This is a genomic window from Lawsonibacter sp. JLR.KK007 (assembly GCF_036941135.1).
In the GTDB taxonomy this organism is placed as follows: Bacteria; Bacillota; Clostridia; order Oscillospirales; family Oscillospiraceae; genus Lawsonibacter.
On sequence record NZ_JAYWSY010000002.1, the window covers coordinates 331,156 to 388,221 of the forward strand.

The 57,066-nt window shown below is 60.5% G+C and carries 51 protein-coding genes and 1 tRNA gene (1 of these 52 only partly in view); 22 read left to right on the forward strand and 30 right to left on the reverse strand.

Going from position 1 to position 57,066, the window contains the following annotated elements; all coding sequences use genetic code 11:
* On the forward strand, window positions 1-95 hold the 3' end of the coding sequence (locus VV088_RS11435) for a hypothetical protein (protein ID WP_334600835.1). 106 nt of this gene lie to the left of the window's left edge; the window shows 95 of its 201 coding nt (coding positions 107-201); its start codon lies off the left edge, out of view; its stop codon occupies window positions 93-95.
* A gap of 54 nt (window positions 96-149) precedes the next feature.
* Here the strand turns inward: VV088_RS11435 and VV088_RS11440 are convergent, their stop codons facing one another.
* Together VV088_RS11440 and VV088_RS11445 are read right to left on the reverse strand one after the other, a co-directional pair.
* The gene (locus tag VV088_RS11440; protein ID WP_334600836.1) at window positions 150-905 is read right to left on the reverse strand and encodes a DeoR/GlpR family DNA-binding transcription regulator; all 756 of its coding nucleotides are present in this window, start codon (window positions 903-905) and stop codon (window positions 150-152) included.
* Between the two features lie 12 nt (window positions 906-917).
* A complete protein-coding gene (locus VV088_RS11445) occupies window positions 918-1,688 on the reverse strand; it encodes a glycyl-radical enzyme activating protein (protein ID WP_334600837.1) in 771 nt (256 codons plus the stop codon).
* Between the two features lie 219 nt (window positions 1,689-1,907).
* On the opposite strand from VV088_RS11445, the gene VV088_RS11450 reads away from it, so the two are divergent.
* From VV088_RS11450 to VV088_RS11460, 3 genes are read left to right on the forward strand one after another with little or no spacing between them, the layout of a single operon-like run.
* Window positions 1,908-4,277, forward strand: a complete 2,370-nt coding sequence (locus tag VV088_RS11450; protein WP_334602064.1) for a glycyl radical protein — start codon at window positions 1,908-1,910, stop codon at window positions 4,275-4,277.
* A 17-nt stretch (window positions 4,278-4,294) separates the two neighbouring features.
* Entirely contained in the window at window positions 4,295-4,972 is a 678-nt protein-coding gene (locus VV088_RS11455; RefSeq protein ID WP_334600838.1) for a transaldolase family protein, read from the forward strand.
* On the forward strand, window positions 4,969-5,859 hold the full coding sequence (locus tag VV088_RS11460; RefSeq protein ID WP_334600839.1) for an ROK family protein: 891 nt from the start codon (window positions 4,969-4,971) through the stop codon (window positions 5,857-5,859). Before VV088_RS11455 ends, VV088_RS11460 begins: the two co-directional genes overlap by 4 nt.
* A gap of 94 nt (window positions 5,860-5,953) precedes the next feature.
* On the opposite strand, the gene VV088_RS11465 is transcribed toward VV088_RS11460, so the two are convergent.
* The 3 genes from VV088_RS11465 to VV088_RS11475 form a co-directional block, all read right to left on the reverse strand.
* Complete coding sequence (locus tag VV088_RS11465) at window positions 5,954-7,540, reverse strand: methyl-accepting chemotaxis protein (RefSeq protein WP_334600840.1); 1,587 nt, start codon at window positions 7,538-7,540, stop codon at window positions 5,954-5,956.
* Window positions 7,541-7,553: 13 nt separating this feature from the next.
* Window positions 7,554-8,786 (reverse strand): extracellular solute-binding protein, encoded by a 1,233-nt coding sequence (locus tag VV088_RS11470; RefSeq protein WP_334600841.1) that lies wholly within the window; start codon window positions 8,784-8,786, stop codon window positions 7,554-7,556.
* A 351-nt stretch (window positions 8,787-9,137) separates the two neighbouring features.
* Entirely contained in the window at window positions 9,138-12,155 is a 3,018-nt protein-coding gene (locus tag VV088_RS11475) for a hybrid sensor histidine kinase/response regulator (protein ID WP_334600842.1), read from the reverse strand.
* 309 nt (window positions 12,156-12,464) lie between these two features.
* On the opposite strand from VV088_RS11475, the gene VV088_RS11480 reads away from it, so the two are divergent.
* Window positions 12,465-12,992 carry a MarR family winged helix-turn-helix transcriptional regulator gene (locus VV088_RS11480; RefSeq protein ID WP_334600843.1) on the forward strand — a complete coding sequence of 176 codons (528 nt, stop codon included), beginning with the start codon at window positions 12,465-12,467 and terminating at the stop codon, window positions 12,990-12,992.
* A 66-nt stretch (window positions 12,993-13,058) separates the two neighbouring features.
* Here the strand turns inward: VV088_RS11480 and VV088_RS11485 are convergent, their stop codons facing one another.
* The 9 genes from VV088_RS11485 to VV088_RS11525 form a co-directional block, all read right to left on the reverse strand.
* Window positions 13,059-14,342 carry an O-acetylhomoserine aminocarboxypropyltransferase/cysteine synthase family protein gene (locus tag VV088_RS11485; RefSeq protein ID WP_334600844.1) on the reverse strand — a complete coding sequence of 428 codons (1,284 nt, stop codon included), beginning with the start codon at window positions 14,340-14,342 and terminating at the stop codon, window positions 13,059-13,061.
* A gap of 361 nt (window positions 14,343-14,703) precedes the next feature.
* Entirely contained in the window at window positions 14,704-15,912 is a 1,209-nt protein-coding gene (locus VV088_RS11490; RefSeq protein ID WP_334600846.1) for an MFS transporter, read from the reverse strand.
* A 96-nt stretch (window positions 15,913-16,008) separates the two neighbouring features.
* A complete protein-coding gene (locus VV088_RS11495) occupies window positions 16,009-16,953 on the reverse strand; it encodes a carbohydrate kinase family protein (protein WP_334600847.1) in 945 nt (314 codons plus the stop codon).
* An 18-nt stretch (window positions 16,954-16,971) separates the two neighbouring features.
* The gene (locus VV088_RS11500; RefSeq protein WP_334600848.1) at window positions 16,972-17,799 is read right to left on the reverse strand and encodes a class II fructose-bisphosphate aldolase; all 828 of its coding nucleotides are present in this window, start codon (window positions 17,797-17,799) and stop codon (window positions 16,972-16,974) included.
* 3 nt (window positions 17,800-17,802) lie between these two features.
* Complete coding sequence (locus VV088_RS11505) at window positions 17,803-18,507, reverse strand: ABC transporter ATP-binding protein (protein ID WP_334600849.1); 705 nt, start codon at window positions 18,505-18,507, stop codon at window positions 17,803-17,805.
* Complete coding sequence (locus VV088_RS11510) at window positions 18,500-19,228, reverse strand: ABC transporter ATP-binding protein (RefSeq protein ID WP_334600850.1); 729 nt, start codon at window positions 19,226-19,228, stop codon at window positions 18,500-18,502. The genes VV088_RS11505 and VV088_RS11510 overlap by 8 nt, the downstream gene beginning before the upstream one ends.
* Window positions 19,225-20,223 (reverse strand): branched-chain amino acid ABC transporter permease, encoded by a 999-nt coding sequence (locus VV088_RS11515; RefSeq protein WP_334600851.1) that lies wholly within the window; start codon window positions 20,221-20,223, stop codon window positions 19,225-19,227. The genes VV088_RS11510 and VV088_RS11515 overlap by 4 nt, the downstream gene beginning before the upstream one ends.
* Window positions 20,224-20,233: 10 nt before the next feature.
* Window positions 20,234-21,091, reverse strand: a complete 858-nt coding sequence (locus VV088_RS11520) for a branched-chain amino acid ABC transporter permease (RefSeq protein WP_334600852.1) — start codon at window positions 21,089-21,091, stop codon at window positions 20,234-20,236.
* A gap of 164 nt (window positions 21,092-21,255) precedes the next feature.
* Window positions 21,256-22,581 carry an ABC transporter substrate-binding protein gene (locus VV088_RS11525; protein WP_334600853.1) on the reverse strand — a complete coding sequence of 442 codons (1,326 nt, stop codon included), beginning with the start codon at window positions 22,579-22,581 and terminating at the stop codon, window positions 21,256-21,258.
* A 372-nt stretch (window positions 22,582-22,953) separates the two neighbouring features.
* On the opposite strand from VV088_RS11525, the gene VV088_RS11530 reads away from it, so the two are divergent.
* The 6 genes from VV088_RS11530 to VV088_RS11555 all read left to right on the forward strand — a co-directional run bounded on the left by VV088_RS11530 (window position 22,954) and on the right by VV088_RS11555 (window position 28,866).
* The gene (locus tag VV088_RS11530) at window positions 22,954-23,826 is read left to right on the forward strand and encodes a sugar phosphate isomerase/epimerase family protein (protein ID WP_334600854.1); all 873 of its coding nucleotides are present in this window, start codon (window positions 22,954-22,956) and stop codon (window positions 23,824-23,826) included.
* Window positions 23,827-23,842: 16 nt separating this feature from the next.
* Window positions 23,843-25,339, forward strand: coding sequence for a rhamnulokinase (locus VV088_RS11535; protein ID WP_334600855.1), 1,497 nt, complete (start codon window positions 23,843-23,845; stop codon window positions 25,337-25,339).
* Window positions 25,340-25,346: 7 nt separating this feature from the next.
* A complete protein-coding gene (locus tag VV088_RS11540) occupies window positions 25,347-25,985 on the forward strand; it encodes a class II aldolase/adducin family protein (protein WP_334600856.1) in 639 nt (212 codons plus the stop codon).
* A 52-nt stretch (window positions 25,986-26,037) separates the two neighbouring features.
* Entirely contained in the window at window positions 26,038-26,892 is an 855-nt protein-coding gene (locus VV088_RS11545; RefSeq protein ID WP_334600857.1) for a class II fructose-bisphosphate aldolase, read from the forward strand.
* 16 nt (window positions 26,893-26,908) lie between these two features.
* The gene (gene ydjG / locus VV088_RS11550; RefSeq protein WP_334600858.1) at window positions 26,909-27,904 is read left to right on the forward strand and encodes an NADH-dependent methylglyoxal reductase; all 996 of its coding nucleotides are present in this window, start codon (window positions 26,909-26,911) and stop codon (window positions 27,902-27,904) included.
* Between the two features lie 152 nt (window positions 27,905-28,056).
* Window positions 28,057-28,866 (forward strand): DeoR/GlpR family DNA-binding transcription regulator, encoded by an 810-nt coding sequence (locus VV088_RS11555; RefSeq protein ID WP_334600859.1) that lies wholly within the window; start codon window positions 28,057-28,059, stop codon window positions 28,864-28,866.
* 151 nt (window positions 28,867-29,017) lie between these two features.
* Here the strand turns inward: VV088_RS11555 and VV088_RS11560 are convergent.
* Together VV088_RS11560 and VV088_RS11565 are read right to left on the reverse strand one after the other, a co-directional pair.
* Window positions 29,018-29,091 (reverse strand) — tRNA-Gln (locus VV088_RS11560).
* A gap of 105 nt (window positions 29,092-29,196) precedes the next feature.
* Window positions 29,197-30,246 (reverse strand): aldose epimerase family protein, encoded by a 1,050-nt coding sequence (locus VV088_RS11565; RefSeq protein ID WP_334600860.1) that lies wholly within the window; start codon window positions 30,244-30,246, stop codon window positions 29,197-29,199.
* Between the two features lie 400 nt (window positions 30,247-30,646).
* Between VV088_RS11565 and glmS the strand changes: the two genes are divergently transcribed.
* The gene (gene glmS, locus VV088_RS11570; RefSeq protein WP_334600861.1) at window positions 30,647-32,482 is read left to right on the forward strand and encodes a glutamine--fructose-6-phosphate transaminase (isomerizing); all 1,836 of its coding nucleotides are present in this window, start codon (window positions 30,647-30,649) and stop codon (window positions 32,480-32,482) included.
* A gap of 64 nt (window positions 32,483-32,546) precedes the next feature.
* Here the strand turns inward: glmS and VV088_RS11575 are convergent, their stop codons facing one another.
* Window positions 32,547-32,930 (reverse strand): DUF4363 family protein, encoded by a 384-nt coding sequence (locus VV088_RS11575; RefSeq protein WP_334600862.1) that lies wholly within the window; start codon window positions 32,928-32,930, stop codon window positions 32,547-32,549.
* Window positions 32,927-33,604: a DUF421 domain-containing protein gene (locus tag VV088_RS11580; protein WP_334600863.1), complete on the reverse strand. Its 678-nt coding sequence runs from the start codon at window positions 33,602-33,604 to the stop codon at window positions 32,927-32,929. Before VV088_RS11580 ends, VV088_RS11575 begins: the two co-directional genes overlap by 4 nt.
* A gap of 240 nt (window positions 33,605-33,844) precedes the next feature.
* On the opposite strand from VV088_RS11580, the gene VV088_RS11585 reads away from it, so the two are divergent.
* The 4 genes from VV088_RS11585 to VV088_RS11600 all read left to right on the forward strand — a co-directional run bounded on the left by VV088_RS11585 (window position 33,845) and on the right by VV088_RS11600 (window position 38,736).
* Window positions 33,845-34,939, forward strand: coding sequence for a carbamoyl phosphate synthase small subunit (locus tag VV088_RS11585; protein ID WP_334602065.1), 1,095 nt, complete (start codon window positions 33,845-33,847; stop codon window positions 34,937-34,939).
* A complete protein-coding gene (carB, locus tag VV088_RS11590) occupies window positions 34,939-38,148 on the forward strand; it encodes a carbamoyl-phosphate synthase large subunit (protein ID WP_334600864.1) in 3,210 nt (1,069 codons plus the stop codon). Before VV088_RS11585 ends, carB begins: the two co-directional genes overlap by 1 nt.
* 97 nt (window positions 38,149-38,245) lie before the next feature.
* Window positions 38,246-38,419 carry a hypothetical protein gene (locus tag VV088_RS11595; RefSeq protein ID WP_334600865.1) on the forward strand — a complete coding sequence of 58 codons (174 nt, stop codon included), beginning with the start codon at window positions 38,246-38,248 and terminating at the stop codon, window positions 38,417-38,419.
* A 113-nt stretch (window positions 38,420-38,532) separates the two neighbouring features.
* Complete coding sequence (locus tag VV088_RS11600; RefSeq protein ID WP_334600866.1) at window positions 38,533-38,736, forward strand: hypothetical protein; 204 nt, start codon at window positions 38,533-38,535, stop codon at window positions 38,734-38,736.
* A gap of 35 nt (window positions 38,737-38,771) precedes the next feature.
* Here VV088_RS11600 and VV088_RS11605 read toward each other — a convergent pair whose 3' ends face one another.
* A complete protein-coding gene (locus VV088_RS11605; protein WP_334600867.1) occupies window positions 38,772-41,921 on the reverse strand; it encodes a hybrid sensor histidine kinase/response regulator in 3,150 nt (1,049 codons plus the stop codon).
* A 182-nt stretch (window positions 41,922-42,103) separates the two neighbouring features.
* Complete coding sequence (locus VV088_RS11610; RefSeq protein WP_334600868.1) at window positions 42,104-44,395, reverse strand: hypothetical protein; 2,292 nt, start codon at window positions 44,393-44,395, stop codon at window positions 42,104-42,106.
* A 238-nt stretch (window positions 44,396-44,633) separates the two neighbouring features.
* On the opposite strand from VV088_RS11610, the gene VV088_RS11615 reads away from it, so the two are divergent.
* Entirely contained in the window at window positions 44,634-46,331 is a 1,698-nt protein-coding gene (locus tag VV088_RS11615) for a sensor histidine kinase (protein WP_334600869.1), read from the forward strand.
* Entirely contained in the window at window positions 46,316-47,116 is an 801-nt protein-coding gene (locus VV088_RS11620; RefSeq protein WP_334600870.1) for a response regulator transcription factor, read from the forward strand. Before VV088_RS11615 ends, VV088_RS11620 begins: the two co-directional genes overlap by 16 nt.
* Window positions 47,117-47,195: 79 nt before the next feature.
* Here VV088_RS11620 and VV088_RS11625 read toward each other — a convergent pair whose 3' ends face one another.
* The 7 genes from VV088_RS11625 to VV088_RS11655 form a co-directional block, all read right to left on the reverse strand.
* The gene (locus VV088_RS11625; protein WP_334600871.1) at window positions 47,196-48,326 is read right to left on the reverse strand and encodes an extracellular solute-binding protein; all 1,131 of its coding nucleotides are present in this window, start codon (window positions 48,324-48,326) and stop codon (window positions 47,196-47,198) included.
* Between the two features lie 58 nt (window positions 48,327-48,384).
* A complete protein-coding gene (locus tag VV088_RS11630; RefSeq protein WP_334600872.1) occupies window positions 48,385-50,034 on the reverse strand; it encodes an ABC transporter permease in 1,650 nt (549 codons plus the stop codon).
* Window positions 50,031-51,164: an ABC transporter ATP-binding protein gene (locus VV088_RS11635; RefSeq protein ID WP_334600873.1), complete on the reverse strand. Its 1,134-nt coding sequence runs from the start codon at window positions 51,162-51,164 to the stop codon at window positions 50,031-50,033. The genes VV088_RS11630 and VV088_RS11635 overlap by 4 nt, the downstream gene beginning before the upstream one ends.
* Before the next feature lie 459 nt (window positions 51,165-51,623).
* Window positions 51,624-52,199, reverse strand: coding sequence for a Uma2 family endonuclease (locus tag VV088_RS11640; protein ID WP_334600874.1), 576 nt, complete (start codon window positions 52,197-52,199; stop codon window positions 51,624-51,626).
* 13 nt (window positions 52,200-52,212) lie between these two features.
* Window positions 52,213-52,443, reverse strand: coding sequence for a type II toxin-antitoxin system MqsA family antitoxin (locus VV088_RS11645; protein WP_334600875.1), 231 nt, complete (start codon window positions 52,441-52,443; stop codon window positions 52,213-52,215).
* Window positions 52,440-52,754 carry a DUF4258 domain-containing protein gene (locus VV088_RS11650; protein ID WP_334600876.1) on the reverse strand — a complete coding sequence of 105 codons (315 nt, stop codon included), beginning with the start codon at window positions 52,752-52,754 and terminating at the stop codon, window positions 52,440-52,442. Before VV088_RS11650 ends, VV088_RS11645 begins: the two co-directional genes overlap by 4 nt.
* A gap of 3 nt (window positions 52,755-52,757) precedes the next feature.
* On the reverse strand, window positions 52,758-52,970 hold the full coding sequence (locus tag VV088_RS11655; protein ID WP_334600877.1) for an ABC transporter ATP-binding protein: 213 nt from the start codon (window positions 52,968-52,970) through the stop codon (window positions 52,758-52,760).
* Window positions 52,971-53,295: 325 nt separating this feature from the next.
* Here VV088_RS11655 and VV088_RS11660 point away from each other — a divergent pair, with 325 nt between their 5' ends.
* The 4 genes from VV088_RS11660 (at window position 53,296) to VV088_RS11675 (ending at window position 54,587) form a co-directional block, all read left to right on the forward strand.
* The gene (locus VV088_RS11660) at window positions 53,296-53,565 is read left to right on the forward strand and encodes a hypothetical protein (protein ID WP_334600878.1); all 270 of its coding nucleotides are present in this window, start codon (window positions 53,296-53,298) and stop codon (window positions 53,563-53,565) included.
* A gap of 122 nt (window positions 53,566-53,687) precedes the next feature.
* Window positions 53,688-53,984: a hypothetical protein gene (locus VV088_RS11665; protein ID WP_334600879.1), complete on the forward strand. Its 297-nt coding sequence runs from the start codon at window positions 53,688-53,690 to the stop codon at window positions 53,982-53,984.
* A gap of 16 nt (window positions 53,985-54,000) precedes the next feature.
* Complete coding sequence (locus tag VV088_RS11670; protein WP_334600880.1) at window positions 54,001-54,291, forward strand: hypothetical protein; 291 nt, start codon at window positions 54,001-54,003, stop codon at window positions 54,289-54,291.
* A 104-nt stretch (window positions 54,292-54,395) separates the two neighbouring features.
* The gene (locus tag VV088_RS11675) at window positions 54,396-54,587 is read left to right on the forward strand and encodes a hypothetical protein (RefSeq protein ID WP_334600881.1); all 192 of its coding nucleotides are present in this window, start codon (window positions 54,396-54,398) and stop codon (window positions 54,585-54,587) included.
* Window positions 54,588-55,629: 1,042 nt separating this feature from the next.
* Here VV088_RS11675 and VV088_RS11680 read toward each other — a convergent pair.
* From VV088_RS11680 to VV088_RS11685, 3 genes are all read right to left on the reverse strand, one after another.
* Complete coding sequence (locus VV088_RS11680) at window positions 55,630-56,277, reverse strand: rolling circle replication-associated protein (protein ID WP_334600882.1); 648 nt, start codon at window positions 56,275-56,277, stop codon at window positions 55,630-55,632.
* A gap of 210 nt (window positions 56,278-56,487) precedes the next feature.
* Window positions 56,488-56,733 (reverse strand): cysteine-rich KTR domain-containing protein, encoded by a 246-nt coding sequence (locus VV088_RS22790; protein ID WP_442913150.1) that lies wholly within the window; start codon window positions 56,731-56,733, stop codon window positions 56,488-56,490.
* A complete protein-coding gene (locus tag VV088_RS11685; RefSeq protein ID WP_334600883.1) occupies window positions 56,631-57,023 on the reverse strand; it encodes a hypothetical protein in 393 nt (130 codons plus the stop codon). Before VV088_RS11685 ends, VV088_RS22790 begins: the two co-directional genes overlap by 103 nt.
* Window positions 57,024-57,066 lie beyond the last annotated feature (43 nt).

Below are 57,066 nucleotides of genomic sequence, written 5' to 3' on the forward strand. Positions count from 1 at the left end.
TGCTGCGCATGGAGGTGAAGGAGCTGGCCCGCCAGGTGGAGCAGCTGGAGCAGCTGGAGCAGGGGGAGGAACACCGCTCCTCAGACAGCATATAAAAAGGCCCGTCCCAAACCGTAAAAACGGTCTGGGACGGGCTGTTTCGTCTGCGGTCAATCGGTCAAACACACCTCAATGCCCTGCTCCTTCAAGGCTGTCAGCACCTCTTCGGAGACTGTCCGGCTGGTCACCACAATCTGGCCCTCCCTTTGGGGCAGATTCAGCGGCACGACTCCCCGGCGGGTGAATTTTTCGCTCTCGGTCAGCACCACCACCCGCTCCGCCTGGCCGGCCATATCCCGCACCGCCTGGGCCCGCATGTGGTCCTGATTGGTAAAGCCGGTGCGGGCGGACCAGCCGTCCACGCCGATGAAGAAGCGGCTGACAAAGAATCCCTCCGCGCACAGCCGCACCATGGGCCCCACCATGACCTGGGCCTCCGGCTGGTAGATCCCCCCCAGCAGGATCGTCTGGACCGCCCCCTTGCCCCGGATATAGGAGGCAATGAAGGCGCTGTTGGTGAGAATGGTCAGGTCCTTCCGCCGCTGGACCAGCACGTCGGCCAGCAGGGCGCAGCAGCTGCCGCTCTCGATCATGATGGTGTCCCCGTTGTCCACCAGCTCCGCCGCCCGCTCCGCGATCTTGCGCTTGGCCTCGTAGTGATAGGCGATCCGGCTCTGGACGTCGTCGGAGCTGCGCAGAAGGGCGCAGCCGTGCTCCCGGATGACCAGCCCCCGGCGCTCCAGATCGTCCAGGTCCTTGCGCATGGTGACCTGGGACACCCCCACCCGTCCAGCCAGGGCGGAGACCTCCAGCCGGTGCTCCGCAGTGAGCAGCTCCAAAATCATCGTTTCCCGGTCCTGTTTCATCGTTTCCTCTCCTTAAAAGAAGGCGTCGATCCCCGCATCCAAAAACACCTGCCGGAATGACGCCAGCTCCTCCTCGTGGAGGGCGGGGACGTCCCGGTATGCGTATTCCCGGCTCAAAAGCGTATACTTGTTCTCCCCAAACTGGTGGAAGGGCAGCAGCTGGACCCGGTCCGCTCCCGCCTCCCCCAGGAGGCGGACAAAACCGGCGGCATCCTCCAGGCTGTCGTTATAGCCGGGGATCACCGGCAGGCGGGGCAGGACCTCCTTTCCTCCGGCGATGGCCCGAGCCAGATTGTCCAGAATCAGGCGGTTGTCCACACCGGTCCCCGCCCTGTGCTGGTCCGGGTCCCAGTGCTTGATGTCGAACAGCAGCAGATTGGTCCGGTCCGCCACCCGGTCAAAGACCTCCGGCGGGGCATAGCCGGTGGTCTCAACGGCCGTATGGATGCGCCGCACCCCCAGCTTGGTGAGCAGTCCGGCGGCAAAGTCGGGCTGGGCCAGAACCTCGCCCCCGGACAGGGTCACGCCGCCGCCGCTCTCCTCGTAAAAGTCCCGGTCCTGGAGGCAGATCTTTGCCGCCTCCTCCACGGTCATCTCCTGCCGGTCCTTGGCCAGGGTGATCCCGTTTTCCAGCTGGCAGGGGGCCGGACTCTGGCTCTCCGGATTGGCGCACCATTTGCACCGCAGCGGACAGCCCTTCAGAAAGACCACCGTGCGGATACCAGGGCCGTCGTGAAGGCTGAATTTTTGGATGTTGAACACAATCCCAGTCCGGTTTTCCATAGGACACGCCACCTTTTTTCCATATGATAAAAAAGTATACCACAGAGAATTTTATATGTAAAGGAAAAACTTACGAACAAAAATTTTTCCCTTTTTCAAGCAAACCTATTGACGAAAAAGCGCCGCTGTAGTATCATCCAGTTATGGACGAAATAGAATAGGTTGCAAACGAAAGGAGAACCGATTGTGAACAACTATTTTGGAACGCTTACCCCCCGCATGCAGCAGTTCCGGGAGGAGCTGCTGGCCGCCCAGCCCCAGGTCTGCGTGGAACGGGCGCTGATCACCACAAAGGTCTACCAGGAACATCAGGACCAGCCCCTGGCCCTCAAGCGGGCGCTGATGCTGAAGGAGGTTCTGGAGCAGATGACCATCTTCATCGAGCCCCAGACTCTGATCGCCGGCAACCAGGCCAGCTCCAACCGCAGCGCCCCCATCTTCCCCGAGTACGCCATGAAGTGGGTCATCGACGAGCTGGACCAGTTCGAGCACCGGGACGGCGATGTATTCCACATCACCGAGGAGAACAAGCAGAAGCTGCGGGACATCGCCCCCTTCTGGGCGCACAACACCCTGCTGGACCGGGGTCTGGCCGCCTTTCCGCCCCACTCCAAGCTGTATTACGACCTGGGCATCATCAAGTCGGAGGGCAACATCACCAGCGGCGACGCCCACTGCGCGGTGGACTACGGCCGGATGCTGAAGGCGGGCCTGCGGGATTATGAGCGCCGGGCCCAGGAGAAGCTGGACGCTCTGGACCTGACCGACTACAAAAATATCCAAAAGAGCTACTTCTACCGGGCCATCCTTATTGTGGTCCAGGCCGTCAAGGACTTCGCCGCCCGCTTCGCCGCCCTGGCGGAGGAGCAGGCCGCCTCCGCCGGGGCGGAGCGCAGAGCGGAGCTGCTGGCCATGGCCGCCGCTCTGCGGAAGGCTCCCTATGAACCCGCCGGGTCCTTCCGGGAGGCGGTACAGGCCCTGTGGCTGGTCCATCTGGTGCTCCAGATCGAATCCAACGGCCACTCCCTGTCCTACGGACGGATGGACCAGTACCTGAACCCCTATTACGAGGCCGACCGGCAGGCCGGGCGCATCACCGAGGAGGCCGCCTGTGAGCTGATGTGCAACCTGTGGCTGAAGACCTACACCATCAACAAGATCCGCTCCTGGAGCCACACTCAGTTCTCCGCCGGGTCGCCGCTGTATCAGAACGTCACCGTGGGCGGCCAGACCGCGGACGGAACAGACGCCACCAACCCCATGAGCTGGTTGATCCTCAAGTCGGTGGCTCAGTGCCACCTGACCCAGCCCAACCTCACCGTCCGCTACCACAAAAACCTGCCCGACGACTTTATGAAGGAGTGCATTGAAGTGGTCCGCTGCGGCTTCGGCATGCCCGCCTTCAACGACGACGAGGTCATCATCCCCAGTTTCATTGCCAGGGGGGTCAAGCCGGAGGACGCCTACAACTACTCCGCCATCGGCTGCGTGGAGACCGCCGTCCCGGGCAAGTGGGGCTACCGCTGCACCGGCATGAGCTTCCTCAACTTCCCAAAGGCCTTGCTCATCGCCATGAACGACGGCGTGGACCCCGCTTCCGGCACCAAGCTGTGTGAGGGCATCGGCCACTTCCGGGAGTTTACCAGCTTCGACCAGGTGCTGGCCTGCTGGGACAAGGTCATTCGCGAGATGTGCCGCCAGTGCACCATCATCGACGCCACCTGCGACATGGTGCTGGAGCAGGACACCGCCGACATCCTCTGCTCCGCCCTCACCGACGACTGCATCGAGCGGGGGCTGAACATGAAGGAGGGCGGCGCGGTTTACGACTTCATCAGCGACCTTCAGGTGGGCATCGCCAACCTGGCCGACAGCCTGGCCGCCATGAAAAAGGTGGTCTTTGAGGACAAGGCGGTCACCCCCGCCCGGCTGTGGGAGGCCATGCAGGCCGACTTCCAGGGGGAGGAAAACGCCCGCATCCGCGCCCTGCTGGAACGCGCCCCCAAGTACGGCAACGACGACGACTACGTGGACCAGCTGGTGGTGGACGCCTACAACGTCTACATCGACGAGATGAAGAAGTACCACAACACCCGCTACGGCCGGGGACCCATCGGCGGGGTGTACTACGCCGGCACCTCCTCCATCTCCGCCAACGTCCCCCAGGGGGCGGGCACCCTGGCCACCCCCGACGGCCGGAAGGCAGGGGAACCTCTGGCCGAGGGCTGCTCCCCCAGCCACAACGCCGACAAAAACGGCCCCACCGCCGTCTTCAAGAGTGTGTCCAAGCTGCCCACCGAGGAGATCACCGGCGGCGTGCTGCTGAACCAGAAGGTCACCCCCCAAATGCTCTCCAAGGAGGAGAACAAGCAGAAGCTGATCGCCCTGCTGCGCACCTTCTTCAACCGGCTCCACGGCTACCACGTCCAGTTCAACGTAGTGTCCCGGGAGACCCTGCTGGACGCCCAGGTCCACCCGGAGAATCACCGGGACCTGATCGTCCGGGTGGCAGGCTACAGCGCCTTCTTCAACGTGCTGTCCCGAAAGACCCAGGACGACATCATTGCGCGGACGGAACAAGAACTGTAACGAGAGGAGCGTTTTCTGTGAAATTACTGATCGATGACGCCAACATCGCGGCTATCCGGGAGCTGTACGAGTTCTACCCCATCGACGGCGTGACCACCAACCCCTCCATCCTGGCCAAGACCGGCCGCCCGCCCTTTGCGGTGCTGCGGGAGATCCGGAGCTTCATTGGTCCGGAGGCCAGCCTCCACGTTCAGGCAACAGCCCCGGAGGCCGCCGGTATGGTGGAGGACGCCAAGCGGATCACCGGAGAGCTGGGGGAGCGCACCCTGGTCAAAATCCCCTGCATCCCCCAGGGCTTTAAGGCCATGAAGGCCCTGCGAGAGTTGGGCATCCGGACCACCGGGACCGCCGTCTACACCCCTATGCAGGCCTTTCTGGCCGCCCAGTGCGGGGCGGAGTACGTGGCCCCCTACGTCAACCGCATCGACAACATGGGCTTTGACGGCATTGCCGTGGCCAAGGAGATCCAGGATATTTTTTCCAACAACTGCATGTCCGCCAGCATTCTGGCCGCCAGCTTCAAAAACTCCCAGCAGGTGCTGGAGCTGTGCAAATATGGCGTAGGGGCCGCCACGGCAGGGCCGGACATAATCCGGGCGCTGGTGAAAAATCCCGCCATCGACGCCGCGGTGGACGCCTTTGCCGCCGACTTCCGGAAGCTCACCGGCGTCCAGGCCATGACGGACTGCGAATGAGGGTGCTGGTCCTCGATATCGGCGGTACGTTCACCAAGTACGCCTGCATGGACGAGGCCATGCGCTTTCTGGAGCGGGGAAAAATCCCCACCCCCCAGGACAGCCGGGAGTCCCTGATCGAGGCCCTTGGGCAGATCTACGACGGCCTGCTCCCCCTGGACGGCATCGCCCTCGCCATGCCCGGCATCATCGACCCGGAGCAGGGCTGCTGCCGCATGGGCGGCGCCCTGCGGTACAACGACGGCTTCTTCCTGCGCCAGGCCCTGTACCGCCGCTGTCCGGTGAGGATCTGCATGGAAAACGACGCCAAATGCGCCGCCCTGGCAGAGGCCGCCGCAGGGAGCCTTCAGGACGTGGACGACGGCTTTGTCCTGATTTTTGGCACGATGATTGGCGGCGGCTACATAAAGGACCGGAAGCTCCACCGGGGCAGGCACTGCTCCGCTGGAGAGGTCTCCTACATCGTAACCGACCGGGACAGCATGGCCGGGCCCGATACCATCTGGGGTACCCGCTGCGGCACGCCCTATCTGTGCAGGCTGTACGCGGAGCGGATCGGGGCGGACCCCAGAGAGGTGGACGGCGTTCAGGTGTTTGAGGCCGTCGCCCGCCGGGACCCGGACGCCCTGGACTGCCTGGAGCGGTTCACAAAGGAGATCGCCGTCCAGATTTTCAACCTGCAGACCGTGCTGGATGTGGAGCGCTTCGCCATCGGAGGCGGCATCAGCGCCCAGCCCGCCTTCCTCCAGGCCATCCGCGATCAGCTCCAGGCCCTGTACCGGCGCTGCCCCTACACAGTGCCCCAGGCGGAGGTGGTCGCCTGCGCCTTCCAAAACGACGCCAACCTCATCGGCGCGCTCCAGTGCTTTTTCCGTGCATACCCGTAATACTGCGCAAAAACTCCGAACATCCTGGGATGTTCGGAGTTTTTTGTTTGGGTACCTCCGGGGATCACGCTGGCGAAACGGGCAGGCGTTCCATCTAAAGGTTTGCAAACACCTCTACCTGAAGCTGCAGTCCGCCCGCAATCTTCTGATTGGTGTCCATCTCGCTGACAATGCCGCCCAGATCCTCCACCAGGATGCGGGTGCTGTCCGCAACGCCGGTGACATCCGCCACCGCGCCGTCCACCGCCCCGGAGATGCCGGAGATAGAGCCGGTGATCTCCTCCATTGCGGCCCGGAGCCGGTCCGCCTGGCTGTGGAAGTCCTCCATAGACCGCTGTATGTGGGCGGCGTCCTCCCGGTACTGCTGTCCGGACTGGACCGACTGGGCCAGCTGCTTCGAGATCGTCTCCCCCAGGTAATCGGCCAGCTCCTGGGCGCTGGAGGCCAGGTACTTGACCGCACCGGTGACGATCCCGCTGACCTCCTTGATGTGTCCGGCGGCCTCCCCGCAGGCGTCCGCCAGATGACGGACCTCCTGGGCTACTATGGCAAAGCCCTTTCCCGCCTCTCCGGCCCGGGCCGCCTCGATGGAGGCGTTGATGGCAATGAGGTCCGTGGAGGAGGAGATTGAGAGGATGTCCTGGGTCAGAATGCTGATCTGGTCCACGCTCCGGCTCTTCTCAATGGCCTCGTTCAGAACGGACATAATCTGCTCCGTACGGGCCTGTACCGCCTCCATCTCCTGCCGGGCCGACTGCTCCATCGTCTCAGAGCGGCCCCGCATCTCCACCGAGTACCGGTTGAGCGCGGCACTGGCGTCGGTCATCTGCCGGGCCTCCTCCTGGGTCCGGCCGGCGCTGGTGGTGATGGCCGATGTATTCCGAGAAATCTCCCCAAGGGCGCCGGAGAGCTGCTCCGTCAGCCCGGAGAGCCTTTGGGCACTGCCGGAGGAGGTCTCGGTCCGGCCGCGGATCTTGCCCACCACCCGGTTGAGCGACTCCGAGCTGTCCTGAAGGGTATCCATCGCGTTCCGGATGGGGGCGACCACATGCCTGCGGATGATCCGCAGCGCCGCCCATACCAGAAAAACTCCCACCGCCAGGGCTGCGGCACTGATGACCAGTGCGCTGACATACACGATGAAGAGACGGCTCTGCGCCTCCTCCGCCTGGGCGCTGACCGAGGCGGAAAGGGTGTCGATGCCGGACTCCACGGCGGCGCTCTGCGCTGCCACCTCCCCGTTGGCCATGGCGTACGCCTCCTGGGTCTTGCTGTCGGCGCTGGCGCAGACCAGATGGACCAGCGCATGCTTGAAGGCGTCATAGTCCTCCAGCAGGCCGCGGTACACCGCCTCGTCCTCCCCGGTCACAAAGGGCGCGTAGCTGGCCAGCTGCCCGTCCAGCTCCGCCTCCTCCGCCTTGATCTCCTGCACCAGCCGGATCATGGTGTTGTGATCCGCCGCCACGATATGGGACAGCGCCAGCCGGTGCAGGTCCATCATCGACCGGCGAATCTCCGCCAGCCTGGATTCGCTGGCCATGTACTCATCCACAATGACTCCGGCATTGGCGTGGACATTATTGATGCCGAACACCGCCAGCAGGTTGGACGCCAGCATGATCAGCCCCAGCAGAACCACCGGCAGGATCAGACGCTGCTGCAGCGTAAGCTTTCCTTTCATACCAATCCCTCCATCATCGAGCAGTCACATTCTCTACCATGCGGTCCAGCTGGGCCTGAAGGGAGGCGCCCGAGGGGTTCCCGTCCGCCATGCTGGCGGCAAATTCCTCCACCGGAGCCCAGAAGTTGCCCCCTACCCGCTGGACCTGAGAAAATTCCGCCTGGGCCAGCAGGGCCGCCATGGCCGTCGAGTTCTGGACTTCCGCCGAGGCTGCGGCGGCGCTGTTGGAGGGACCCTGTCCCCTCCGCTCAAAACGCAGGCGCTGGTTCTCCTCGCTGGTGATCCACTCCGCAAGCCTGACCGCCCATTCCGGGTACTCCGAATAGGCGTTGACGCCAATGAGCTTACAGCCGGAGAACGAGGCCATCTGCACCTGCTGTCCGCCGCAGGTAAAGGTGGGCAGCTTGACCGCTCCGGCGTTTTCCCCCCAGGCCTCCTGAATGGCCACCGTATTCCAGACGCCGCTGACACCGGCGATGAGCGAGCCGTCCTGAACGCCCTGCAAAAACGCCTCGTCGGTCCGGCTGGAGAAGCCGGGGCTGGCGGCGACGGACAGCATGGACTCCGCCACGTCCACCCCGGAAATGGGACCGTCCGTGCCATTCCAGGTGCAGTAATTGGTGAGGCCGTCCTCGTTCAAGCCCACCTCCAACCCGGTGTTGCCAAAGAAGGCGTACACATACCATGCGGACGACCAGTCCATGGAGACCTGCCGTCCCGCCTCCTCCGCCACGGCCAGGATGCGATCCAGCGTTTGCACGTCATCCTGGCTGAAATACGCCTTGTTGTAATAGAGAAAATACCCGTTGTCCGCAGTCAGCGGGTAGGCATACAGCGTTCCGTCCACACTGGCCGCCTCCACTGCCGCCGAGAGGTTGGCTTCCCGAATGGACGCGGCGTCCTCAATGGGGTCCAGCGCACCGGCGGCGGCCAGCGCGGCCACCTGGTCATCCGCGAAGGTAAAAACGTCCGCCCCGTTTTCCAGGTCGCCCAGCAGAACGTCCTTACAGTTGGACTCGCCCTGCGGCTGGCAGGTGATCCGGAAGCTGGCCTGGTCCGAGTAGTGGTCCTGGAAGGCGGCGGTGATCTCCTGAAGCAGCTCCATGTCCTCCTCCGCGGCCCAGACCGTCAGCTCCACCACCTGCTGTGTCACCGTCTCATCCGCAGGGGGAGCCTGCTTCCCGCAGGAGACCGGCAAGAGAAGCAGTCCGATGGATAAAAGCAGAAAAAAAGCCCCTTTTTTCATATCATCATACCTTTCCTGATCAATTGGCAGTCATATGCAGGGAACCTCAGCGAACGGCCGCGCATGGAATGCGCAGTCAGTGCCGGATTATTATACCACCGTTTCTCCCATTTCGCAACCGGCGATCCGGCCCTAATTTTGATCCGCCGACCGGCGCCTCCAAAGCGCAAAAAGCCGCTCCGCCCGCTGGATGCTCCCAGCGCGGCAGAGCCGGCTTTTCCGTTTTCGTTTGAATCCGCCCTTTTCGTTCCCGTCATGTAATGGATCAGCAAAATTCCTTTTTCACAAAAAGGGTCTTGCTGGGATGGACGCATGAGCAACAAGACCGCCTGGAATGATTTGTTCCATCTGTCAGCCCAGGTACTTCTTCAGCACCTCCAAAAACAGGTCGATGTTCAGCGGCTTGGCGATGTGCGCGTTCATGCCGTTCTTTAAGGCGGCCTCCCGGTCCCCCTCCATGGCGTTGGCGGTCATGGCAATGATGGGCAGGTTTTTGGCGTCCCCCCGGGGCATGGCGCGGATGGTGCGCGTGGCCTCATACCCGTCCATGACCGGCATCTGCACGTCCATCAGGATGGCGTCGTAGTAGTGCTCCTCCGCCTGGCGGACCATCTCCACTGCGTCGGTGCCGTCCGGCGCGGTCTCCACGGTGAAGCCGGTCTCCTCCAGGATGGACTGGGCAATCTCCCGGTTGAGCTCGTTATCCTCCACCAGCAGGATGCGCTTGCCGTTGAAGTCCGCCTGCGTCCAGGAGGCGCTCTCCTCCTCCTTCTCGATCAGATGGTTGGCGGCCAGCAGGACGGACTTCAGGTCGGACATGAACAGCGGCTTGGCGCAGAAGGCGGTGATACCCGCCTGCTTGGCCTCGTCCTCGATGTCCGTCCAGTCGTAGGCGGTGAGGATGATGATGGGCGCCTCCTGGCCCACTGCGGCGCGGATGCGGCGGCAGGTCTCAACGCCGCTCAGCTCGGGCATCTGCCAGTCCAGGATGTAGGTGTGGTAGGAGTCCCCCTCGTTGCGGGCGCTCTTGGCCCGGTAGACCGCCTCCTTGCCGGAGGTGGTCCACTCCGCCCGCATCCCGATCTGCTTGAGCATGCGGACCACGCTCTCGCAGCTGTCGCAGTCGTCGTCCACCACCAGGGCCCGCAGGCCCTCCAGCTCCTTGATCTGCGCCGCGTTCCTTTCCACGTCCTGGAGCTTCAGGCTCAGCTCCACCCGGAATTCGCTGCCCCTCCCCTTCTCGCTCCGGACCGTGATCTTGCCGCCCATCATATCCACGATGTTCTTGGTGATGGCCATGCCCAGCCCGGTGCCCTGGATGCCCGTCTTGGTGGTGCTGGCCTCCCGTTCAAAGGGCTCGAAGATGTGCTCCACAAACTCCTGAGACATACCGATGCCGTTGTCCTTCACAATAAACAGGTAGTCCCCGTATCCCCGGTGGAAGGTGGTCTCCTGCTGGATGCGGAAGCTCACCGTCCCCCCTGCGGGGGTGTATTTCACCGCGTTGGACAGCAGATTCACAAACACCTGGCTCAGCTTCAGCGAGTCGGCGATCACGTCCTCGTTGTTGACGTCAAAGGTGTCGATGAACAGCTCCAGCTGCTTGGCCTTCACCTGGGGCTGGATAATATTGACCAGATTGTGGGTCAGCTCGGAGATGTTGCAGTCCTGCTCCTTGATCTGGACCTTTCCGCTTTCGATGCGGCTCATGTCCAGAATATCGTTGATCAGGTTCAGCAGGTGGTTGCTGGAGGACAGCACCTTCCGCAGGCAGTCCTGCACCTGCATCTTGTTGTCGATGTGGCTCGCCGCAAGGGTGGTGAAGCCGATGATGGCGTTCATCGGGGTGCGGATGTCGTGTGACATGTTGGACAGGAAGGTGGTCTTCGCGCTGTTGGCCCGCTGGGCCTGCATCAGGGCCTCCTGAAGGGCTCTGGTCTGCTCCCGCTGCTTCTGCACCTGGGCGGTGATGTCCTTGGACACCACCATCACCATGATGTCCCTGGTGCGGTCGTCCTGGGTCATGATGAACGACTGGCGCACGCACATCTGCTGCTTGGCGGCCCCCCAGCCCCAGTAGTCGACGGTCACCTCCGCCTCGCCCTGCTCATAACGCTGCTTCAGATAGTCCAGGTTGACCATCGCGTCGTACTCCTCCAGGGATTCCTCCAGAATGAAGGCCCGCCACGTTTTGAAGCACACGGAAGCCTGGCAGGGCGCCTGAAGGCCAACCTTTTCCAGCAGGGAGACCGGATGCCCGTTGATGGTGCGCACAATGTCCTGCTCGATCAGATCTCGGGTCAGATTGAACTCAAAGGTGGAGAAGGCCGCGGAGGTGATGGCGATCCGGTACTGCCGCTCCTTGCGGTTGGCCAGCAGCTCCTTCTCCTTCAGGCCGGTGATGTGGGCCTGGCTCTCCCGCATCAGCAGGCGGCGCTCCTGCTGAGCCCGCATCAGCAGCACCAGGATATACACCGCGAACAGGCCCACCAGGATCATTTGAAGGATCATCCCGTCGTGGTTGGCGTCCCGGATCATCTCCTGGGTCACGCTCTTGGGATAGGTCTGGACCAGCACATATTCGCTGTTGGGCACATGGAGCACGCACAGATTGTCCGTCAGGCTGCCCGGAGCGCAGATAAAGCCCTTCTCCCCCGCGCCGTTCCGGATGACCTCCCAGGCTCCGGCGGCGGTCTGGCTGTCGATGACCCCGGTCTCCAGCAGCATATCCGGCAGGAGGCGGTCGTCGACGCTGTTGAAGTCGGAGGAGGCGATGACCTGCCCCGCCCGGGTACACAAAAAGACGGTGGCCGCCTCGCCAAAGTAGTTGGTCTCCAGCATCTCCTGGAGATAGTCCTCGGCAAAATACAGCCCCAGCAGCATCCCGAAGATCTCGTCCTGATGGCGCAGGGGGGCGTAGTAGACCATGGTCGCCTTTCCGGTAATCCGGGAGTCAAACACCATGTCGTTGCCGCTCTCCCCCCGCATGCCGTTGATGAAGTAGGTCCGGTCGGAGCTGTCGTTGGTCGCTCCGCTGGAAGCCAAATTGACCCCCTCCGCATTGGTGAAGCGCAGGGCGTCGAAGTCCGAGTTCATCTCCAGCTGGGCCAGCATCTCCGCAGAGACATTGGGCTCGGACAGCGTGATGCCCAGAAGATAGCTGTAGTTGCGGACCCGCCGCACGGCGTTGGTGAGCTCACTTTCAATCCGCAGGGTGGTCTGCCGGGCAGAATCCATCGCGTAGTTCAGGCTGCGGTTCTCAATCCGCTGGCTGTTTGTGGTGGAATACCACAAAAACAGCAGGCAGATCGCCGCCAGCAGGATCAATATGTACAACATGTTCTGCCAAGTCCCTTTTGCGCTGCGCATAGGACACAGCCTCCCCTTCATGATTCAATACAGCTCTATTGTAACACCTCCCGGTCAAAAAGTATAGCACTTTCCACAAAATAATTGCGCGCCGGCGGAGCTTCCGCTGGCGCGCAGTTCAAATTCAGCTCGCTTGATCACGATTGCAATCATGTCCTTGTGGAAACCGCCGAAGCGATATCCCGGCAGCACGTCCCTTAACAGGGACCACCGGCCCGTCCTCTTGACAAAGCAGCGGCCTCCATGGTACTCTGAACATACCGGCAGACGGCTGTATCCGCCTGTTCGGGCTGACAGGAGGCCCATATCATGAGGGATCAAGACCATTTCGCGGACAAAAAGCGGGGGCATACCGGCGCTCACGGCCATGGGCATCACAGCCATGGGCACGGAGGGGGCCGGGAGGATCTGGCCGGCAAGCTGGAATACTGCGCCCGGGCCCTGGCCCAGTTCGCCGGACGCCGCCACGGCCAGCGAAAGATCCTCCGAATTCTCCGGGATCAGAGCCCCATCAGTCAGAAGGAGCTGCAGACCATGCTGGGAATCCAGTCCGGCTCCATGAGCGAGATTGCCGCCAAGCTGGAGAGCAGAGGGCTGATCGTCCGCGGACGGGACCAGGCGGATAAACGAAAGATTACACTGTCCATCACCCAGGCCGGTCAGGAGTGGATGGCCCAGCGGGACGACGGGGAGATCCAGCAGCGCCGGACCGAGTTCTTTTCCGGCCTGTCCCAGGAGGAGCAGCACGCGCTGGAGGCTCTGCTGGACAAGCTGGCCGATCACTGGGACCAGCGGCCTGAGGCGGGCCTGGGACGGGCGCACCACCATCACAGATAGATCCGGGACCGGCAGACGAAAACCCACCCCCTGAGGGGTGGGTTTTGCGCCGTCCGCCGGACCGTATCATTTCACTGCGGCGAAGCCCTTTTCCAGGTCGGCAATGATATCGTCGATGTGCTCCGTGCCGATGGACAGGCGGATGGTGTTGGGCTTGATCCCCTGGTCCAGCAGTTCCTCGGGGCTGAGCTGAGAGTGGGTCGTAGTCGCGGGGTGGATGACCAGCGACTTTACATCGGCCACATTGGCCAGCAGAGAGAAGATCTCCAGATGGTCAATAAACCGGTGGGCCTCCTCCTGGCCGCCCTTGATCTCAAAGGTAAAGATGGATGCGCCTCCCTTGGGGAAGTATTTCGCATACAGGGCGTGGTCCGGGTGGTCCGCCAGGCTGGGGTGGTTGACCTTGTCCACCTTGGGGTGATGGGCCAGAAATTCCACCACCTTTTTGGTGTTCTCCCCGTGGCGCTCCAGCCGCAGGGACAGAGTCTCCACCCCCTGAAGGAGCAGAAAAGCGTTGAAGGGGGAGATTGCGGCTCCAGTGTCCCGCAGGAGGATCGCCCGGATGTAGGTGACAAAGGCGGCCGGGCCTGCCGCGTCCACAAAGGACACGCCGTGGTAGCTGGGATTGGCCTCCGAGATGGGGGCGTATTTGCCGGAAGCCTTCCAGTCAAACCTGCCGCCGTCCACGATGATGCCGCCCAGGGTGGTGCCATGCCCGCCAATGAACTTGGTGGCCGAGTGGACCACAATATCCGCACCATGCTCGATGGGCCGGATCAAATAGGGGGTACCGAAGGTATTGTCAATGACCAGAGGCAGGCCGTGCCGGTGCGCAATGGCCGCGATGGCGTCGATATCGGGGATATCGCTGTTGGGATTGCCCAGGGTCTCCAGATAGACGGCCTTGGTGTTGGGCTGGATCGCGCCCTCCAGCTCCGCCAGATCGTGGGCGTCCACAAAGGAAGCCGTCACCCCGAACTGGGGCAGCGTGTGCGCCAGCAGATTGTAGCTGCCGCCATAGATTGTCTTCTGGGCCACGATATGGTCTCCCGCCTGGGCCAGCGCCTGAATGGTATAGGTAATGGCCGCCGCGCCGGAGGCCAGAGCCAGAGCCGCCGCTCCCCCCTCCAGGGCCGCGATGCGCTTTTCCAGCACAGCCTGGGTGGAGTTGGTCAGCCGGCCGTAGATGTTCCCTTCGTCCGCCAGCCCGAACCGGGCCGCGGCATGGGCGGAATTGCGGAACACATAGCTGGTGGTCTGGTAGATGGGGACCGCACGGGAATCGGTGGCGGGGTCGGGCTGCTCCTGGCCTGCGTGAAGCTGCAGGGTCTCAAATTTATAGCTGCTCATAATGATGTACTCCTTTTTATGATCTGTTTGGGAAACAAAAAAGTCCGGAACGCGTCCATCCCTCCCGGACAGTCCCGGCGTCCCCCTGGATCAGCGAATGACGCAGAGGGCGGGCACGGCAATGTGCCCGGCTGCGGGAACAGTCCGGGAGCGCCGCATTCGTCCACAGCGGAAATTGCTGCGCAGCAGATCAAAAAACAGCTCCAGCATCCCAGGTCATCCTCCCTCCGTCTATCAACCTATTATCTCGGTTGGTTTATTGGATTATAGCGCCAACGCGTCCCTTTGTCAAGGGGATTTTTCCAGCCGATGCAGAATCCTGCGGCGGCCGGAAGACGGGAGGGATTGGACACTGATCCGATCACCGTCTGGAATACATTCGGAAGGACACCAGGATCGACCCCAGCGCGGCCAGGGTCAACCCGGCAAACAGGATGTACGCCGGCTGATAGCTTCCGGCGCAGTCAGCGATGACGCCCGGGAGGGGGCTCAAGCACAGTGAGCCCGCAATATGAGCCGATTGGATGCGTCCCAGCGCTTTTTTGCTGCCGCCGCACAGCGCCTGGTTCAGGATCGGGAGTCCCACCGTACACATCGACATCCCCAAGCCCGATATCAGCAGTCCGGCCATCGTGACCCCCAAAACATGAAGCGGGATCAAACACTCGACCATCTGTCCCAGCACCAGAGCAGCGCCAAACAGCAGGCTCGCCCGACGGGGACCAAACCGGTCCGCCGCGCTCCCCAAAACGCATTTTCCAAGCGTCATCGTCAGGCCCAGAGCGGAGACCAGCCAGGCGGCCAGGTCCGACGGATAGCCCTCGCTGGACAGGTAAACCCCCATGTGCCCCAGCGCCGGACCACCGGCCGCCGCCAGAAGAAAGGCCGCAGGGGCCAGCAGGACCACCATCCTTCCATCCTCCGGCTCCGGCGCGGCCGGTCCTGTTTCGTCCGGCTCCCGCTGATCTCCATAGGGACTCAGCCCCGCCTCAGCCGGATCGTCCAATATCAGCAAATAGGCAGTCATTCCAGAAAGGACAAAAAAGCCCGCCGTGCACAGCAGTGCGAAGGAAATACCAGATCGAGCGATCAGCATTTGGAGCAGCGGCGGCCCGACCACAGCCGCTCCCCCGGTCCCCGCCGCGCAGATCCCCAGCGCCAGGCCCCGGCAGTTGACAAACCAGCGGTCCACCAGTATTGTGGCCGGAATAATACAGCACAGCCCGCAGGTAACGCCCGCCAGGGCCGCCGCCCCGCAGCAGCCGGCAAAGCTTGTGCTCACCGCATACAGCGCCATAGACAGCGCCCCTGGCAGCAGGGACAGCGCCATACCCTTCCGGACCTCCACAACCCGGTAATAGCGGACGCAGACCATGGTGGACAGCAGGGTGACGGCCACACGGGTCGTGATCAGCAAAGAACCCTGCCCCTCCGACAAATGACATCGCTGAATGATATAGGGTTGAAAAATGGTGAATACGTTGCAGATGATCCCCACCGAAGTGAACAGCAAAAGGGTGGCTCCCGCACAGACCAGCCAGGCTCGATGAATCCGATGACGCTTGAACATCTTTCTTCCGCTCTCCTCTCTCAACAGACCGTTGTATCCGCCGTGAAAATAGTTTGGAGCTTGGCAAAAAGCCAAACTCCAAACCTTTTGCTGTTTCTAACTCTGTGCCCGCAGAAACTCCTCCACCTGCTCCCTGCTGCGCACCCCGTTGGTGGAGCCGGGCGCGCCCACAGAGATGGCGGCGGTGGCGTTCGCGAAGCGGGCCGCCTCCTGAAAGGAGCAGCCGTCCAGCAGTGCGGAGACAAAACCGGCGGCAAAATTGTCTCCCGCCCCGATGGTATCCACTGGATGATCATTGCAGAAGGCCGGGATGTGCTCCTCTGCGGAACCGTCCCAAATATAGCAGCCGTGCCGGCCATCCTTCACCAGAAGGTGCTTCACGCCGGCGTCCAGCAGAACGCGGGCGATCTCCTCGAGCTTCTCTCTGCCCGTGAGAAATGACGCCTCCTCCAGGTTCGCAAAGAAGTAGTCCACATGACGCAGAGCGCCCGCCACAGCGTCCAGCCTTTGGCCGGTCCGGCTCTTCATCATATCGGCACAGACGATGAGTCCCGCACTGTGAGCGGCGGAAAAGATCCGGGACAGCCCCGCGTCGTCAAACTGGGGCATGATAAAAATGCTGGAGAACACCATCGCCCTGGCCCCGGCAAAGCAGGCGGGGTCCACCTGGTCCGCGCTGAAGGCGAAGGTGCTGCTGCTCTTGCTGACTACAAAGCCCCGCTCGCCGTCGGACCGCACCAGCCCAACGCTCAGCGGCGTGTCCACGACGCCGCTGCGGACAATGTAGGAGGTATCCACCCCGTTCTCCTGGCAATTGCGGATGAGAAAATCCCCCAGCATGTCCCGGCCCAGCAGGGTGACCAGCTTGACCCGTTTGCCGAGCCGCGCTAAAATGGTGGAAACATTTGTGCCGCTGCCCCCCACTTGAGGAATGATCCGGTCAATGGGGTAGGAGTCGTAGGAAAACACCTCCGGCCCCACCGGACAGAGGGGGACATCCACAGCGGAGTTGCCCACACATACCACGTCAAACTTGCTCATACCAATCTCCCCCAGCGGTTAAAATCCCAGCAGCCCCAGCTTTTCTACCACCTTGTCCTCCACATACTGCATGGGAATGTGGGCGATCTCGGTGAACACGTTGCTCTCCGGATGGCTGGCCAGAGCGGTCCTCAGACCGGTGTCGAAGGCCAGCCGCAGAGCGGTGCCGATGTTGACCTTAGCCACATGGGTGGCGCACATCTGGCGGAAATCCTCGTCGCACAGCCCGGAGGAGCCATGGATGACCAGAGGGATATCCACCTTGTTCTGAATGGCCTGGAGCAGCGCAAAGTTCAGGTGGGCCGCCTGAGTCTCCATACGGTGAAGGGTCCCCACCGCTACCGCCACCGCATCGATGCCGGTGTCGGCCACAAAGCGGGCGGTGGTGTCCGGGTCCGAGGCCTCGGCCTTGAAAGCGTCGGTGCCGGAATAGGCCACAGAGCCGATCTCCGCCTCCACGCTGATCCCCTTCCGAGCCGCCCGGCGGACCACCTCCCTGCTGATGGACACGTTCTCCTCGTAGGGAAGCTGGGAGCCGTCAAACATCACAGAGGAAAATCCCGCGTCAATGGCCCGCTGAATCTCCTCCACGCTCTTGGAGTGATCCAGATGGATGCACACCGGAACGCTGGACCGCTCCGCCATGGTGACCAACAGCTTCCCCCACAGTTCCAGGTCCATGTAGCGGGTGGCAAATCCGCCCACCTGGACGATCACCGGCGCGTTTTTCCGCTCTGCAGCGGTGATAACGGGCTGAGCATCGCAGTAGGTGGTCACATTGAAGGCCCCCACCGCCTTATCGCTGTCCTTGTACTGCGCAAGCAGTTCCTTTAGCGTGACTAACATTGTTTAACCTCCTAAGTATGCCTTCTTCACCTGCTCGTCGGCCAGCAGCGCGGCTCCCGTGCCCTCAAGCACTGTCTCGCCGTTCTGCATGACGTACGCGTAATCGCACATTTCCAGGGTCGCGGAAGCATTCTGCTCCACAATAATGACCGTTACGCCCGATTCCTTGATCTTGGTGATGAAGGAGAAAATTTCTGATACCAATTTGGGCATCAGGCCCAGAGAGGGTTCGTCCAGGATGAGGAGCTCCGGGCTGCACATCAGCCCCCGGGCGATGGCCACCATCTGCTGCTCGCCGCCGGAGAGGGTATCCGCCTGCTGGCGCTGGCGTTCCTCCACCCGGGGGAACATCTGAAACACAGACTGGAGCCGCCGTTCGATCTCCTCTTTGTCCCGGACGGAGTAGGCTCCCATGACCAGGTTGTCCCGAACGGACATCTTTCCGAACAGATGGCGGCCCTCCGGGACCATGGAGATGCCCATCTCCACCATCCGGTAGGACTTGGTGCCCACGATGGACTGGCCCTTGTATTCAATGGCGCCGGCCATAATGGGCAGCGTGCCGAAAATTGCCCGCAGAAGGGAGGTCTTTCCGGAACCGTTGGAACCCAGCAGTGCCATGATGGTCCCCGCCTTCACATGGAAGGAGGCGTCATGGACCACCGGCATGGAGCCGTAGCCTGTTTTGACATGTTCCAGCTTAAGCATCTTTCTTGCCTCCTCCCAGATAGGCCTCGATCACGGCCTCGTTGGATGTGACCTCCTCGGGAGTACCGATGGTCAGGACCTTGCCCGCATTGAGGACCAGCACCCGGTTGGACACATTCATCACCACGTCCATGTTGTGCTCAATGGTGAGGATACTGACGCCCTCCCCATTGATGGCCCGGATCAGCTCCACCGAATCGGCCCGCTCTGTGGCGGTCAGTCCGGCCATGGTCTCGTCCAGCAGCAGGAGCTTGGGCCTGGTGGCGTAAGCCCGGGCGATCTCCAGGCGCTTCTTCTGCGCCACATTCAAAATGGAGGCGGGGTACTTGGCCAGAGCGGACAGGCCGCAGAATTCCACCACCTGCGCGGCGTGCTCCCGGGCCGCCCTCATGTTGTCGGTATGGAGCAGGGAGCCGATGAGAACGTTCTCCTCCACGGTCAGCGTGGTAATGGCCTGGGGGATCTGAAAGGTACGGCCGATGCCCAGCTTGCACACCTGGTGGCTGGTCATTTTGGTGATGTCGGTCCCGTTAAAGACGATGGAGCCCCGGGTCAGCGTATGGACGCCGCTGAGGGAGTTGAACAGAGTGGTCTTGCCCGCCCCGTTGGGACCCACGACGCCCAGGACCTCCCCCGGTTCCACCTGAAAGGTGATGGCCTCGTTGGCCATCAGGCCGCTGAATTTCTTGGTCGCGTCATTGACTTCCAGAATATACTTCATTTCGCGGGGGCCTCCTTCCCTTTCCCGCCCTTGCGGGCTATATAGGCCCGGATGCGATGGGGAACAGAAATCAACCCATCGGGGATGAAAAGTACAATCAAGATGACCAGCAGGCCATAGATCACCATGTCCAGACCGCCAAAGCGGCTGAGGTAGACACGGGTATACTCCGAAATAAAGGTGAGCACAATGGCGCCGATGATGGGGCCGTAGACGGTGCCCACTCCGCCCATGACCGTGACCAGCACAATCATCATGGAGATGTTGGACGTCAGGATCATAGAGGGGTCTGTATAGAGCATGAACTGCATATACAGCGCGCCCGCGAAGCTGACGATCACGGCGCTGAGCATATAAGCCAGCAGCTTGTAGTGGGCGGCGTTGATGCCGGCGCTCTCGGCGGCGGTCTCATTGCCATTGATGGCCCGCAGATAGTAGCAGAATTTGGTCTTGTCCAGCCAGCGGACAAACATCAGCACCAGGAACACGATCACAACATACAGATACACATAGGTCCGGGTGTTTGAGAACTGCATGTAAAGGAGCGAATCCAGCTTGGAGTTAAAGATGTAAACGCCGGTCGCGCCGCCGATGGCCTTAGTGTTGATGAAGACCAGCCGCGCGCACTCCGCCACAGCCATGGTGGCGATGGCAAACACGTGTCCGTGGAACCGCAGAAGGCCCTTGCCGATCAGGAACGCGATCGCGGCGGAGAAGAGGCACCCCACCCAGATGGCAAGCCAGGGCGGGAGGCTGAACCACTGGAGCAGCATCGCGTTGGCATAGGCGCCGAAGGCGTAGTAAATGGCGTGGCCGTTGGAAATTTGTCCCGCATAGCCGCCGATGATGTTCCAGCCCATGCCCAGCAGGGCCCAGATGCACATCATGGTCATCACATGGTGAGAGAAGGCGGTGTTCAAGACCAGAGGCAGAACGATCAGCAGGGCGGCAATCCCCACACAGAACACAAGCTTCTTTGTCGATATTTTTTTCATGTCTTTCCTCCTATTTCCCGAAGATGCCTTTCGGCCGGAAGGAGACAGTAACTAGAAATACCACGCACACGCCAATATACTTGATGGCCGTATTGACATACAGGCCGGTCAGCGTATCCGCGATGCCCATGATCAGGCCGCTGAGGAACGCGCCAGTAATGCTGCCAAAGCCGCCCATCGCAACAGCGATCAGTCCCCAAAGCTGGAATGTAGCGCCCACGTTGGGATACATGTAATAGTAGTAGGTCAGGGCGCAGCCGGCCGCTCCGGCCACGGCGCTGGCCATCGCGAAGGCGATGGTGTAGGCCCGGTCCGGATTGATACCCACCAGTCCGGCAGCATACCGGTCCATACTGGTGGCCTGGATGGCCTTACCCATGCGGGTGTAGCGCAGGAACCAGAACATAAACCCGGCAATGATCAGCGCCAGAATAAAGGGGACCAGCTTTTGCTTTGCTACCACAATGACGCCAAGGTCGATGCTCCCCTGGAACATGGGCGGGTTGGGGATGGTCTTATACTCCGCGCCGAAGCAGAGCTGCGCGGAGTACACCAGGACCATGCTCAACGCAAAGGTGATCAACCGCTGGGACAGAATGGGCCCCTTCAACGCACGGGCAATAATGGTTTTATAGATCAAAACGCCCAACACAAACAGGACCGCGGCGGAAATCGGCATCGCCAAAATGGGGTCCAGACCTAAGTACATATTGACATAATAGGAGACGAACATGCCTAACATCAGAAATTCGCCCTGCGAAAAGCTGAGGATATTCATAACGCCCCAAACCAGGGCAATGCCCATAGCAACCAAGGCCAGGATCGAACCATTGATAATGCCTTCATACAAACCTTGCAAAAAAAACATAACAGAAGGCTCCTCTCAGTCATAACGGCCCTTATGGGCCTTGCAGCAGCAAGCCGCATCATGTCCAGCCCTGCGCGGTTGGGAATGATGCGGCCGCTGCTTTTGTGGCGGAACTGGATTCTGGCTCAGCCTTCACTTTTGCAGCCGCGCCAGAAAAGTGAAGCTTAATACTCCCACTCGGGCAGGGGGAACACGGCCTCCATGGCAGCCGCGCTGGCGGGATAGACGGTGTGGTAAGCGCCGTCGTACCACTGGGTCACAACGCCGTTGGACAGGGTGTTCTGGCCATACTCGTTGAATTCAATGCCGGCCCAGGGGATGATCAGGGTATCCATGTCATAATCGGGGTGGAGCAGAGCGTCCCGCAGGGCTTCGCTCTCGGTGGTGCCCGCCTTCTCCAGGGCCATGGCCAGGAAGAGCAGGTTGATCGCGTCCTTCACATGGCTGTCCAGCAGGTCAATCTTGCCGGAGTTGTACTCGGAGTTGGCCCACAGCTCGTTCATCTGACGGGTGACCTCGGTGTTGATATCAGCAGCCCAGCTGCCAGTGGTGCAGATGTAGTTGTTCTTGTCGCCCATGGCGTCCAGGTAGTCGCTCTGAATAAAGCCGCCGCGCTGGCCGATGATGAAGTTGGGAGTATACTGCTGCTCCTTGCAGGTATTGACAAACAGCAGGGCGTCCGAAACGAAGGAGGCCATAATCAGAACGTCGGGGTCCGCACTCTTCAGCTTCAGCACCTCGGAGGTCAGGTTGGTCGCGCTGGAGGAATAATTGATCTTTTCTACCAGCTCAAAGCCGTACTCCTTGGCATACCGCTCCTCGACCGGGACCAGGTTCGCGCCGAACTCGCTGTCCTCCGAGAAGAGGGCGACGGTCTTGATGTTCGCATTCTGGGTCTCGTTGAGGTAGTTGATGAAATCAAAGGTGTCCTTCACATAGGTGTCGTCGTTAATCGCATAACGGATCAGCCACTCAAAGTCGTTGGTCCCGTCGGTCAGACTGACGGAAGAGCAGGAAACCATCAGGGGGATCTGATACTGCTCGGTGACCACGGCCACAGCCTTGGCCAGGGCGCTGGTAAACTCGCCGCAGATGGCGACCACATTCTTTTCCGTGATCAGGCGCTTCGCTTCAGACACGGCGGTGGTGGCGTCGCTCTTGTGGTCCGCCACGACCAGCTCGATCTTGGCGCCGTTCATGCTGGTGATCCCGGCGGAAGCGGCCATGGCGACGGCCAGCTCCGGATGTTCCTCATTAATAATATCGACAAGCATCTGATAAACCTCGACCGTCTGTCCGCCCAGCTGTGCGCTGGCGCCGGTCAAAGGGGTCAGAACACCGATCTTAATGGTCTCGGTACCGTCCGAAGAGGGACTGCTTCCGGTGGAAGGAGAGGGCGTCCCGCTGCCAGCGGTGCCGCCGCTGCCGCCGCAGGCGGCTATGGAAAGGACCATTGCGAAACACAGGATCATACTTACAAGTTTTTTCATTTTTGGTTGTCCTCCTTTGATTTTGCTGTTTTTGCCGGATCTGCGTTCCGATTTCGACATTTTCTGCAATCGGCTTGGATAAATCATAGCTTATTTGTCAGAAAAAAACAAGAGTTTTCTTCGATTCAAAGAAAACTTCTCCTAATTCCATGAATATCTTTTGTTTCTTTTGTATATATGCTACAAAATTTTGCCGGTTTTTAAAATAACTCTTGTATTTCCTCCGTGAACAGGTTTATAATCTGTGAAAAGGCCGCTTATTTTCTTCGAATCAAAGTTTTTTAGTTTTTGATTCAACACAAAACAGACCGGCATTCCCGCCATTTGCCCGTATGTTTTCCCACCGCTTTCCCAAATGGAGGTATTATCAATATGTACACAAATTTGAATCCCAGAACAATGGGCATGAACCACCACCCCTTCCCTGTCCTGCTGGACGCGGCCCACGCCAGCGGCTTCCGCGGCATAGAAGTCCCGGCCGGCGCCTTTGGCACGGATGAGGCCGCAGCCCAGGCCCGAACCAGGATGGAGGACCTGGGGATGCGCTTCGGGCTGATCATGGCCCCCACCGATATGTACAAGATCCCGGACAGCGAGTTTGACAGCCGGGTCACTGAGTTCGGCCAGTGGGCCCATCGGGCTGAGCTGGCCGGATGCAGCCGGGCGTACAACCATATTTGGGCTGGAAGCGACCAGTTCCCCTACGAGGAAAACCTGGCCTGGCACCAGGAGCGGCTCAGCAAGATCTACCATGTCCTCCGCGAGGAGGGCATCCTCTACGGCCTGGAGTTCATGGGGGCAAAAACCGTCCGTGACTCCTTCCGGTACCCGTTTATCCACTCCCTGATGGGTATTCTCAACCTGGCGGACAGCGTCTCCCCTGAGATTGGCTTTGTGTTTGACACCATCCATTGGTACACCAGCGGCAGCCGGGACGATGACCTGTACTTCGCCCTCAGCCACCTGGACCGAATGGTCAACCTCCACCTGTGCTGCGCCGATTCGTCCCGGAGCCGGGAGGAGCAGGATGATCACCAGCGGGCCCTGCCGGGGGAAAACGACACCATTGACTGCGCCCGCATCCTCCGTCTGTTTGACCGGGCCGGCTATAACGGTCCCATGATCATGGAGCCCATGGATCCCACCGTGACCCGCTACAGCAAGATGACCGCTCTGGACGCCGCAAAGGACGCCATCGCATGTCTGCACCGCGTGATGGCTCAAGCCGGCGTTGAGGACCGCTGAAGAAACGAGGGATCGTATGGCAGAACGCATATGCCTCGCGGTCGATGTGGGCGGGACCGGCATGAAGCTGGTGACCGGGCGTTATACCGGCACACGGATGGAAATCCTGGACCAGCGGACCGTCTCCGTCGCCCCAGTGAACAAAAACCGGCATGTTTATATTGATGTTCCAGGCATCCTTGCGCAGATCAAGAGCTGCGTCAAGGAGCTGCGCCAGCAGGGGATCGCACTGCAAAGCATGGGGATTGATACCTTCGGGAACGGCTACGGCCTTCTAGATCAGGACCTGAAGCTGATGGCGCTGCCCTATTTCTATAAGGACAGCCGTACCAAGGGCGTCCTGGCCAAGATGGCGAAATGGGTCCCTCTGCAGGAGCAGTACCAGTCCACCGGGATCTTCCCCACCGACATCCGGGTACTGTCCCAGCTGTACTACGAAAGCCGGCACAGCAGCAGTCTCTTTCATCAATGCCGCTGGATGCTGCTGCTCCCCGACCTGCTGAATATGCAGCTGACCGGCCGGCTCCAGTGCGAGATCTCCATGGCCTCCGTCGCCAATCTGCTGGACAAGCAGGGTGAGCAGTGGAACCGTCCTCTGATGGAGCGGCTAGGCATCCGGACCGACATTCTGCCCCCTCTTGTGCAGGGCGGCTCCACAGCCGGTCCCCTCGCCCCGCCGGCGGAGAAGGAATTGGGCGGCCCGCTGTGGGTAACCACCGTGGCCAGTCACGACACCGAATCCGCTCTGCTGGCCGCCCCCGGCCTGGACACCGACAGCGTGTTTGCCAGCATTGGCACCTCGCTGATCTTCGGCACCAAAACCAACTACCCCATGATCTCCCCGCTAGGGTACGCCGGGGCCTTCAAAACGGTAAAGGGTCCCTTCTCTTACTCGCTGTGCCGGGATTTCAACGCTATGTGGCTGTTTGAAAAATGTATGGCCCGGTGGCGCGCGGAAAATCCCCAGCTCACCTACCAGCATGTCACGGACGCCTGCACCGCAGCGGAGCAGGAAGCCCGTTACTGCAATGTGTGCGACCCGATGCTGCGCATCGAGCAAAAGGACATGCTGAGCGCCATCCGGGACTACTGCCAGGAGACCGGACAGAGTCCGCCAGAGTCCTTGGGCGAGACTGCCAACTTTATCCTGGACGGCATCGTCCTTCAGGCGCTCTGGTCCTTCCGGCAGGTCCAGCAAATCACCGGCCGCTGCAGCTATCAAAAGCTGGTAGCCATTGGCGGCGGGATCAAAAACACCCTGCTGATCCAGCGGCTGTCCGACGCACTGGGACTTCCAGTTGTCACCGGCAGCACGGTGTCCAGCGCGCTGGGCAATTTGATGATGCAGCTCTACACCACCGGGGAGCTGGCCGACTACCGCGCCATTCAGCGCACGGTTCAAAATTCGTGGACAAGCAATGTCTTTTACCCCCGGCCCGAGCATCAGGACAAGTGGGAAAAAGCGCTGCTTCAATTATCCAACATCGACAAAATCCGAGGAATATGGAGGTAAATCAAACATGAATCGCGAAATCAACTACGACATCATCCGTGAAATCATCCGTGTATCCAAAGCGATGGAGAGCGCTCAGCTGGTCAACACCTATGAGGGCAACCTGTCCATCAAGCAGGACGGCCTGCTGTACATCACTCCCGCCCGCACCCGGAAGAGCACCCTGACCGAGGACCTGATCTGCGTGCTGGAGGAGGACGGCACCCAGATCCACGGCTCGAAAAAGTCCTCCTCCGAGACCATCATGCACCGCACCGCCTATGAGCTGCGGGACGATGTCAGCGCCGTGATCCACTGCCACTCCCCCTACCTGACCGCCCACGCCATGTGCCACATCCCCATCGACCAAAAGTGCCACCCCGAGATCCTCTTCCACTTCAAGGACATCCCCGTGGCCCCCTACGGCCAGCCGGGTACCCGCGCCATCATCGACAACGCCGCTCCCTACCTGAAAAACCGCAACCTGGTCCTGTTGGGCAATCACGGCGTCCTGTCCGTGGGCTCCACCCTGGAGAAAGCCTTCCAGCGGATCGAAGCCGCAGAAAAGTTCGCGATGGAGATCTCCATCACCAGAAGCCTGGGGCCGGTTGTGGACATCCCCCAGTCGGAGATCGAGCGGATCCTGGCCCGGGACATTGAGACCTGATCCTGTGTTTCATATCTCATCTTAAAATCATCGTAAAACGGAGGCGCTACATATGTTAGTATCGACCAAGGATATGCTGGTCAAGGCCCAGCGGGATCACTACGCTGTGGCTAATTTCTGCATCTGGAATGTGGAAATGCTCTCCGGCGTTATGAACGCCTGTGAGAAACTGCAGTCCCCTGTGATCCTGTCCTTTGGAAGCGGTTTTCTGGTCAACACCGATATCAACCATTTTGTTCATATGATGCGGTCCTACGCCACCCAGACCTCCCTGCCCTGCTCCATCCACTGGGATCATGGCCGCAGCTTTGAGATCGTCAGCCATGCCATCGACATCGGCTACAACTCCCTGATGATCGACGGGTCCGCTTACCCCTTTGAGGAGAATATCCGCCGCACCAAGGAGGTTGTGGACAAGTTCCATCCCATGTGCATCCCCATTGAGGCGGAGCTGGGCCATGTAGGAGCCGAAACCAACTACGAGGAGGCCCTGGCCCACTACATGTACACCGATCCCGGTCAGGCCGCCGAATTTGTCAGCCGCACCGGCATCGACTCCCTGGCCATCGCCATCGGCAACCAGCACGGCGCCTACACCGCTCCGCCTCAGATCAATTTCGAGATTCTGGAGCAGGTACGAGCCAGCGTATCCATCCCTCTGGTGCTGCATGGCGCCTCCGGGATCGGAGACGACGACATCCGCCACGCCATCGGCCTGGGCATCACCAAGATCAACATCCACACCGAGCTGTGTGAGGCGGCCATGGACGCCATCTGCAGCTGTCCGCCGGACGAGAAATATCAGGGCCTGAACATCAAGGTCCGCGATGCAGTACAGGCCCGGGCCGAAAACAAAATCCTGCTGTTTGGCAGCAATGGTAAGGCTCAGGGCTGGTACGAAACATGATTGAGGAGGAATCATTATGAAAACCATTCAAATCGGAACGCTGAAAAAGCCGGTCTCCCGCATCAGCCTGGGCACCTGGGCCATCGGGGGCGGCCCCGCCTGGGGCCAGGACCCCGCCAGCCAGGCGGAGGCGGAGCGGAACAGCATTGAGACCATCTGCGCCTGCCCCGGCGCAGGTGTGAATATGATCGACACTGCGCCTGGCTATAACTTCGGCAACAGCGAGCGCATCGTGGGCAAAGCTCTGAAGCAGATGGACCGGGAGGCCATGTGCATCATCACCAAGTTCGGCATCGTATGGGACCGCAAGGGTGCTCTGTTCAACAAGGTTGGGGATACTCAGCTGTACAAAAATCTCTCCCGCGACTCCATCCTCCATGAGATCGACCAGAGTCTGGAGCGTCTGGGCACGGACTATATCGACGTATACATGTCCCACTGGCAGGCGGTGGAGCCCTACTACACCCCCATCAGCGAGACCATGGAGCTGCTGAACGAACTGAAAGCCCAAGGCAAGATCCGAGCCATCGGCGCGGCCAACGTCTCCCCCGAGCAGGTGGAGGAGTACATCAAGTACGGCGATCTGGACATCGTCCAGGCCAAATACAGTCTGCTGGACCGGGATGTGGAGCAGAACCTGCTCCCTCTGTGCAAGGAGCACAACATCGTTCTGCAGGCCTATTCCCCGCTGGAGATGGGCCTGCTCAGCGGCGCGCTGCCCAGGGACTACAAGCCGGTGGGCGCTCAGATCCCCAAAAAGTGGTTCCAGCCGGAAAATCTGCCCCGCGTGTTCGATCTCCTGGACGGGCTGAAGCCGCTTTGCAGCAAGTATGACTGCACCATTGCCGACCTGGCTCTGGCGTGGATTCTGGCCCAGGATGAGCGGGTGGTCCTGCTGAGCGGCTCCACCACTCCGGATCAGATCCGCTCCAATGTCCGCTCCGCCGACATTGAGCTCAGCGCCGAAGACGCCGCCATGATGCGGGATATGGCCGAGGCGCTGGACCGGTAACAGCGCCAGCCAGACCCGGGGAACCGGCAGTCCGGTGTTCAAAGCGCTGTCAAGACGGCCTGGTTTTCACGCCCTCTTTATAAATTTTTGTTGAACTACAACATATTTCCTTGTATAATAAAGAATGGTAACAACCAGAGGGGTGACATACTATGGCGCAAAAAGGCAGATTGGACAACATTTGGAATATGATTCAAACCGAGCGCCGTGTTTCTGTATCCGAGTTGAGCAAGCAGTTCGGTGTGACGGAGGAAACGATCCGCCGCGACCTGGAAAAGCTGGAGAAAAAGGGCATGGTCATCCGCACCCATGGCGGAGCGGTTCTGGTCACGGACACCCCGGAGACCAGGATCGACTACCGGTTCCGGGCCCAGACAAATGTGCAGGAAAAGCAGACCATCGCCCGCCTCGCGGCGCAGATGCTTCCCACGCACCGCCTGGTCATCGGAGCGGACTCCAGCTCAACGGTGATGGAAATGCTCCGGATGCTCAGTACCCGGGACAACCTGCTTTTAATGACCTATTCCGCCAATATCCTTTGGGAGTTAGCGGATTCCTCCATTGACCTCATCGCCGCCGGCGGGCTGCTGAATCGAAAGTCCTATTCCTTCCAGGGGCTGATCACCAGAAACACGATCCGAAATTACAATATGGACGTTGTGTTCATCAGCTGCAAGGGACTCCTGGAGGACGGACTGTTTGACAGTGACGACGAGGAGGCAGAGATCAAACGCCTGATGGTCTCAAAATGCCGCAAGGTCGTCCTGCTGGTGGACCACACAAAGTTTGACCGCTCCGCCTTCGCCAAGGTCTTGGATCTGGAAGCGGTCAATGTGGTCATCACAGACCAAAAGCCCGCCAGCCCGTGGATCGAACGGTTTTTCGCCATGGACATCGAGTTGATCTACCCGGAAATGCTGGACTCCCCCTCCCCGGCGGGCGGTCCCGCCAAGCTGCTCTGACGCGTCCTGAACCATGAAAACATCCCACAGGAGGACTTGACAAAGAGGTTCTCCTGTGGGATATTTATGCCTCCACCGGGACATACGGTCTGTTTCAGGCAGGATAACAAAAAAAGACCTCTGGAATCACAGCAATTCCAGAGGTCACACCTGGCAGCCGGAGAAGGATTCGAACCCTCACAAACAGAGTCAGAGTCTGTCGTGCTACCCTTACACAATCCGGCTATCGGCCCCGCTCTCGCAGGGACGATAGCTATTATAGCAAATGTTTCAAAAAAGTCAAGGGGTATTTTCAACTTTTTTCTCCGGCGTTTTCCCGGCGCCGGGAAATCACCCCTCCAGCAGAGAGAACCGGAAACAGGTGGTCTGGACGTACCGCTCCCCCGCCTTCAGGACGGCGGAGGGGAAGCCGGGCTGGTTGGGCGCATCCGGGAAGTGCTGCGTCTCCAGGCAAAAGCCGTGGCGGTGGCCGTAAACGGCGCCGTCCTTCCCCTTCCGGCCCTCCTCCAAAAAGTTGCCGGTGTAGAACTGGATGCCCGGACAGTCGGTCTCCACCTCCATGACCACGCCGGATACCCGGCTGCGCGCCATCGCCGCCGGACGCATCTCGCCGGGCTGGCCGTCCACCACAAAATTGTGGTCGTAGCCCCGGCCCCACAGCAGCTGCTGGAAGGGCTCATTGATATGCGCGCCGATTGGGACCGGTTGGCGCAGATCCATGGGGGTGCCTTCCACCGGCTCCACCGTGCCAAAGGGGATGCTGGTCTCATCGGCGGGGGTGTAGGAGGAGCAGAACAGCTGGATCTCCTGATCCAGCACGTCGCCGCTGCCCTGGCCGGACAGGTTGAAGTAGCTGTGGTTGGTGAGGCTGCAGAGCGTGTCCTGGCCGCTGGACGCCTCATAGCGGATGGACAGGATATCCCCCTCCAGCGCATAGGTCACCTTCACCTGGAGATGGCCGGGGTACCCCTCCTCTCCGTCGGGGCTGTCCAGCGTGAGGACCACCCGCTCAGGCGCGGCCTCCTCCACGGTCCAGACCCGGTGCGAATAGCCCACATCCCCGCCGTGGAGATGGTTGGGGCCGTCGTTCACGGCCAGGGTATACTCCCTTCCGTTCAGCGCGAAGCGCCCCTTGGCGATGCGGTTGGCGTACCGGCCCACCAGAGCGCCGAGGTAGCCCCCCTCCGTCTCGTACTGGGCCAGGCTGTCGTAGCCCAGCACCACATCCACCGGTCCCGCCTTGCCGGGGACGGTGAGCGCGCGGAGCGCCCCGCCAAAGGTGATGACCTTTGCGGCCAGCACCCCGTTGTCCAGGGTCACCTCCCGGACCTCCTCCCCGTGTTTCGTGACGCCAAAGGGCGTTCCAAATTCCTTACTCATGATTTGGCCTCCTTCTCTAACAATGCCTGCGTTCAGTATAGCACACCGCCCTGAAAAAGGCAATTTGCAAATTGCCCTTTACATCTTGGGACTCCGCCCGTATAATAAGCAGATGTATGGGACAACGTGCATGCCGCATAGAATCCCATCGATCGCAGAGGAGAAAGGAGGCCCATGGGCGGACAAGGCCCATCAGAAGCGCCAGCGCCTGCCGTCAGGCAGGACGACGAGGTGAGGGGAGAATCGAGTGTTCGGCGGATGCCCCTCCGCGCCGGCTCCGGGCGCGTCACACGGTCCACAAAGCCCACGGGCAACCGCGGGACAAAACGGCCGTGACCGGGGAACGAGGTCAAATGGCTGCGAGTTTGTCCTCCTGACAATACAAGGAGGAAACTAGAATATGTGTGGAATTGTAGGCTATATCGGGAAGGAGCAGGCCGCTCCCATCCTGCTGGAGGGCTTGTCCCGCCTGGAGTACCGGGGGTATGACTCCGCCGGGGTGGCGGTGTTCGACGGGATGTCGGGCACGCTGGCTGTCCACAAGGCCAAGGGACGGCTCCAGGTGCTGTCGGATCAGCTCCACGGGGGCGCGGACCTGAACAGCACCGCCGGCGTGGGGCACACGCGCTGGGCCACCCACGGCGCTCCCAGCGACGTCAACTCCCACCCCCAGGTGAGCCGCAGCGGACGGATCGCCGTGGTCCACAACGGCATCATCGAAAACTACGCCGAGCTGAAGACCTTTCTCCTGGCCCAGGGGGTGCCCTTCACCTCGGAAACCGACACCGAGGTGGTAGCCCAGCTCATCGAGTATTTCTACGAGGGGGACCTGCTGGCCGCCGTGGGCCGGGCGCTCCGCCGCATCCAGGGGGCCTACGCCCTGGGCATCCTGTGCGCCGACTGCCCCGACCAGATTGTGGCGGTCCGCAAGGACAGCCCCCTCATCCTGGGCTACGGGGAGGGGTGCAGCTTCATCGCCAGCGACGTCACCGCCATCCTGCGCCACACCCGGAGGGTGGGCTACATGGAGGACGGAGAGCTGGCCGTTCTAACCCGGGAGGGCATCCAGTGCTACGACCATCTGATGCAGCCGGTCCGGAAGGACGCCGTCACCATCGACTGGGAGATCGACGCCGCCGAAAAGGGCGGGTATGAGCACTTCATGTTCAAGGAGATCATGGAGCAGCCCGAGGCCCTGCGCCGGTGCCTCTCCCCCCGCATCCGTCAGGGGGAGGTGGTATTTGAGGACTTCGCCCTCAGCGAGGAGTACCTGGCCGCTATGAACCGCATCTACATCGTGGCCTGCGGCTCCAGCTACCACGTGGGCATGGTGGGGAAGTACCACCTGGAGCGCCTCACCCGCAAGCCGGTGGAGGTGGCGCTGGGCTCCGAGTTCCGGTACATGGACCCGATCGTGGATGAGCACACCCTGGTCATTGTCATCAGCCAGTCCGGCGAGACCCTGGACACCATGGCCGCCCTGCGGGAGGCCAGACGGCTGGGCGGGCACATCCTGTCCATCGTCAATGTGGTGGGCTCCTCCATCGCCCGGGAGTCGGACCAGGTGCTGTACACCTGGGCGGGACCTGAGATCGCCGTAGCCACCACCAAGGCGTATACCACCCAGCTGGCCCTTCTCTCCCTGCTGGCCCTGTGGATGGGAAACCGGCTGGGGACCGTCTCCCAGGAGGAGTACCGCAGGGCGGCGGCCGCCTTCCTGGAGCTGCCCGGCAAGATGGAAGAGGTCCTGTCCCGCCGGGACGGCATCCAGTACCTTGCGTCCCAGTATTTCAACCACGACTCCATCTTCTTCATCGGCCGCAACCTGGACTACGCCCTGGGGCTGGAGGGCTCCTTGAAGCTGAAGGAGATCTCCTACATCCACTCGGAGGCGTACGCCTCCGGGGAGCTGAAGCACGGCACCATCAGCCTCATCGAGGAGGGCACCCTGGTGGTGGCTCTGGGCACCTATGAGGCGCTGTTCGCCAAGGCCATGAGCAACATCGTGGAGGTCAAGGCCCGGGGCGCCAGCGTGCTGGCCCTCACCACCCAAGGCCGCCGGGAGGAGATGGCCCAGACCGCCGACGCGGTGATGACCATCCCGGACCTACACCAGCTGCTCCTCCCCTGCCTGGGGGTGGTCCCGCTCCAGCTGTTTGCCTACTACGTGGCTCTCATGCGGGGCTGTGACATCGATAAACCCCGGAATCTGGCAAAAAGCGTGACGGTAGAATAGCAAAAAAGGACAGCGGAAGAATAAACCGCTGTCCTTTCTGTTTGCTAAAAGCCTGCCTTGCCCGTCACAGTACATTGGTCAGCGTCGGCTGTTCCATCTCGGCCAGCAGCTCCAGCTGGGCAATCAGGTCGGCGTTGGCAGCGTTGTACTGGTCCGGCTCCTGGAGCCGCACATACTCCAGCACGGTCCGGAAGCCCCGCAGCACCTGGTCGGTGTCGCTGTGGCGCATGGTGGTGTGGAGGTAGAAGTGGCGGCTCTGCCAGTCCTCGTAGACCTGACGGGTCAGGGCCTCCGCCCGCCCCCACTCCCCCAGCTCCGCCTGAACCCGGGCCTGATACAGCTGCTCCCGCATCCCGTCTGTGAGACGTTTGGCGTACTGGGCGTTTCCCAGGCTGGCTCCCAGCAGCGCCAGCAGCAGTCCTGCCGCGATCCAAAGCCGTCTCATCATGATCCCTCCTTCCGGGCGAAGTAGACGGCGTCCGCCTCATCCACCAACAGGAGGAACACCGTGGACAGGTCCTTGCAGCCCCGCTGGGCCAGCTGCTTGTCCAGCCAGGGCCGGTCGTGGCCCAGGGCCTTCAGGTTCCGCTCCAGCAGATGGCCGTCGCTGACCACCACCCGGGGCAGTCCGGCCTCCTCCACGCTCACCTTCAGGTCCCGGGCGGTGGGGGGCTTCTGGTTGGCGCAGGGCAGCACCGAGAGCTGGCCGTTGGTCTCCAGGATAGCGTATTTGATCTGGCTGATGTCTGTATAGCCCTTGATGCGCAGCTCCTCCAGCAGCTCGTCCACCGTCAGGCGGGTCTTTGCCATCTCCCCCTGCACCAGCGTGCCATTCTGTATCACCATGCTGGGCCGTCCGCACAGCAAAGCCCGAAAGCGGACGCTCTTCATAGTGAGCACCGATAGGATCATGGTCACCGCCAGCAGCGTCAGAATGGGCACCACGCCGGTGAGCAGGGGGATGCCGTAATCCTGCATGGGCACCGAGGCCAGGTCAGCGATGATCAGGGACAGCACCAGCTCGGAGGGTTCCAGCTCCCCCACCTGCCGCTTGCCCATCAGCCGAACCCCGGCGATGATGAGAATGTATAGGATGATGGTCCGAATCAGGCCGGTAAACATGGGCTTGCCTCCTTAAGCCGCTCCAAAGGCATTTTCGCAAGGGGCTCCGGTCGAAGGGCGGCTTGTTTCAGTCTTTCCCGGCCTGCGGTAATTTATCCTGCGAATTGCCCAAATATCCACCGAATATTGATACAGAAAAAGGGAAAACGCCATCTTGTCAAGCGGTGGATTTTCCGTTAAAATAACTTGATTACAGTATGGACATTTTAGAACTGGAACGGAAAGCGAGTGAACGAACGAATGAAAGCGACCTTGATCTTAGCCAACGGGAGCATCTTCTCCGGCACCAGCATCGGCTCCACCGAAACGCGGGTCTGCGAGATGGTGTTCAACACCTCCATGGCCGGCTATCAGGAGATCCTCACGGACCCCTCCTACGCCGGGCAGGGCGTGGTCATGTCCTACCCCCTCATCGGCAACTACGGCGTGAACAGTGAGGACAACGAGTCCAGAAGGCCCTGGGTGGAAGCCTTTGTAGTCCGCCACCTGTCCCCCAGGGGGAGCAACTTCCGCTGCGAGGGCGACCTGGGCAGCTACCTGAAGGAACACAATATCACCGGCATCCAGGGTGTGGACACCCGGGCGCTGACCAAAATACTCCGCAGCGAGGGGAGCATGAACGGAATGCTCACCTGCGCGGAGCATTTTAATATCGCCCAGGTGCTGGAGGAGCTGAAGGCTTACAGGGTGGAGCATACCGTGGAGCTGGTTACCCGGGCCGAGCCGGAGGTTTTCCCTGCCTTTGGCGAGGAGAAGTACCACGTCGCTATGATGGACTACGGCGTAAAGCAGCACATGATCGAGTGCCTGCGCCGCCGGGGGTGCAGGGTCACCGCCCTGCCCGCCTCCACCCCCGCCGCCGACGTGCTGGCCGGGGGCTACGACGGGGTGATGCTGTCCAACGGCCCCGGCGACCCGGCGGAGAATGTGGAGATCATCGCCGAGCTGAAAAAGCTGTATAACAGCGACATCCCCCTCTTTGGCGTCTGCCTGGGCCACCAGCTGCTGGCCCTGGCCACCGGCGCGAAAACCGGACGGCTGGCCTACGGCCACCGGGGGGGCAACCACCCCGTCCGGGACGTGGAGAAGGGCCGGGTGTTCATCACCAGCCAGAACCACGGCTATATGGTGCTGGCCGATTCGGTGGACCCCGCCGTGGCCGAGGTGAGCCACATCAATGTGAACGACGGCACCTGCGAGGGCCTGCGCTACCAGCGGCCCAACTGCTTCACCACCCAGTTCCACCCCGAGGCCAACGCCGGCCCCAAGGACACAGAATATCTGTTCAACCGCTTCATCGACAACATGGCCGCCAAAAAGGGAGGTGCTCAGTAATGCCCAAGTATACAGATGTAAAAAAGGTCCTGGTGCTGGGCTCCGGCCCCATCGTCATCGGCCAGGCCGCCGAGTTCGACTACGCCGGCACCCAGGCCTGCCGGGCCCTGAAGGAGGAGGGCCTGGAGGTGGTGCTGGTCAACTCCAACCCCGCCACCATCATGACCGATAAGGACATTGCCGACCACGTCTACATCGAGCCGCTGAACATCCACTCGGTCACCCAGGTCATCGAGATGGAGCGGCCCGACTCCATCCTGCCCACTCTGGGCGGCCAGACCGGCCTGAACCTGGCCATGGCCCTCCATGAAAGCGGCGTGTTGGAGCAGTACGGCGTCCGGCTGCTGGGCACCTCCCCCGAGTCCATCCGCAAGGCGGAGGACCGCCAGGGCTTTAAGGACTGCATGGAGTCCATCGGCCAGCCCTGCGTCACCTCCCTGGTGGTGGAGAGTGTAACGGATGCGGTGGACTTTGCCGAGAGCATCGGCTACCCCGTCATCGTCCGCCCCGCCTACACCCTGGGCGGCACCGGCGGCGGCATCGCCTACGACCGCGCCTCCCTGGAGGAGATCTCCGAGCGGGGCATCAACCTGTCCCGGGTGGGCCAGGTGCTCATCGAGCGGTGCATCGCCGGCTGGAAGGAGATCGAGTTCGAGGTCATGCGGGACGGGGCGGGCAACGTGATCACCATCTGCTCCATGGAGAACATCGATCCGGTGGGCGTCCACACCGGCGACTCCATCGTGGTGGCCCCCGCCCAGACCCTGGCCAACAAGGAGTTCCAGATGCTCCGCTCCGCCGCCCTGGACATCATCTCCGCCCTGGAGATCGAGGGCGGGTGCAACGTGCAGTTCGCCCTGAACCCGGACTCCTTTGAGTACGCCGTCATTGAGGTCAACCCCCGGGTGTCCCGTTCCTCCGCCCTGGCCTCCAAAGCGACGGGCTACCCCATTGCGAAAGTCGCCGCAAAAGTGGCCCTGGGCTATACTCTGGACGAGATTCCCAACGCTGTCACCGGCAAAACCACCGCCTGCTTTGAGCCCACCATCGACTACTGCGTGCTGAAGATCCCCCGCCTGCCCTTCGACAAGTTCACCACCGCCAGCCGCACCCTGGGCACCCAGATGAAGGCCACCGGCGAGGTCATGGCCATCGCCAACTCCTTCGAAGGGGCGGTCATGAAGGCCATCCGCTCCCTGGAGCTGAACGTCCGGGCCCTGAAGCTGGACAAGCTGGAGGGGCTGTACACCGACGAGATCGAGGAGCTGCTGGTAAACGTCACCGACGAGCGGCTGTTTGTGGTGGCTGAGGCCCTGCGCCGGGGCTTCTCCCCGCAAAAGATTTACTCCATCACCAAGATGGACATCTGGTTCCTGGACGGCTTCAAGCGGATCATCGACATGGAGGAGGAGCTGAAGCGCTGCAAGGGGGAGCCGGATATCGACACCCTGAAGCGGGCCAAGGAGATGTGCTTTGCCGACAGCTACATCGGCGCTCTGTGCGGCATGACCCAGGCTGATGTGAAGGCTCTGCGGGAGCGGTACCACATCATCCCCGCCTTCAAGATGGTGGACACCTGCGCCGCCGAGTTCGACGCCGAGACCCCCTACTACTACTCCACCTACGACGGGGAGAACGAGGCCCGAGACGACGGGTCCGGCCGCAAGAAGGTGCTGGTGCTGGGCTCCGGCCCCATCCGCATCGGCCAAGGCATCGAATTTGACTACTGCTCCGTCCACTCGGTGTGGGCGCTGAAAAAGCTGGGCTGTGAGACCATCATCGTCAACAACAACCCGGAGACCGTCTCCACCGACTTCGACGTGGCGGACAAGCTGTACTTTGAGCCTCTTACGGCGGAGGATGTCCAAAATATCGTGGAACAGGAAAAGCCCTGGGGAGCGGTGGTCCAGTTCGGCGGGCAGACCGCCATCAAGCTGGCCAAGGCCCTCACCGATATGGGCGTTCAGATCCTGGGTACCTCCTCCGACGGGGTTGACGCCGCCGAGGACCGGGAGCGTTTTGACGAAATTCTGTCCAAGTGCAGCATCCCCCGGGCCAAGGGCAAGACCGTCTTCACCACCGAGGAGGCCCTGGCCGCCGCCCGGGAGCTGGGCTACCCCGTGCTGGTGCGGCCCTCCTACGTGCTGGGCGGACAGGGCATGGAGATCGCCTACTCCGACCGGAACATTGAGGAGTTTATGAAGATCATCAACATGACCGTTCAGGAACACCCCATCCTGGTGGACAAGTACCTCATGGGCCGGGAGCTGGAGGTGGACGGCGTGTTCGACGGGGAGGACATCCTCATCCCCGGCATCATGGAGCACGTGGAGCGGGCTGGGGTCCACTCCGGGGACTCCATTGCCGTCTACCCGCCCCTCCACCTGGAGGACAAACACCGGGAGCTGATCCTCAAGCACACCAAGAACATGGCCATGCACCTGGGAGTGGTGGGCCTGATCAACGCTCAGTATATCCTCTATGACGATGACATCTATGTCATCGAGGTCAACCCCCGGTCCTCCCGGACCATTCCCTATATCTCCAAGGTCACCGGCGTGCCCATCATCGATCTGGCGACCCGGGTCATGCTGGGAGAGAAGCTGAAGGACATGGAATACGGTACCGGCATCTACAAGGAGGCGGAGTATTTCGCTGTCAAGGCCCCGGTGTTCTCCTTCGAGAAGCTCACCGACGTAGACACCGGCCTGGGTCCGGAAATGAAGTCCACTGGCGAGGTGCTGGGGCTGGCTGAGACCTATCCCCAGGCCCTGCTGAAAGCCTTCAAGGGTTCGGGTATGCGGGCTCCCAAGAAGGGCGGGCGGATCATCATCACCGTGAAGGACGAGGACAAGGGGGAGAGCATCGCCATCGCCCGAGGCTTCGAGGAGATGGGCGTGGAGCTGTACGCCACCGCCGGCACCTGCCAGACCCTGCTGGATGCGGGCATTGAATGCAAGAGCGTCAACCGGGTGTCCCAGGCCCATCCCAACATCCTGGACATGATCGCCTCCGGCACCGTGGACCTGATCATCAACACTCCCACCCGGGGCCGCAAGCACGACTCCGACGGCTTCCGCATCCGCCGCTCCGCCGTGGAGCACGGGGTGGGCTGCGTCACCTCGGTGGATACCGCCCGGGCCCTGCTCACCGTCCGGCAGCAGAGCCGCAGCGAGGACCTGACCCCCATTGACATCACCAAGATTTAAGCAAACGGCCCCCGGCTTATGCCGGGGCCGAATTTTTCTCTTGACAGTATCACGATACCATTGTATGATTGTATCACGCTATCAAGGAGGTGACATCTTGCCGCGTGAAAGCAGAGCCCAGTATTTCCGCGAACGTCGAAAACAGCGCAAAGCATTTACTGTTGAGCTAAGCAAAGAAAAAATGGAGCGATTCGAGGAGAAGCTGAAAGAAAAAAATATCACCAAGACCGATTGGCTCAACGAGAAGATCGACGAAGAGCTGGGCAAATAAAAATAGAGTGCTGGCTACACCACAACAAGAACACCAACACTCTATTTACCAAGCCCGGAGGTATGGCAAATCTGATTATGCCACAACTCCGGGTAAAAATCAAGGAGGTACCTATGAGTTTAAAAAAAGAACTGCTGGAGCTAGAGACAACGGCCAATCAGATTTCCAGAATGGTCAACGCCGTAGAGCTGATGGCCATGGGACTGGACATGAGGGACGATCCCTATGCCGACGGTTTTTTCGCCGTCTGCGGCTATCTGGTCCAGACCGGCCAAACCCTGCGGCAGCAGGTGGAAAACTGCCTGCACGCCCTGTAATTCAAGTCCCCTGGCCTAAGCCAGGGGACTTTCATTCAGCTCAGCATAGCGGTCAGGGTTTCCAGCAGCTTGCTAATGTTGATGGGCTTGGAGATGTGCCCATTCATGCCGGAGCGCAGGGCCTCCTGCTTATCCTCCTCAAAGGCGTTGGCCGTCATGGCCAGGATGGGGATACCCGCCAGCTTGGGGTCCTCCAGCTGCCGGATCTGCCGGGTGGCCTCATAGCCGTTCATCACGGGCATCTGCACGTCCATCAGCACCAGCTGATACCACCCCGGCTGGGACTGGGTCACCATATCCACCGCCTGCTGGCCGTCCTCCGCTGTCTCCACCAGGAACCCGGACTCCTCCAGGATCGCGGTGGCGATCTCCTGATTCAGCTCGTTGTCCTCCACCAGTAGGATGCGGCCGGTGTGGGAGGACTCCTCCGGCCCCTTCTCATCCGGCTCCTCCTCCTCCTCGATCCGCACCAGGTCGTTCAGACAGCTGCGCAGCTCAGACAGGAACAGCGGCTTGGAACAGAAGGCGTTGATCCCCGCCTCCCGGGCCTCGTCCTCGATATCCGACCAGTCATAGGCGGTGAGCACAATGATGGGGACCTGTTCGTCGACCTCCTTGCGGATGCGCCGGGCCACCTCGATGCCGTTCATGTCGGGCAGCAGCCAGTCGATGATGTACACACTATAGTTGTCGCTGCGCATCACAGCCTGACGGGTGCGCAGCACCGCCTCCTTGCCCGACAGGGTCCACTCCGCCCGCATGCCGATCTGCTGGAGCATGCAGGACACGCTGTCGCAGGTGTTGAAGTCGTCGTCCACCACCAGCGCCCGGCAGCCCTTCAACTCGGGAATGGTCTGGGGCTCCTTCTCCTCCGAGCACAGGCGGAAGGTGATGACCACGGTGAACTCCGTGCCAACCCCCTGCTTGCTCTTGACCGAGATGTCTCCGTTCATCATGTCCACAATGTTCTTGGTGATGGCCATGCCCAGGCCAGTGCCCTGAATGCCGCTGGTGGTGGAGTTGCGCTCCCGCTCGAAGGGTTCAAAGATGCGGGCTACAAACTCCTCACTCATCCCGATGCCTGTATCCTTGATGACAAACTCATAGGTGGCGTGTCCCGCCGGAGCGCCGGGCTTCTCGGTCACCCGAACGCTGACCACCCCGCCTGCGGGGGTATACTTCACCGAGTTGCTCAGCAGATTGAGCAGGATCTGGTTCAGCCGCAGCCGGTCGCAGTAGATCTCCTCATTCACCACATCCACCGCGTCCATATACAGCTCCAGCTGCTTGGCGTGGACGTCCGCCTGCACGATGCTGCGCAGGCCGTGGAGGATGTTGGGCATGGAGCAGGGCTTCTCCTCCAGGGACATTTTTCCGCTCTCGATACGGCTCATATCCAGCACATCATTGATCAGGCTGAGCAGATGATTGCCCGAGGTCATAATCTTTTTCAGATAGCCCTCCACCTGGTCCCGCTGGTCGATATGGGTCGTGGCCAGGGCGGTAAAGCCGATGATGGCGTTCATAGGCGTGCGGATATCGTGGGACATGTTGGACAAGAAGACGCTCTTGGCCTTGTTGGCCCGGTTGGCCTGGTCCAGGGCGTCCTTCAGCACGTCCATCCGCTCCATTTCCTTGCGGGTCTCCTCGTCCACGCTGCGGAAGCCCAGCACCACCGCCCGGGTGCTCCCCCAGTCGCCGGTGTGCACCGCCTTCATCTGGAAATAGCGCACCTGACCCTCACACACGGTGCGGTAGCTGGCATAAAACTGTCCCTTGGCGCCCAACTCGATGCGCAGCCGCTCCCGGGTGCAGATCCGCAGCATCTGTTCCCGATCCTCCGGGTGGACGCAGCAGTCGATATACCGCTCCATGCACTCCTCCAGGATCAGCTCGCCGGAAAATAAATCGTCCAGCACGCCGGGCCTGCACTCGTGGGTCCGCAGGGCCCGTCCTGTTCCGCCGTCCAGGTCAAAGACGCACACCAGGTTGTAGTCGATGGACAGCGCCTGCACCAGCTCCATCTGGCGGCGCTCCTCCTTCATGCGCTCCTCCTGCTCCCGCTCCTTCTGGGTGGTACAGTCCAGCAGGAACCGCTGATAAAACAGCTCGCCGTTCTCCTCCATCAGCTTGACGTTTCCCATCACGTGGCGAATGTCCCCGTCGGTGTGGCGGACCCGGTACTCGATGTTGATGTTGTCCCCCACTTTTTTCAGGGTCTGGATGCCGGTGCGCAACCGCTCCTGATCCTCCTCCATCACCGAGGAGGCGATCATGTCAAAGCCGGCGGCCATCATGGCCTCCTCCGATTCGAAGCCCAGCACCTGAAGGGCGGCCCGGTTAATGCTGATGATGTGGGAGCCGTCCAGGGTGTGGCACATCACGCCGCAGTCCATGGTGGTGAACAGGTTCTCCAGCTCCCGGTTTTTGTCGATCAGCTCCTGCTCATAGGCCCGCTCCTGGGTCACATCGATGCCCAGGCCGGTGGTGCCCATCACGGTGCCGTCGCAGTCGTACAGGGGGGACTTGTAGGTGGTGAGCAGCCGCTGCCCGCCGCCGGCCTGGATGACCTCCTCCGAGATGCAGGTCTTCTGGGTCTCCATCACCACCCGCTCCGACTCGATGCAGGCGGGATCGTCCTGCTCCACGTCCCAAATGTAGGCGTGCCGCTGGCCCTGCACCTGCTCCTTGGTCTTGTTCACCGTGGCGCAGAAGGCGTCGTTCACCTTCTCGTGGACGCCGTCCTTGTCCTTGAACCAGACCAGGCTGGGGGTGCTGTTGATCAGCGCATCCAGGTACTGATTGGCCTGCCATAAATCCATGCGCTGCTTCTGCTTCTCCTGCCAGCGGATAAAGCGAAAGATCAGCTCCTCTCTGGACAACGGCAGCGTCCACAGCTCGTCGGCCAGAGACAGGCTGTCCCCCAGGGCCGCGATCTGATCCTTCTCCGCCAGGAGGATCAGCTGGGCGGATTCCTTTTTCCCCTCCGCCAGCGCGCGTACCGATCCCTCCCCGGCCAGAGGGACGGCCAGGATCACGTCTGCTCTGGCCAGCAGCGCCGCCCGGGGCTCACTACTGTCCAGAAAGGAGTGGTTGAAGGAATCCAGCGGCGTCAGCGTTTGGACCGTCTCCAGCACCTCAGACGGACAGTGAATGAGATAAAATTCCATATGGCAGCGATACATAACTCGGTCCCTCCTGTGCGGCAAGATACTTCAATTTATTTTAATCCCCTAAAGCCGTTCTGTCAACAATCATCCGGAAGAAAAGCGGGGAACCAGGCCCTCTTCCACGCTTGCTCTATATTATTCTCAGGAACACAGACTGACAACCGGCAGCCCAGTCAGGGCTGCCGGTGTTATTTGCGTCACTTCAGCAGCCGCTGCAGCTCCGACCGTCCCCTCCGGCTGTGGAGGTACCAGGCCACCTCGGGCTGGAGAAGGATGGTCTTCTTCACGTCCTCCATCAGCGTGCCCGCCGCCGCCGTGTCCCGCACGATGGCCGCCGCCGGGCCGGCCTGCCGTCCGCCGGAGTACCCGCTGGAGCCCAGCGTCAGCTGGCTGTACAGCGCCTGATATACCGACTGGATCTGGGACACCCACTGGCGGTCCGCGTTCACGATGGCCAGCGACGCCTGGGCGTACTCCTGGGTGGACACCTGCATCATATCCAGCCGCATCGCCCGGGTGGACAGCGGGAACTGCGGCAGCGTCACCGTTCCACCGCCCATCCGCAGCGGGATTCCTTCCTCGGGCTCGGGCTCAGGCTCGGATTCCGGCTCCGGCTCATCCTCCGTTCCAATGGTGGCGGCCAGAATGCCGGCCGGACCCTCGGCGTAGCCGATGTTTACGTGGCTGTCCTCCCCCATGGAGATACCCCACAGGCCGCCGCCGCTCTCAAACACGTTCCTGGACCCGCTGGCCAGCGTCAGGAAGACCTCATTGTCCCGGCCCAGATCAAAGGCTTTCCCCTCCGGCACCCGGCACATCACCCCATTCAGCATCAGCCGGATCAGGGCGATGTGATCTGCCAGCACCAGCCGCCCGCTGAAGGGCTCCTCGTTGGCGTCCATCCCGGCGCCGCCGGAGATCCCGGTCACCTGAGCGGTCAGAATACGCAGGGTGTGGGACTCCTCCTCATAGATCCAGTCCTGTCCCTCCTCGCCGCCGGTGACGGTAAAGGGATTGGGGTACATATCCACCTCCTGGAACTGCTGCCGCCGCTGCTCCCAGCGCACGTAGGCGTACCGGCTCTGAAGCTGTCCGGACTTGTCCTTTCCCTGCAGCAGAACGGCGTGGATGTCGCAGCCGTGGCTCGGGTCCCCCTTATTCAGCCAGAGCCGGGCAGCGTCGCCATTCATCAGGGACTGCCGGGTCGCCGCCTTGCCGTCCACCTCCAGCTTGGTGAGGGTGCTCAGGCTGGGCATCAGGGCCTTCCACACCAGGTCGAACGCCTCCAGAGGCTTGCCCTCCGGAGTGCGTACCGCGACCGCCCGGGCCAGCAGGGTAGCCGCGCTCTCCAGCGTCACCGGGACGGTCCACTCCTTGGAGGGCCGCTCCCCCGCCTCCTCGATCAGCGTCACCTCTCCGGTCAGCCGCAGTAGGTTGGAGCCGTCTCCGCTCAGCGTGCCCAGGCGCAGCTGTCCGCTGCCGCCCACCTCCAGGGACGCCCCCTTCTCCATCTGAAGCCCGCCCAGCTGGGTCTCCCCCTCACTGACCACTCTGGCCTGGGAACCCTCCACAGTAAGGCGGTCCGCCTTCACATCCTGGAGCGTCACCTGGCCGGAGCCGGTGAGCCGGATGGCTGCCGCCTGCTCCTGGCCGTTCCCCTGGATGACCACGTCCGCCGGTCCGGCGATGGTGACCTCCCCCGTGGCCTCGTTGAAGGTCACGCCGGACAGGTCCGTCCCCGTGATCTGGAGCGCACCGGCCCGCAGGGTCTCCGGAGCGGTCCCCGCCGCGGCGTTCGTTGCCGGCCCGGAGGCTTCCGCCGTCTCCGCCCTGCCGTCCGGCACACCGGCCTCCGGCTCCAGCGTGGTCTGGGAGCTCTCCAGCGCGGTCAGAAGGCTCATCATCAGATCCAGGTTCATTCCCCCGATTCCCATCAGCAGGGACAGCAGAGGCGATCCCATATCCAACGTCTCCAGAGCCGTCTCGGGCGGCATGCCCGCCGTCAGCTTCTCCAGCAGCTGGCGCACCGCGTCCAGCATCTCGTCCATGTCGATCTCGCCGGACAGGAGTCCCTCGATCAGGTCCGCCTTTCCGTCGATAAACAGCGGCTTATCCCCGGCGGACACACTGTTCACCATACGTTCGATTTTGGACACCAGCTTTTCCAGCTCCGTCTGGAGGGCCTCCCGGTCGGGCTCCTCGCCGTCAATGGACTCCTTGGTCAGCTCCTCGATCTTGTCCAGGCTGTCCTGCACCTCGTCCAGCACCGCCTGGCCCAGCTGAAGGGCATTGCGGCTCTCCCGCAGCTGGCCCTCCGTCTGGCCGATCCTGGTCATCAGGTCCTGCAGGGTATCGGAGATGTTTACCGTACCGGCCGCCGCCGCCTTCTGCGCCGGGGCGCTGGCAGACTGCTTCTCCGTCTTCACCACACCCTGAAGATTGGGGGGTGTAAAGGTCATGTTGTCCCTGCGTATGGTCAATTCACTCATAATCTGTGCCTCCTCCCGTCCGGTCACTGCCACTACCCTGTATATCGGCACCGAAACGGAAAAAATAAGGAGCCGCTCCTCCGGACCGCTCCGGCCAGAATCACGACGCTTTGTATGGCACAGGTTCCGCCAGCAGCTCCCGAATCAAATGGCGGCGCGGACAGATGTGGTTGTGAGAATTGGACAAGACTGGTGGAATTTTCTCAAACATGTGATATAATAAGCGGGGGTGTTTGAATTGCCGAACAAAGGTATGGGTAAGTTCAAGCAAAAGCTGCTGAAATCGGTTTCCCGAAAGATGGTCCTTCTGCTGCTCCTTTCTGCGCTGATCTTCACCATGGGCCAGTACGCCGTCATCCTGCTCGGCAACGAGGGGAACGTCCGCAGCCATCTTCAGGAGCTGAAGGCGTCCTACCGCCAGCTCGACCGCATCGACACCGAATTCCTGCGGGACGAGGAGACGATGCGGGCGGCCCGCGCCGTGCTGACCGGAGAGCAGGGCGCCGCGCGGCTTCAGCAGCTGGTGCGCAGATTGAATCTGCAAAGCCCGGTCTCCAGCGAGTTCATCCTGAGCGATCTGCATGGCAGCGTCCTGGCGGCTTCCTTTCCTGGAAGCACGCTTACCTCCTATCTATGGAACTACAACGCCGCCATCTGCTACCATGCGCGGAACTGCGGGGAGGACGAGATCTACCGCTCCGTCTATTACGACAACAGCACCTACTCCGACCGCATGTTTGTCAAGCCGGTCTATCAAGACTCCGCCCTCCTGGGCTTTCTGACCCTCTATCTCTCCGGGGCCGGGTGGAACTACTCCCTGTCCGACACCAACTTTGACGGCGTGATCACCGATCTCCGGGGCAACATTATGTACAGCAGCAAGCATGCCTTTGCCTCGGTGGACAACAAATTCAGCTGCGCCAGCCACGGCTCTGTGGAGCTCAACGGCCTGCGGTACTGGGCCCTCAGCGAGACCACCCCAGACGGCGGCGCGATCATCTACTCGCTCGTCTACTACCCCCGCAGCGGCGCGCTCATCGCCGGCCTCATCGCCCTGGCCATGGCCGCTGCGGCCTGGTATGTGACGGCGCGGAACGTCTTCGCCAGCATGGCCGCCAGCAGCGCCGCCAGCGTGGAGCATCTGGTGCAGGAGCTCCGGTATATCCGCACCACCGACTCCGGGCACCGAATCGAGATGGACAGCGGCGACGAGTTCAGCGAGGTGGCCCATCAGACCAACTATATGCTGGACGCCCTCAAGGAGCTCAACGAGCGCAACACCGAGCTGCTGCGGCGGAGCAACCGCATCGAGATGGAGCAGCTCACCGCCCAGATGAACCCCCACTTTCTGTACAATACACTGGAGATCATCCGGACCCTGGCCCTCTTTGACGGCGTAAAGGCGGAGCAGGTCATCACCGAGCTGACCCAGGTCCTGCGGTACAGCATTGATTTTTCGCGGGACGAGGTGCCCCTCCAGGACGACATTTTCTACATACAAAGCTATCTCAACATCCAAAAGGTCCGCTTTGGCAGCCGCTTCCGCTGCCAGCTGGACATCGCGCCGGAGTGCATGGACTGCATGGTGCCCAAGCTCCTTCTTCAGCCGCTGCTGGAAAACAGCATCAAGTACGGCTTCCGCCGCAGGATGGAGCTCCAGATCCGCGTGGAGGGCCGTCTGGAGGAGGGCGCGCTCCTCTTCCGCGTGGCCGACGACGGCGGCGGGATGGAGGAGGAGCAGGCTCTGGCGCTGCAGGCCCAGCTGGCCTCCCATGACCGGGACTCCCCCTCCATCGGCCTGCGGAACCTGGCCCGGCGGCTCGACCTGAAGTATGGCAGCAAAAGCGGCGTGGAGGTGGTGAACCACGAGGGACGCGGCTTCGAAGTGCTGGTCCGCATAGAAGACAGGAGGAATCCAACGTGTACCAAGTCTTGATCGTAGAGGACGAGGAGATCATCCGAAAGGGGCTGGTATATGCCATCCCCTGGAGCGCCATGGACTGCTGCGTCGTTGGGGAGGCCGCCAACGGCGTGGAGGGGGCCGAGCAGATCCGGAAGCTGAACCCGGATATCGTCATCGTGGACATCAACATGCCGGTGAAGGACGGTCTGGAGATGCTGCGGGAGACCACCGGAGCCTATCATTTTTCCGCCATCATCCTGTCGGGGTACTCCAGCTTTGACTACGCAAAGACCGCCGTACACCTGGGCGTGACGGAGTACCTGCTCAAGCCCATCAACCGGGAGGAGCTTCAGGCGGCTGTGGAAATCGCCAAACAGCGCCAGGAGATGCGGCACGCCTGGGCGGACCGCCGTCAGGAGCAGGGAGAGCTCCTGGGCCTGCAGCTGATCCACAAGACGGTGGACGAGGAGACCGATCAGGTGGTGCGTCAGATGCTGGACTTCATCCAGCAGCATTTCAGCGAAAAGATCGTGATGCAGGACGTTGTCGGCCGCCTCAATTACAGCGAGACCTTTTTGAACAAGCGCTTCAAAAAGGTGACCGGCATGACCTTTACCGAATACCTGAACCGGTTCCGCATCCAAAAGGCGGTCGAGATTTTAAACGACGAGAACACCTCCTCCCCCGAGGTTGGTTATCTCTGCGGCTTCAGCACCCCCAAGTACTTCAGGGACGTTTTTCGCAAATACGTCGGATGTACGCCAAAGGAGTACCGGGAAGCAGCCAGAAACCATTCAAAATGGCCTGAGACCCAATAAGGGTCTCAGGCCATTTTGTTCGGTCTGCGGACGGCTTTGCCTGGGGAAGGGCGCTGCCGCCGCAGAAGGAGGCTGAAGCTCAGTGCAGGTCAGCCCACATGGAGTTCCACTTGTCCATGATGGCGCTCTTGTTGGCGGCCAGATAGTCGAAGTCCAGGTCCACGAGACCCAGGGTGCTGTCGTCAGGCAGGCCGCAGAGGGTCAGGTCGCACTGACCGTTGGAGCCGCGGCCGGCGGACACGGCGGCGCGGGCGTCCTGGAACTCCGCAGAGGACAGCAGATCCATCATCGCCTTGGCGGCGGGCAGGTTGGGGGCGTCCTTCACGATGGCGGCTCCGCCGGCCATGGCGGTGTTGCCCTCCGACATATAGATGCACTCCACATCGGAGGCGCCGTCATTGATCAGGGCGGCGACGGTGGACTCATAGGACAGACCGGCTACATACTCGCCGTTGATGACCAGGTTGTAGACGTCCTTGGAGGAGGTGGTGGAGAAGCTCAGCGGCATCAGCTTGGAGATGTAGTCCCAGCTCTTGTCGTCGTCGAACTCGTCGCCCATAACAGCCAGGATGGTCTGGACCTGACGCCAGCCGGAGGAGGTAGCGTCGGGCGCGGCCAGGATGATCTTCCCGTTGAGGGCGTCGTTGATCAGGTCGTTATACCCCTTGATTTCCACGCCCAGCTGGGCCTCCAGGGCGGTGTTGACGATCAGGCACATGACCTGGACGTCATAGAACGTGTAGTAGCCGGTCTCGTCGTGATAGAGCTGCTCCGCGTCGCAGGCGGCGGTGTAGGGCTGCAGGATGTCGTGGTAGGTATCGCCGTCCGCCGCGAACATGCCGCCGATGACCACGTCGGCGTCGCACTGCTCGTCGCCCCGGATTCGGGTGGCCAGGGTGCCGACCGAGTCAGCCTGGATCTCGATCTCACAGTCGGGATAATACTTGCTCCACAGGTCCACCAGGACCTCCTGCTGGGTCTCCTCCATGGTGGTGTAGACGGTGACCTTGCCGGTGATGGTGGAGGGGTCGCTGATGTAGTAGGGCAGCTCGCTTCCCGCGGCGTCGCTTCCTGCGGGATTGGTGGACGACGGAGAGGGCGTTCCGCTGCCGCTGCCGCTGCTGGCGGGAGTGCTGCTGTTCCCGCCGCCGCAGGCGGCCAGGGAGAGGGTCATAGCCAGGGCCAAAAGCAGAGATACATATTTTTTCATGTTTCATTCCTCCTGTTTTGTTTATCATAATGCTTCCCCAAGCATTATTGGCAAAAGTTCACATCTGGACATGGTCCAGGTCGGTAAAGTGGAGATAGACGACCAGACACAGTACCGTCAGCGCCATGGTGATGGTGGCGAACACCGCGGCTACGCCGTAGGTGCCGTTGACGATGGCGGCGTAGGTGCTCAGCGTCAGGGTGATGGTGCGGTTGTTGTACAGGATCACGCCGGAGGACATCTCGGTGATGATGGACACGAAGCTCAGCACCGCGCCGGAGATGATGCCGCTGCCCATCATTGGGACCGTGATCTTGATGAAGGCGGCCAGGCGGGGAGCCCCCAGACTCAGGGCCGCCTCCTCGATGGAGATTGGGATCTTCATCATGGCCGCCGTGGCCGAACGGCTGGTAAACGGCATTCGCCGGATCGCCAGAGCGATGACCATGATGCCGATGGTGCCGGTAAAGGCCAGGGGCTTGCGGGAGAAGGCCAGGATCAGCGAGATGCCAATGACCGCCCCCGGCATGATGTAGGGCAGCATGGAGATGGTGTCGATGGCGTGATTGAGCACGTTCCCCCGGCGGACCACCAGGTAGGCAATCAGAACGGCGATGACGATGATGACCGCCAGCGTGATCACGCTGATGAGCAGCGTGTTGCAGATGGAGCGGGCGAGCAGCTTCTGCATGGCCTTCTGGTAGTTCTTCAGGGAGTAGCCGGGCTGAAGAATGGTGTTGTTGTAATTGCGGAAGGACATGTTGACGATGTAGAGCTGGGGCAGCATGGCGACCCCCACCAGAATATAACAAAACCCGTGCATCAGAACCCCCTTGAACCCCCGAGGGGCCTTGGGGTCGATGGGATGGAGGGAGTTGATAGTGAACTTAAAGCGGCTGGTGGCCACCTTCTGGAGGATGAAAATCACGGCGGTGACCACAACGGCGATCACGCTGGTGGCGGCGGCGAAGTGATAGTTGGAGCCGTTTTCCCCCAAGAACTGGTTGTAGATCAGCACGGGAAAGGTGCTGTACCCCCGTCCGATCAGCGCCGGCGTACCGAAGTCCGCAAAGGAACGCATGAACACCAGCAGCGCCCCGGCCAGGATGGTGGGCATGGTCAGGGCCATCGTCACCCGCCGGAAACGGTCCAGCCCCTTGCAGCCCATGCTCTCGGCGGCCTCCAGCAGGGAGTTGTCAATATCCCGGAACGCGCCGTTCATATAGATCACAATCAGCGGGAACAGCTTTAGCACCTGGACGAACACGATGCCGCCAAAGCCGTAGATGGAGACGGTGGGCAGTCCCAAGGAGGCGATGAACTTGGTGATCAGGCCGGAGTTGCCCAGCAGCAGGATCCATGCATATGCGCCGATGAAAGGGGCGGACATGGTGCACAACAGGCACAGGATCAGCAGGACCTTCCGTCCCTTGAGCCGGAAGAAGGAGTAGAAGTAGGAAAAGGGAATCCCGATCAGCAGGGAGAGGACGGTGACCACAATGGCGATCTTGACGCTGTTGAAAATCGAGGCGTAGTAGTAGGACTTGCCGAAAAACTCCTGAAAGGCGTCCAGAGAGAAGACACCGTCTTTGTACACGGCCTCAATGAGGAGGCGGCCGATGGGGTAGACCAGGAAGAACAGGAAGAGCGCCAGCAGGCACAGAGAGACGGCGCTCCAAATGTCGAACCGCGCCTTTTTCGCACTCATGCCCCCACCTCCGGCAGCTCCACGCTGTGCTTCACGCCGGTCATCAGGCTCAGGGAGGTCTCCTTGTCAAAGACATTGGCCTTTCCGGCGTTGATGGTGAGGAGGATGGAGCTGCCGGGCCGGATCATGGAATCGATCTCGGACTCCTGGATAATCTCCACCTCTTCTCCGTTTTCCAGCTGAGCAAAGTAGTGGGTGTTGGGCCCCAGGAACACGCTGTCCCGTATCGTTGCCCTCAGCCCCTCCGACGTCTCGCCGTCCCGCCAGACCTTGAACTCCTCCGGACGGATGGACAGGATCACCTCCCGGCTGCCCACGGCGTCGGGACGGATGGTATGGAAGGGGATGCGTCCGCTGCCGCAGACCGTGATGTAAGCCTGGCCGTTTTCCTCGCTCATCTGGCCGGCGAGCAGGTTGGTCTTTCCAATAAAGGTCGCCACAAACACGTCGGCGGGGCGCTGGTAGATGTTGTCCGGCCTGCCGCAGTGGTGGATCACTCCGTCCTTCATCACGGCGATCCGGTCGGAGATGGCCATTGCCTCCTCCTGGTCGTGGGTCACGTAAACGGTGGTGATGCCCACCTCGTGCTGGATGCGCTTGATAACAGTGCGCATCTCCACCCGCAGCTTGGCGTCCAGATTGGAGAGGGGTTCGTCCATCAGCAGGACGTCCGGCTCAATGACCAGCGCCCGGGCCAGGGCGATCCGCTGCTGCTGGCCGCCGGACAGCTGCTCCGGCATCCGCTCGGCGTACTCGTCCACGTGGACCAGCTTCATGAACTTATCCGCTTCCTCCCGCATCCTGCTCTTCGGCATGTTCCGGTACTTCAGGCCAAATTCCACGTTTTTGCGGACAGTCAGGTTGGGGAAAATGGCGTAGTTCTGAAAGACCATGCCGATGCCCCGCTTGCCGGGCTCCATGCTGTTGATCTCCTTGTCATTGAAGCGGAAGGACCCGCCCTCAATGCTGTTGAACCCGGCGACCATGCGCAGGAGGGTCGTCTTCCCGCAGCCGGAGGGGCCCAGCAGCGTGAAAAACTCTCCGTTGGCGATCTTTACGGACAGATCGGGGATCACAGTCAGGCTGCCATACTTTTTCACCGCATGTTCAATGGAAATGGTAACACTCATAAATCATTCCCCCAGCATCAAAATAGTAAACAATCCAAATCTTTGATTGTTTCTATTATATACAAAGCAGAGCCGCTCTGCTACCCAAAATTTCATTCAAAAAGTCAAAAAAGAAAACAGTTTCCCCTCCGTGAGAGGAAACTGTCCTCGGTTCGATCTGTGGACGCATCCTAAGGATGGGAGAAACGGCCAAATAGGATTATGGAAGAAAAAAGCCCCGAAACCCTTGCAAATACCAGGGTTTCGGGATTTTATCATTGGTGCGGCTGACGGGAGTCGAAAATGAGGAGCTCTGCTTTTTCGCATTTTCCAGTTTCCGATTTTCCTTGATATTTCAACGTTTTTCAGACTTTCGATTTTTTTGGACCGTACTCCCATTTGCTCCTGTTTGCTGAAAATAACGACCAAATAACGACCAAAATATAGGGCCAAGGGAACACTCCCCCGGCCCTCTCACCGTCATTCAGGAAAGACACGTACCAACTCGATAAAGCAACCATTCAGGACATTGACCTTTGCTACACCATCCCGTCCGTATACTTCGTGCAACTGCAAGACGCCGTAGTCATCCCGCAACATGACCTGTACTGTTTTATCCTCCGGATTTACTGTCCAGTATTCCCGGACCCCGGCCCTCTGATACAGGCCCAGCTTGACAAGCCGGTCATGCCGCTGTGTGGAGGGTGACAGGATTTCTATAATCAGGTCTGGAGCACCCTTGCAGCCGTGATCGTCCAGCTTGTCAGAATCGCAGACCACAGATATGTCGGGTTCGACCATTGTATCTACATCTTCCGGCCTGGCTCCGTCCTGTTCAAAGAGACGGACACCGAAAGGGGCCGGGTATACCTTGCAGCGTTTTCCCTCCAGGTAGTTGTAAAGCTGTGCTGCAATTGCTACACTGATTTCCTGATGGACCCTCGACGGCGGAGCCATCATGAACGCTTCGCCGTTGATGATCTCTATGCGTTCGCTTTCATCCCAGGTCAGGACATCGGCGAAGGTGTACCGCTTGTTCTCTGCCGGTAATTCCATAATGTGACCTCCTTTATGCCGCCTGTAAATAGTCGATGATAGCGACCTCGCTCATAATGCTTCGCTTCACGGCCTCTACGATCTTCTCCAGCTGCTTGGCTACCTCGCTGCTGTAGGATGCTTCCCCACACTGCTGGCACACTCTGGCCGGGACATTCTTCACGATCACCACACAGGCCCCCAGGTCCACGATAAACTTGGTGGTCGTTTCGATGGTCTGACCTTTACAATAGAAGCAAGTCATTTTCTCACCCTCCTTGTCTTCAAATCAGCTTCCCATTCATCGGGGTCCGGATGGTATGCAGTTATCATCCATATCTCGCCGGGGCCTTGGCCACAGCACACGTGAAGGGCATTCCCGGAGGCATCGGTTCCCAGCAGCAGACAACTGGGATATGGATAATTATTTGGGTAGTCCTCAATAATCTCTCCGCTATGGATCGCTTGGAGCACATCGGCCTGAGAGATACCTCGTAACAGGAGCCGCTTCATCACATGGTCAGTCCAGCGGATTGCATCAACTGCACATAGCTTCTGCAAATCAGTAATATCCATGCGCTATCCCTCCTCAGAGGCCGCAGGAACCCCGCCGTCCCGCTCCATAGTCTCAGAGATTGCCCGGTTGATAAAGCCGTTCACGCTCTCTCCACGGGCCTCTGCGTGGGCTTTGATGGTATCCTTCTGGCCCTTCTTCATCCTGATTTGGTAAACGTCGTAATTTTCTTTCATGTATTTGCTGACGGCTTTCTGCTGTGCTTTTGATGCTGGCATATATTCACCTCCTGGGGGGCGGAATCCAATTCCGACACCTCCTCCATTATGGCCTTATTATACCTTATTTGTCTATCGAATGCAATACACAAAACAGCCAATATATCGAATGCAATATTGTTCACTCCGCCCATTGATATATCGAATTCGATATGTTATTATATCATTGTTAGGAGGGAACAGCCCCGGCGAAGGTGGACGGGTAACAGCAAGAACACCACAGAAGAGTGGGGATGGATGCGGTAAGTCGGCCACGTGAGGCGCATGCAATGCCACCCACCGCCAAGGCTCAGGCCCGCAAAATACAATCAGGAGGTAAACAGCTATGAGCATCAGCGAAATCGAGAGCAAAATCCGGGAGCTGCGGCAGCTCCAAGCCCTGGTGGATGAGGCCGAGTCCGAGATGGAGACCATCAAGGACGCTCTGAAAGCCCACATGGGCGATTCTGAGGAGCTTCGGGCCGGGGAGTATAAAGTCACCTGGAAGACCGTGACCGCCTCCAGGCTGGACACAGCGGCCCTGCGCAAGGCCATTCCCGACGTAGCCGCCGCCTTTACCAGGACCACCACAACCCGCCGCTTCTGCGTGGCATGAGAAGGGCCCCATATCCAACCAGCCGACCAAAGCGTTTGGATATAGAGCCCACACACCCCGGAGGGGGACAGGAGTATTATATCCCTCCCCCCTCCAAATATCAACACTGAGGAGGAATTTTTATGGACAGAAGACCAAGCTATGATGAATGGAAGGAATGTCTCCTTCCATTCCTGGCGCAGATCCACAAGCGATCAGCCCGCCGCAAGCTGTGCCGCATGCACAAGGACGGCCCGGTCAAGGAGAGCAAGATACAGTGCCCTGGCGAGGCCGGGGGGACCATGCTTGCCACTATTAGCGCCGATTCGCTCAAATTCTGGCTGGTATACCCTGACGGCAGCAGCTTGTTTATGGAATCCAATGCCGCCGGGAATACGGTCCAAAACATCAGGCGGCCTCCAGTCGGGCCGCTGTGCTGAGGGGAGGTGCAGACATATGGAACTGACACAAGCACAAGCGGAACTGAACAGGCTGGAGTTTATCGAACTTATAAGAGAGGCCAAGGCTCGGAATGACGGTAGTTTTCTTGCTATCTCTGTCCTTCTCCACATGGATCATGACTGTCCCAGTTCATTGGACGGGTACACCACTGAAGACTACCAGAAAGCAATCCAATCGCTCCAGCGTGCCATTACGACATCTCCAGAGCGCAAGCCAGCTTATCAGGAGGCCATCGACTATATCAACGCAAATTTCCTGAATGAGGGGGTAGTTGCTGATGGGTAACCTTACGACAGAAGAAATGTATGCGCTGCTTACGCCTGAAAACAAACAGAAAATCAGCCACCTTGTAGGTGAGCTATTGGAGCAGCAAAGGGAGGAAGAGCTTAATGGATGAGTCCCACAAAAAGGCTCAGGCAACACGGGAGCGCAATCTAGCCGCACAGGCGGCCCTGAGCGAGGAACGTGTATCGTCTAAGCGGGCCGCCCGGCTGGCCCTGCAGCGGGTGACAGAGAACCCGGACGCTACACCGGCGGAACTGCTGGAGGCGGCACGGCTCCTTGCAGAGCTGACACACTAGATCAGAATACCGGCAACGGGGCCGGGATGGCTGTAAGGCTGTCCCGGCCCTTTCCCGCTCCAGGAGGAATATCCCCGCTCAGTTGGAGCGGGACCACCGCCGTAGGGCTCGCTGGCTAGACGCAGGATCAGACACTCACCCTCGCTGCGAGGCGCACTCAGGGCCGTCCTGGGGCCGCCCTGGGGCCGCCCTGGGGCTTTTCTGCTCCGGGGGGAGCATCCCTCTGCCCAATGGAGCAGGACCGGCCACCGGAGCAGCCGTGGGGCTTGCTGGCCAGACGCAGGGACAGACCTCGCCCTTGCCGCAAGGTGCACTCAGGGCCGTCCTAGGGCCGCCTTGGGGCTTTTCTGCTCCACGGGGAGGTATCCCTGCCCAGCTGGAGCAGGGCAGGCCACTGGAGCAGCCGTGGGGCTTGCTGGCCAGACGCAGGGACAGACCCCGCCCTCGCCGCAAGGTGCACTCAGGGCCGTCCTGCAGCCGCCAGGGGACTCCCGCTCCAGGGGAAGGCATCCCCGCCCGGATGGAGCAGGATCAGTCACCGGAGCTGCCGTGGGGAAATCTTCCACGCAGGGGAACGTGCGGTCATCAGGGCAAGGCCCCAAAACTTTCCTGACCTGGAGGGAGGGGTATGCACGGCTGAGCCGTGTCGAGCGTATATGGCCCGCATACGCTCGCACACCCCTGCGCCCAAGCATCCCGGCAGGTTGGCCTTTCATTTCTACACATTTTCGCTATGTTTTTGGGCTGTTTTGCAACCTGTTTTTGGGCATGACAAAGCCGCCCCAACGTACATATGCGTCACGGCAGCGCGCGGACACGAGGTTTTCTCCCTTGTCCTGGACCCACCCGATACGGGCCAAACGGAGAAAATCGTTTTTTTCGGGACGGGGGTGTGGCACTGTCGCAAATCCAGGATACACCCGGAAGGGCCACAGGCGCAAGAGCTTTGCGCAATTTCTACATCCACCTGGGGGAGAAGTTAATACCTCCACCAAGCCCCAACTCTGCCTATAGGCAGAGTGTCAGAATCCCATATAAGCGGCTATAGCGTCCCCCGGTCAATTAGCTCCCGGCTATCTGGCTGTTGGCCGTCCGCTTCTATGTCACTATCTGAATTGTTGTCATGGCGAAAATAGGCTATATATTCGTAGGACCCATAGGTCGTGACCCAATTGTCACCCTCGCACAGCTTACAGTTTACGGGCAGCTCCAACCTTGCGGCCTGATTATGTTCCCTGGCCGTGGTTACTATGGTTTTCTTTAGGTTCGTGGATGCACACCACGCCCGGGCGCTGTTGGGCCGGTCAGCCCATCCGCCGATCAAATAGCCAGCCATAGCGTCAGGGGTTGAATATGCTGTATCCTTAATCCGTTTTATGTGGACATCGCCCCACGGCCAGAGGCTTTTGATTGTCTCCCAATCCTCCGGACTCGCTGCGTTAATAAGTCCGTGGATATGCCAGCGCACTTTATCGGTGTGGTGTGGTGCGTAGATGTATCTGGTTTCCTCGCCTTGCTTCCTCCTCGCTGCACGGAGAAGGTCATAGAATTTCCGCACCTTCTTCTGAAACTCCGCATAGGTAGCCGGTAAATTCTCCGGGGAGAATGTTGGGGTAATCAATAGATCGTCTGGGCCAAAGTTGCCACCAATCAACATGGCCAGCTTGATTTTTGAGTTGGTTTGGTTCACCCTCTCCTGGGCTTTGCTGGTAGCTCTGGAGCGATCAGCCCTGACCCTTGCGCTGTCCTTTGGCTCCGGACAGCTATAGAGACATTCCCGCACATAGTCGCCACATTCCAGGCGTTTGTATCTCCTTGCCGTGGTTCTCCCCTCCTATGTAAAAAGCCGCCCCCATCCGGGAATAACCCGGACAGGCAGCGGCTCTCAGGCTCAATGCTGCTAAATGTTTAGCTCTCCAAATGTTTTCCTGCATTTTCGACAGAAAACAGGGAAATGTTTTACCTCTGTATTTGACCAAATCTTATGTAAGCCCAGCTTACAGGCTGGACAACACACCCATAGTTCGCCGTTGCGAGTTTCGATCACCTGTTGCACTTGCAGACCTCCGCTTCCGGGAAAATATCCTCCCCATCCGGAGGGAAACGGTAAACAGTTGGGTCCCCCCAGTCCCAAGTATCGCACCATGTCCCATCATGGTCCAGCATGACCACGCCGCCCCGGTGTGTATCAACGAACCCTGCGCCAATCTTCATAGTATAGGGATTCCGTCCATAAACGATCAGTCCGTGGCACTCTTTGAGCTGTTCAACCGTCAACCTCTGGTTTGTCTTGCGGAGCGCTGCATATTTCAGCGCTTCTACTGCACGGGCCGCAAAAGCCGCCTCTCGCTGGTTGACGGCCAGCATACCAACGGTTTTATAAAATCGGACGGCTTCCCGGTACTCCTCAGCAGTGCCCGGCAATAGTTCTGTCATGTCTCCATCCTCCCTCATGTCCCGATCCGATGACTGTACCGGA

What these genes read in the sequence shown, in the direction of transcription:
- VV088_RS22790 (WP_442913150.1), bottom strand. Translation starts at nt 56,733, where the DNA reads ATGGTGCGATACTTGGGACTGGGGGGACCCAACTGTTTACCGTTTCCC.
- VV088_RS11490 (WP_334600846.1), bottom strand. Translation starts at nt 15,912, where the DNA reads ATGTTCAAGCGTCATCGGATTCATCGAGCCTGGCTGGTCTGTGCGGGA.
- VV088_RS11545 (WP_334600857.1), top strand. Translation starts at nt 26,038, where the DNA reads ATGTTAGTATCGACCAAGGATATGCTGGTCAAGGCCCAGCGGGATCAC.
- VV088_RS11665 (WP_334600879.1), top strand. Translation starts at nt 53,688, where the DNA reads ATGGACAGAAGACCAAGCTATGATGAATGGAAGGAATGTCTCCTTCCA.
- carB (WP_334600864.1), top strand. Translation starts at nt 34,939, where the DNA reads ATGCCCAAGTATACAGATGTAAAAAAGGTCCTGGTGCTGGGCTCCGGC.
- VV088_RS11565 (WP_334600860.1), bottom strand. Translation starts at nt 30,246, where the DNA reads ATGAGTAAGGAATTTGGAACGCCCTTTGGCGTCACGAAACACGGGGAG.
- VV088_RS11520 (WP_334600852.1), bottom strand. Translation starts at nt 21,091, where the DNA reads ATGTTTTTTTTGCAAGGTTTGTATGAAGGCATTATCAATGGTTCGATC.
- VV088_RS11670 (WP_334600880.1), top strand. Translation starts at nt 54,001, where the DNA reads ATGGAACTGACACAAGCACAAGCGGAACTGAACAGGCTGGAGTTTATC.
- VV088_RS11470 (WP_334600841.1), bottom strand. Translation starts at nt 8,786, where the DNA reads ATGAAAAAAGGGGCTTTTTTTCTGCTTTTATCCATCGGACTGCTTCTC.
- VV088_RS11630 (WP_334600872.1), bottom strand. Translation starts at nt 50,034, where the DNA reads ATGAGTGCGAAAAAGGCGCGGTTCGACATTTGGAGCGCCGTCTCTCTG.
- VV088_RS11515 (WP_334600851.1), bottom strand. Translation starts at nt 20,223, where the DNA reads ATGAAAAAAATATCGACAAAGAAGCTTGTGTTCTGTGTGGGGATTGCC.
- VV088_RS11625 (WP_334600871.1), bottom strand. Translation starts at nt 48,326, where the DNA reads ATGAAAAAATATGTATCTCTGCTTTTGGCCCTGGCTATGACCCTCTCC.
- VV088_RS11505 (WP_334600849.1), bottom strand. Translation starts at nt 18,507, where the DNA reads ATGCTTAAGCTGGAACATGTCAAAACAGGCTACGGCTCCATGCCGGTG.
- VV088_RS11475 (WP_334600842.1), bottom strand. Translation starts at nt 12,155, where the DNA reads ATGCGCAGCGCAAAAGGGACTTGGCAGAACATGTTGTACATATTGATC.
- VV088_RS11660 (WP_334600878.1), top strand. Translation starts at nt 53,296, where the DNA reads ATGAGCATCAGCGAAATCGAGAGCAAAATCCGGGAGCTGCGGCAGCTC.
- VV088_RS11500 (WP_334600848.1), bottom strand. Translation starts at nt 17,799, where the DNA reads ATGTTAGTCACGCTAAAGGAACTGCTTGCGCAGTACAAGGACAGCGAT.
- VV088_RS11650 (WP_334600876.1), bottom strand. Translation starts at nt 52,754, where the DNA reads ATGGATATTACTGATTTGCAGAAGCTATGTGCAGTTGATGCAATCCGC.
- VV088_RS11465 (WP_334600840.1), bottom strand. Translation starts at nt 7,540, where the DNA reads ATGAAAGGAAAGCTTACGCTGCAGCAGCGTCTGATCCTGCCGGTGGTT.
- VV088_RS11585 (WP_334602065.1), top strand. Translation starts at nt 33,845, where the DNA reads ATGAAAGCGACCTTGATCTTAGCCAACGGGAGCATCTTCTCCGGCACC.
- VV088_RS11600 (WP_334600866.1), top strand. Translation starts at nt 38,533, where the DNA reads ATGAGTTTAAAAAAAGAACTGCTGGAGCTAGAGACAACGGCCAATCAG.
- VV088_RS11605 (WP_334600867.1), bottom strand. Translation starts at nt 41,921, where the DNA reads ATGTATCGCTGCCATATGGAATTTTATCTCATTCACTGTCCGTCTGAG.
- VV088_RS11685 (WP_334600883.1), bottom strand. Translation starts at nt 57,023, where the DNA reads ATGACAGAACTATTGCCGGGCACTGCTGAGGAGTACCGGGAAGCCGTC.
- VV088_RS11555 (WP_334600859.1), top strand. Translation starts at nt 28,057, where the DNA reads ATGGCGCAAAAAGGCAGATTGGACAACATTTGGAATATGATTCAAACC.
- VV088_RS11535 (WP_334600855.1), top strand. Translation starts at nt 23,843, where the DNA reads ATGGCAGAACGCATATGCCTCGCGGTCGATGTGGGCGGGACCGGCATG.
- VV088_RS11440 (WP_334600836.1), bottom strand. Translation starts at nt 905, where the DNA reads ATGAAACAGGACCGGGAAACGATGATTTTGGAGCTGCTCACTGCGGAG.
- VV088_RS11530 (WP_334600854.1), top strand. Translation starts at nt 22,954, where the DNA reads ATGTACACAAATTTGAATCCCAGAACAATGGGCATGAACCACCACCCC.
- VV088_RS11460 (WP_334600839.1), top strand. Translation starts at nt 4,969, where the DNA reads ATGAGGGTGCTGGTCCTCGATATCGGCGGTACGTTCACCAAGTACGCC.
- VV088_RS11610 (WP_334600868.1), bottom strand. Translation starts at nt 44,395, where the DNA reads ATGAGTGAATTGACCATACGCAGGGACAACATGACCTTTACACCCCCC.
- VV088_RS11575 (WP_334600862.1), bottom strand. Translation starts at nt 32,930, where the DNA reads ATGATGAGACGGCTTTGGATCGCGGCAGGACTGCTGCTGGCGCTGCTG.
- VV088_RS11675 (WP_334600881.1), top strand. Translation starts at nt 54,396, where the DNA reads ATGGATGAGTCCCACAAAAAGGCTCAGGCAACACGGGAGCGCAATCTA.
- VV088_RS11645 (WP_334600875.1), bottom strand. Translation starts at nt 52,443, where the DNA reads ATGACTTGCTTCTATTGTAAAGGTCAGACCATCGAAACGACCACCAAG.
- VV088_RS11635 (WP_334600873.1), bottom strand. Translation starts at nt 51,164, where the DNA reads ATGAGTGTTACCATTTCCATTGAACATGCGGTGAAAAAGTATGGCAGC.
- VV088_RS11510 (WP_334600850.1), bottom strand. Translation starts at nt 19,228, where the DNA reads ATGAAGTATATTCTGGAAGTCAATGACGCGACCAAGAAATTCAGCGGC.
- VV088_RS11450 (WP_334602064.1), top strand. Translation starts at nt 1,908, where the DNA reads ATGCAGCAGTTCCGGGAGGAGCTGCTGGCCGCCCAGCCCCAGGTCTGC.
- VV088_RS11495 (WP_334600847.1), bottom strand. Translation starts at nt 16,953, where the DNA reads ATGAGCAAGTTTGACGTGGTATGTGTGGGCAACTCCGCTGTGGATGTC.
- ydjG (WP_334600858.1), top strand. Translation starts at nt 26,909, where the DNA reads ATGAAAACCATTCAAATCGGAACGCTGAAAAAGCCGGTCTCCCGCATC.
- VV088_RS11525 (WP_334600853.1), bottom strand. Translation starts at nt 22,581, where the DNA reads ATGAAAAAACTTGTAAGTATGATCCTGTGTTTCGCAATGGTCCTTTCC.
- VV088_RS11655 (WP_334600877.1), bottom strand. Translation starts at nt 52,970, where the DNA reads ATGCCAGCATCAAAAGCACAGCAGAAAGCCGTCAGCAAATACATGAAA.
- VV088_RS11540 (WP_334600856.1), top strand. Translation starts at nt 25,347, where the DNA reads ATGAATCGCGAAATCAACTACGACATCATCCGTGAAATCATCCGTGTA.
- VV088_RS11480 (WP_334600843.1), top strand. Translation starts at nt 12,465, where the DNA reads ATGAGGGATCAAGACCATTTCGCGGACAAAAAGCGGGGGCATACCGGC.
- VV088_RS11580 (WP_334600863.1), bottom strand. Translation starts at nt 33,604, where the DNA reads ATGTTTACCGGCCTGATTCGGACCATCATCCTATACATTCTCATCATC.
- VV088_RS11640 (WP_334600874.1), bottom strand. Translation starts at nt 52,199, where the DNA reads ATGGAATTACCGGCAGAGAACAAGCGGTACACCTTCGCCGATGTCCTG.
- VV088_RS11445 (WP_334600837.1), bottom strand. Translation starts at nt 1,688, where the DNA reads ATGGAAAACCGGACTGGGATTGTGTTCAACATCCAAAAATTCAGCCTT.
- VV088_RS11485 (WP_334600844.1), bottom strand. Translation starts at nt 14,342, where the DNA reads ATGAGCAGCTATAAATTTGAGACCCTGCAGCTTCACGCAGGCCAGGAG.
- glmS (WP_334600861.1), top strand. Translation starts at nt 30,647, where the DNA reads ATGTGTGGAATTGTAGGCTATATCGGGAAGGAGCAGGCCGCTCCCATC.